General features: G+C 62.6%; 53 protein-coding genes. 25 read left to right on the forward strand and 28 right to left on the reverse strand.

Annotation, left to right across the window (positions count from 1 at the left end; all coding sequences use genetic code 11):
• Positions 1–56 precede the first annotated feature (56 nt).
• From DOM57_RS11210 to DOM57_RS11235, 6 genes are read right to left on the reverse strand one after another with little or no spacing between them, the layout of a single operon-like run.
• Positions 57–266 (reverse strand): hypothetical protein, encoded by a 210-nt coding sequence (locus DOM57_RS11210; protein ID WP_110649282.1) that lies wholly within the window; start codon positions 264–266, stop codon positions 57–59.
• A gap of 46 nt (positions 267–312) precedes the next feature.
• Positions 313–2259: an MGH1-like glycoside hydrolase domain-containing protein gene (locus DOM57_RS11215; RefSeq protein ID WP_110649283.1), complete on the reverse strand. Its 1947-nt coding sequence runs from the start codon at positions 2257–2259 to the stop codon at positions 313–315.
• A complete protein-coding gene (locus DOM57_RS11220) occupies positions 2256–3311 on the reverse strand; it encodes an ABC transporter ATP-binding protein (protein WP_110649284.1) in 1056 nt (351 codons plus the stop codon). The genes DOM57_RS11215 and DOM57_RS11220 overlap by 4 nt, the downstream gene beginning before the upstream one ends.
• Positions 3311–4096, reverse strand: coding sequence for an ABC transporter permease (locus tag DOM57_RS11225; protein ID WP_110649285.1), 786 nt, complete (start codon positions 4094–4096; stop codon positions 3311–3313). Before DOM57_RS11225 ends, DOM57_RS11220 begins: the two co-directional genes overlap by 1 nt.
• On the reverse strand, positions 4093–4980 hold the full coding sequence (locus DOM57_RS11230; RefSeq protein WP_204352942.1) for an ABC transporter permease: 888 nt from the start codon (positions 4978–4980) through the stop codon (positions 4093–4095). The genes DOM57_RS11225 and DOM57_RS11230 overlap by 4 nt, the downstream gene beginning before the upstream one ends.
• Before the next feature lie 9 nt (positions 4981–4989).
• Positions 4990–6105 carry an ABC transporter substrate-binding protein gene (locus DOM57_RS11235; protein ID WP_204352943.1) on the reverse strand — a complete coding sequence of 372 codons (1116 nt, stop codon included), beginning with the start codon at positions 6103–6105 and terminating at the stop codon, positions 4990–4992.
• A gap of 60 nt (positions 6106–6165) precedes the next feature.
• On the opposite strand from DOM57_RS11235, the gene DOM57_RS11240 reads away from it, so the two are divergent.
• Genes DOM57_RS11240 through DOM57_RS11250 form a run of 3 tightly spaced genes read left to right on the forward strand, consistent with a single transcriptional unit; the run spans position 6166 to position 8863 of the window.
• Positions 6166–6873 (forward strand): GntR family transcriptional regulator, encoded by a 708-nt coding sequence (locus tag DOM57_RS11240; protein ID WP_110649287.1) that lies wholly within the window; start codon positions 6166–6168, stop codon positions 6871–6873.
• Positions 6874–6875: 2 nt separating this feature from the next.
• Complete coding sequence (locus DOM57_RS11245) at positions 6876–7904, forward strand: ADP-ribosylglycohydrolase family protein (protein ID WP_110649288.1); 1029 nt, start codon at positions 6876–6878, stop codon at positions 7902–7904.
• An 8-nt stretch (positions 7905–7912) separates the two neighbouring features.
• Positions 7913–8863 carry a PfkB family carbohydrate kinase gene (locus tag DOM57_RS11250; RefSeq protein WP_204352944.1) on the forward strand — a complete coding sequence of 317 codons (951 nt, stop codon included), beginning with the start codon at positions 7913–7915 and terminating at the stop codon, positions 8861–8863.
• Positions 8864–8937: 74 nt separating this feature from the next.
• On the opposite strand, the gene DOM57_RS11255 is transcribed toward DOM57_RS11250, so the two are convergent.
• Entirely contained in the window at positions 8938–10242 is a 1305-nt protein-coding gene (locus DOM57_RS11255) for a carbohydrate porin (RefSeq protein ID WP_110649289.1), read from the reverse strand.
• 193 nt (positions 10243–10435) lie between these two features.
• Here DOM57_RS11255 and DOM57_RS11260 point away from each other — a divergent pair, with 193 nt between their 5' ends.
• The gene (locus tag DOM57_RS11260; RefSeq protein ID WP_087718404.1) at positions 10436–11401 is read left to right on the forward strand and encodes a GlxA family transcriptional regulator; all 966 of its coding nucleotides are present in this window, start codon (positions 10436–10438) and stop codon (positions 11399–11401) included.
• Entirely contained in the window at positions 11398–12597 is a 1200-nt protein-coding gene (locus tag DOM57_RS11265; protein ID WP_239496192.1) for an MFS transporter, read from the forward strand. The genes DOM57_RS11260 and DOM57_RS11265 overlap by 4 nt, the downstream gene beginning before the upstream one ends.
• 18 nt (positions 12598–12615) lie before the next feature.
• On the opposite strand, the gene DOM57_RS11270 is transcribed toward DOM57_RS11265, so the two are convergent.
• The 4 genes from DOM57_RS11270 to DOM57_RS11285 all read right to left on the reverse strand — a co-directional run bounded on the left by DOM57_RS11270 (position 12616) and on the right by DOM57_RS11285 (position 17836).
• Positions 12616–14127, reverse strand: coding sequence for a sodium:solute symporter family protein (locus tag DOM57_RS11270; protein ID WP_110649290.1), 1512 nt, complete (start codon positions 14125–14127; stop codon positions 12616–12618).
• On the reverse strand, positions 14124–14318 hold the full coding sequence (locus DOM57_RS11275) for a hypothetical protein (protein WP_110649291.1): 195 nt from the start codon (positions 14316–14318) through the stop codon (positions 14124–14126). The genes DOM57_RS11270 and DOM57_RS11275 overlap by 4 nt, the downstream gene beginning before the upstream one ends.
• A 99-nt stretch (positions 14319–14417) precedes the next feature.
• Positions 14418–17342: a cytochrome c gene (locus tag DOM57_RS11280; RefSeq protein ID WP_162619512.1), complete on the reverse strand. Its 2925-nt coding sequence runs from the start codon at positions 17340–17342 to the stop codon at positions 14418–14420.
• Positions 17339–17836, reverse strand: a complete 498-nt coding sequence (locus DOM57_RS11285) for a (2Fe-2S)-binding protein (protein ID WP_110649293.1) — start codon at positions 17834–17836, stop codon at positions 17339–17341. Before DOM57_RS11285 ends, DOM57_RS11280 begins: the two co-directional genes overlap by 4 nt.
• 380 nt (positions 17837–18216) lie before the next feature.
• Between DOM57_RS11285 and DOM57_RS11290 the strand changes: the two genes are divergently transcribed.
• The 6 genes from DOM57_RS11290 (at position 18217) to DOM57_RS11315 (ending at position 26810) form a co-directional block, all read left to right on the forward strand.
• Positions 18217–19386, forward strand: a complete 1170-nt coding sequence (locus DOM57_RS11290; RefSeq protein WP_275425974.1) for an FAD-dependent monooxygenase — start codon at positions 18217–18219, stop codon at positions 19384–19386.
• 271 nt (positions 19387–19657) lie between these two features.
• Positions 19658–20644, forward strand: a complete 987-nt coding sequence (locus DOM57_RS11295; protein WP_110649294.1) for a TAXI family TRAP transporter solute-binding subunit — start codon at positions 19658–19660, stop codon at positions 20642–20644.
• An 82-nt stretch (positions 20645–20726) separates the two neighbouring features.
• Complete coding sequence (locus tag DOM57_RS11300; protein ID WP_162619513.1) at positions 20727–22682, forward strand: TRAP transporter permease; 1956 nt, start codon at positions 20727–20729, stop codon at positions 22680–22682.
• Between the two features lie 13 nt (positions 22683–22695).
• Positions 22696–23568, forward strand: a complete 873-nt coding sequence (gene nadC, locus DOM57_RS11305) for a carboxylating nicotinate-nucleotide diphosphorylase (RefSeq protein WP_204352945.1) — start codon at positions 22696–22698, stop codon at positions 23566–23568.
• 7 nt (positions 23569–23575) lie between these two features.
• Entirely contained in the window at positions 23576–25639 is a 2064-nt protein-coding gene (gene phnN / locus DOM57_RS11310) for a phosphonate metabolism protein/1,5-bisphosphokinase (PRPP-forming) PhnN (protein ID WP_110649296.1), read from the forward strand.
• Between the two features lie 4 nt (positions 25640–25643).
• On the forward strand, positions 25644–26810 hold the full coding sequence (locus DOM57_RS11315; protein ID WP_162619514.1) for an SIR2 family protein: 1167 nt from the start codon (positions 25644–25646) through the stop codon (positions 26808–26810).
• Between the two features lie 46 nt (positions 26811–26856).
• Here the strand turns inward: DOM57_RS11315 and DOM57_RS11320 are convergent, their stop codons facing one another.
• Positions 26857–27348: a MarR family winged helix-turn-helix transcriptional regulator gene (locus tag DOM57_RS11320; protein WP_110649298.1), complete on the reverse strand. Its 492-nt coding sequence runs from the start codon at positions 27346–27348 to the stop codon at positions 26857–26859.
• Positions 27349–27605: 257 nt separating this feature from the next.
• Between DOM57_RS11320 and DOM57_RS11325 the strand changes: the two genes are divergently transcribed.
• From DOM57_RS11325 to DOM57_RS11335, 3 genes are read left to right on the forward strand one after another with little or no spacing between them, the layout of a single operon-like run.
• Positions 27606–29849, forward strand: a complete 2244-nt coding sequence (locus DOM57_RS11325; RefSeq protein WP_110649299.1) for a xanthine dehydrogenase family protein molybdopterin-binding subunit — start codon at positions 27606–27608, stop codon at positions 29847–29849.
• A gap of 57 nt (positions 29850–29906) precedes the next feature.
• Complete coding sequence (locus DOM57_RS11330) at positions 29907–30878, forward strand: XdhC family protein (RefSeq protein WP_110649300.1); 972 nt, start codon at positions 29907–29909, stop codon at positions 30876–30878.
• Positions 30868–31473 (forward strand): nucleotidyltransferase family protein, encoded by a 606-nt coding sequence (locus DOM57_RS11335; protein WP_110649301.1) that lies wholly within the window; start codon positions 30868–30870, stop codon positions 31471–31473. The genes DOM57_RS11330 and DOM57_RS11335 overlap by 11 nt, the downstream gene beginning before the upstream one ends.
• A gap of 139 nt (positions 31474–31612) precedes the next feature.
• Here the strand turns inward: DOM57_RS11335 and DOM57_RS11340 are convergent, their stop codons facing one another.
• Complete coding sequence (locus tag DOM57_RS11340; protein WP_110649302.1) at positions 31613–31984, reverse strand: diacylglycerol kinase; 372 nt, start codon at positions 31982–31984, stop codon at positions 31613–31615.
• A gap of 226 nt (positions 31985–32210) precedes the next feature.
• On the opposite strand from DOM57_RS11340, the gene DOM57_RS11345 reads away from it, so the two are divergent.
• Together DOM57_RS11345 and pip are read left to right on the forward strand one after the other, a co-directional pair.
• A complete protein-coding gene (locus DOM57_RS11345; protein ID WP_110649303.1) occupies positions 32211–33188 on the forward strand; it encodes an MDR family oxidoreductase in 978 nt (325 codons plus the stop codon).
• A gap of 111 nt (positions 33189–33299) precedes the next feature.
• Positions 33300–34256, forward strand: a complete 957-nt coding sequence (pip, locus tag DOM57_RS11350) for a prolyl aminopeptidase (RefSeq protein ID WP_110649304.1) — start codon at positions 33300–33302, stop codon at positions 34254–34256.
• Positions 34257–34310: 54 nt separating this feature from the next.
• Here pip and DOM57_RS11355 read toward each other — a convergent pair whose 3' ends face one another.
• The 5 genes from DOM57_RS11355 to DOM57_RS11375 form a co-directional block, all read right to left on the reverse strand.
• Positions 34311–35498, reverse strand: a complete 1188-nt coding sequence (locus tag DOM57_RS11355) for a M20 family metallopeptidase (RefSeq protein ID WP_204352946.1) — start codon at positions 35496–35498, stop codon at positions 34311–34313.
• Positions 35499–35779: 281 nt separating this feature from the next.
• Positions 35780–36541 carry an SDR family NAD(P)-dependent oxidoreductase gene (locus DOM57_RS11360; RefSeq protein ID WP_110649305.1) on the reverse strand — a complete coding sequence of 254 codons (762 nt, stop codon included), beginning with the start codon at positions 36539–36541 and terminating at the stop codon, positions 35780–35782.
• 5 nt (positions 36542–36546) lie between these two features.
• Positions 36547–37443, reverse strand: a complete 897-nt coding sequence (locus DOM57_RS11365; RefSeq protein WP_110649306.1) for a polysaccharide deacetylase family protein — start codon at positions 37441–37443, stop codon at positions 36547–36549.
• A gap of 61 nt (positions 37444–37504) precedes the next feature.
• Positions 37505–38275 carry an SDR family NAD(P)-dependent oxidoreductase gene (locus DOM57_RS11370; RefSeq protein ID WP_110649307.1) on the reverse strand — a complete coding sequence of 257 codons (771 nt, stop codon included), beginning with the start codon at positions 38273–38275 and terminating at the stop codon, positions 37505–37507.
• A gap of 16 nt (positions 38276–38291) precedes the next feature.
• Positions 38292–39689 carry an MFS transporter gene (locus tag DOM57_RS11375; protein ID WP_204352947.1) on the reverse strand — a complete coding sequence of 466 codons (1398 nt, stop codon included), beginning with the start codon at positions 39687–39689 and terminating at the stop codon, positions 38292–38294.
• A gap of 121 nt (positions 39690–39810) precedes the next feature.
• On the opposite strand from DOM57_RS11375, the gene DOM57_RS11380 reads away from it, so the two are divergent.
• Entirely contained in the window at positions 39811–40578 is a 768-nt protein-coding gene (locus DOM57_RS11380; RefSeq protein ID WP_110649308.1) for an IclR family transcriptional regulator, read from the forward strand.
• Between the two features lie 206 nt (positions 40579–40784).
• On the opposite strand, the gene DOM57_RS11385 is transcribed toward DOM57_RS11380, so the two are convergent.
• Positions 40785–41075, reverse strand: a complete 291-nt coding sequence (locus DOM57_RS11385) for a cupin domain-containing protein (RefSeq protein ID WP_110649309.1) — start codon at positions 41073–41075, stop codon at positions 40785–40787.
• Positions 41076–41149: 74 nt separating this feature from the next.
• Positions 41150–42298 carry a glycerophosphodiester phosphodiesterase gene (locus DOM57_RS11390; RefSeq protein WP_110649310.1) on the reverse strand — a complete coding sequence of 383 codons (1149 nt, stop codon included), beginning with the start codon at positions 42296–42298 and terminating at the stop codon, positions 41150–41152.
• A 430-nt stretch (positions 42299–42728) separates the two neighbouring features.
• Between DOM57_RS11390 and DOM57_RS11395 the strand changes: the two genes are divergently transcribed.
• A complete protein-coding gene (locus DOM57_RS11395) occupies positions 42729–44168 on the forward strand; it encodes a DEAD/DEAH box helicase (protein WP_110649311.1) in 1440 nt (479 codons plus the stop codon).
• A gap of 62 nt (positions 44169–44230) precedes the next feature.
• On the opposite strand, the gene DOM57_RS11400 is transcribed toward DOM57_RS11395, so the two are convergent.
• The 4 genes from DOM57_RS11400 to DOM57_RS11415 form a co-directional block, all read right to left on the reverse strand.
• Positions 44231–44848 (reverse strand): TPM domain-containing protein, encoded by a 618-nt coding sequence (locus DOM57_RS11400; RefSeq protein WP_110649312.1) that lies wholly within the window; start codon positions 44846–44848, stop codon positions 44231–44233.
• Positions 44849–44865: 17 nt separating this feature from the next.
• The gene (locus DOM57_RS11405; RefSeq protein WP_110649313.1) at positions 44866–45627 is read right to left on the reverse strand and encodes a TPM domain-containing protein; all 762 of its coding nucleotides are present in this window, start codon (positions 45625–45627) and stop codon (positions 44866–44868) included.
• Positions 45627–46187, reverse strand: a complete 561-nt coding sequence (locus tag DOM57_RS11410) for a LemA family protein (protein WP_110649314.1) — start codon at positions 46185–46187, stop codon at positions 45627–45629. Before DOM57_RS11410 ends, DOM57_RS11405 begins: the two co-directional genes overlap by 1 nt.
• 171 nt (positions 46188–46358) lie before the next feature.
• Positions 46359–46823: an HIT family protein gene (locus tag DOM57_RS11415; RefSeq protein ID WP_110649315.1), complete on the reverse strand. Its 465-nt coding sequence runs from the start codon at positions 46821–46823 to the stop codon at positions 46359–46361.
• Positions 46824–46980: 157 nt separating this feature from the next.
• Between DOM57_RS11415 and DOM57_RS11420 the strand changes: the two genes are divergently transcribed.
• Positions 46981–47793 (forward strand): transporter substrate-binding domain-containing protein, encoded by an 813-nt coding sequence (locus DOM57_RS11420; RefSeq protein WP_110649316.1) that lies wholly within the window; start codon positions 46981–46983, stop codon positions 47791–47793.
• 66 nt (positions 47794–47859) lie between these two features.
• Here the strand turns inward: DOM57_RS11420 and DOM57_RS11425 are convergent, their stop codons facing one another.
• The 3 genes from DOM57_RS11425 to dbpA form a co-directional block, all read right to left on the reverse strand.
• Complete coding sequence (locus DOM57_RS11425; RefSeq protein WP_110649317.1) at positions 47860–48867, reverse strand: zinc-dependent alcohol dehydrogenase family protein; 1008 nt, start codon at positions 48865–48867, stop codon at positions 47860–47862.
• Between the two features lie 69 nt (positions 48868–48936).
• Positions 48937–49818: a PA4780 family RIO1-like protein kinase gene (locus DOM57_RS11430; protein ID WP_110649318.1), complete on the reverse strand. Its 882-nt coding sequence runs from the start codon at positions 49816–49818 to the stop codon at positions 48937–48939.
• Complete coding sequence (dbpA, locus tag DOM57_RS11435; protein ID WP_239496193.1) at positions 49815–51236, reverse strand: ATP-dependent RNA helicase DbpA; 1422 nt, start codon at positions 51234–51236, stop codon at positions 49815–49817. The genes DOM57_RS11430 and dbpA overlap by 4 nt, the downstream gene beginning before the upstream one ends.
• Positions 51237–51482: 246 nt before the next feature.
• Between dbpA and DOM57_RS11440 the strand changes: the two genes are divergently transcribed.
• A complete protein-coding gene (locus tag DOM57_RS11440) occupies positions 51483–52211 on the forward strand; it encodes a YebC/PmpR family DNA-binding transcriptional regulator (protein ID WP_110649320.1) in 729 nt (242 codons plus the stop codon).
• Between the two features lie 72 nt (positions 52212–52283).
• Here the strand turns inward: DOM57_RS11440 and DOM57_RS11445 are convergent, their stop codons facing one another.
• Complete coding sequence (locus DOM57_RS11445) at positions 52284–52874, reverse strand: BPSL1445 family SYLF domain-containing lipoprotein (protein WP_110649321.1); 591 nt, start codon at positions 52872–52874, stop codon at positions 52284–52286.
• 293 nt (positions 52875–53167) lie between these two features.
• Between DOM57_RS11445 and DOM57_RS11450 the strand changes: the two genes are divergently transcribed.
• From DOM57_RS11450 to DOM57_RS11470, 5 genes are all read left to right on the forward strand, one after another.
• A complete protein-coding gene (locus DOM57_RS11450) occupies positions 53168–53356 on the forward strand; it encodes a DUF3008 family protein (protein WP_110649322.1) in 189 nt (62 codons plus the stop codon).
• A 63-nt stretch (positions 53357–53419) separates the two neighbouring features.
• A complete protein-coding gene (locus tag DOM57_RS11455) occupies positions 53420–54097 on the forward strand; it encodes a phosphoribosyltransferase (protein ID WP_110649323.1) in 678 nt (225 codons plus the stop codon).
• Between the two features lie 151 nt (positions 54098–54248).
• Positions 54249–55250, forward strand: coding sequence for an ABC transporter ATP-binding protein (locus DOM57_RS11460; RefSeq protein ID WP_110649324.1), 1002 nt, complete (start codon positions 54249–54251; stop codon positions 55248–55250).
• On the forward strand, positions 55247–56008 hold the full coding sequence (locus DOM57_RS11465; protein WP_110649325.1) for an ABC transporter permease: 762 nt from the start codon (positions 55247–55249) through the stop codon (positions 56006–56008). Before DOM57_RS11460 ends, DOM57_RS11465 begins: the two co-directional genes overlap by 4 nt.
• A 72-nt stretch (positions 56009–56080) precedes the next feature.
• Positions 56081–56614, forward strand: a complete 534-nt coding sequence (locus DOM57_RS11470) for a nucleoid-associated protein (protein WP_110649326.1) — start codon at positions 56081–56083, stop codon at positions 56612–56614.
• Positions 56615–56714 lie beyond the last annotated feature (100 nt).

The following is a 56714-nucleotide window of genomic DNA, read 5'->3' on the forward strand; positions in this document are numbered from 1 at the left end:
TGGGGCGGAGGCGTTTTTCTATTCTATAGCCATAGGACGCTTTCCTATTGCCGGATTCAGTCCTGCTCGCCGCCCGCGATTCCGCCGCCACTCATGAAACGCAACATCAGTTCCATCTGCGCCGTCAGCATCGGCATACCGGTATGAATCGCCTTGCCCCGGCTCCGGGCCAGTTTCAGCAGCTTCGTCATCTCGGGGGCAATGACGCACTCCGCGACCAGATGACTGCTGCCGACGATAGCCTCTGTCTGGCATGGGGATGCCATCCTCCTCCCTCATCCCCAGGCGAGTGGCATTGATCGCAATGTCGAGTCATGTATCCGATGGCTCGCTGCCATTCCCTGCATCCCAAGGCTGGATATCGTCCGGTCCCACCAATGACATCGCCGCCATCAGCACACCCCAGGAGTAAAAGGTATCGGTATCCGGCTGGTCGGTGATCTCGCCCGTCTCGGCATGAAAGTTCTCGCCGCAGAGCCGTTCTTGCCAGCCAGACTGGAACAGTCGCCAGCTATTGTCGGCCAACGCCTGGGCGTGAGCGTGAAATCCGGCACGCTGGAGGCCACGTAGAGTCCAGAAGTTGAGCGTCGGCCAGACGCGACCGCGCCAGTAGACGTTGTCCCGATAGCTGGGATCGTCGCGAGCCACCGAGGGCAACCCGATCTCGCCGCCGAACTTCTCGGGCGGCAGCAGGTAATTGTCGATCAGCGAGGCGGCCTGCGCCGCCGTCGCGACACCGGCCACCAGTGGATAGAACGAGGTCGGCGCCAATTGGCGCACGAAGTCGCCACTACGCAGGCGGTTGGCGAACACACCGCGTTCGGCATCCCAGAGCCGGTCGCGAATCCGCTCGACATGATCCGCATGGCGCACCCGTAACCGAGCCGCAGTATCGACGTCTCCCAGCAGACCCGCCATCTCGATCAGCATTTCGTTGTCCAGCGCCAGCAGGCTGTTGGCGCCGACATCGAATGCCTGCAGCAACCCGGTCTCCGAATCGAAGGGCGCGTCGTCGTGGACCGGGCTGTTGTCCATCGCCGATTCGTTCTTGGCGCCCAGCTTGGTACCACGGTACAACCCTCGCCCCACTCCCGGGGTGGTGCCATAGGCGACCAGCCCCGCGCCGCCCAGTTCGCGTTCGCGCCACCACCAGTCGAAATTGGCCAACAGCTTGGGAAAAGCCCAGCGGATCAAGGATTCGTCGCCGCTGCGCTGATAGAGATTCCACACCACGTAGCCGAGAATCGGCAATTGAGTGCGGTCGATCCAGGCGTCGTTGCCGGTCACCAGACAGGGGAAGTTGCCTGCCTCGGTCTGGAAGGCGAAGATCGCCGCCAGGTTGTCCCTGGCACCCTGGAGGTCGATATGCCCCCATAGCCAGGCATTGAAGGCGACGTCGTCGAGCCAGATGCCGAAGCCACTGAATTTGCGCGCGCTCCAGAAGCGAGTGAGTCCGGTATAAGGCCGCCGATTGATGGCGTCGTAGACATGGTTCCAGCGCATCACGTCGTTGATCGCCTGCAGCGCCTGTTGCGGACTGCCGGCCGGGTGTTCGTCCGCCAGCGTCCAGTCGTCCCGGGTCAGTTCAGGCGTTTCGATCTCGCCCAGGCGGCAGACGATGCGCTGTCGGGGTGCCTCCTCGAGATTGAAACGCAACGCCGCGCAGGTGCCGCTCGTTCCCCGAGAGCCGAGATAGAAATAGCCCTTGTCGACGAACTCGTCGCAGAGCGCGTCGAGGTGGGCATGAAAGGTGGTCAACAGCGGCGCGTTGGCCGCCCTGATCCAAAGCTCGGCTGATTCAGCGACCTGAACAGCGGCCCGCAGCTCGCCTGACTCAGCGGCCCGAAGCTCGCCTGATTCAGCGGCCCGAAGCTCGCCTGACTCGGCGGCCCGCAGCTCGCCGCCCGCCTCGTCGAAACGCCAGCCATCGCCACCGCTCGCCACCAGAACGACCCAGAAGCGTAGCCCCCACTCGCCGGTGCGGCGCGTTCGCCACTCGATCTCCACGCCATCGCTGTCGAATCGGAATCTCCAATCGAGCACGGTGCCGTGGAACTCGCTGCGCAGCCGCGCTTCCCGGCCATCCATAGAGCGCAGGCCCAGCCGAGTTTCTCTTGGCGCCAACAACGATACGGCATTGGCACTGGCCGCGTAGAGCACTGGCGTCAGACGGATGCCGAGTTCCGGATGCATCAGTTCCGCCGGGCGATCCGGACTCCAGGTGCCCCAGCCGAGTCGCCGTCGTCGTGGCTCGTTCATGCCTCGACCGGGATGGTATCCGCCGCGCGCCAGGCCAGGCGTACCCGTTGGCCGGGCTGGAGATCGGCCGCCGCGCGGTTCTGGGCAAAGACTCGCAGGCTGACATCTCCGCGACGCAGTAGGTAGTTCAGGCTGTTGCCGGCGAAGATGATCTCTTCGAGCTCGGCCTCGAGGACATTGCTGTCGCTGGAAATCGCGGCATCCGCTGCAACGATCGCGATCTTCTCCGGGCGTACCGCACAGGTGACCGGCCCCGTCCTTGCCAGCGGCTCCAGGGTTCTCAAGCGGGCGCCATCGGCAAGCGCCAACTCGCCATCGTCGGCGCTGCCGTCGAACAGGTTGGCATCACCGAGGAACGTCGCCGCGAAGGCGGTCGCCGGACGCTCGTAGAGTTCGCGCGGCGTCCCTTCCTGGAGCAGCTTGCCATCCTTGAGTACCCCGACCTTGTCGCTCAACGTCAGCGCCTCTTCCTGGTCGTGGGTGACGAAGATCGTGGTGATGCCGACCTCGCGCTGGATACGTTTCAACTCGACCTGCATGCCGAGACGCAGCGCCTTGTCGAGGGCGCTGAGCGGCTCGTCGAGCAGCAACACCCGGGGGCGGAAGACGATCGCGCGGGCCAACGCCACGCGCTGCCGCTGACCGCCGGAGAGTTGATGCGGCTTGCGGTCGTCGTAACCGGACAGTCTCACCAGCTCCAACGCCTCACCGACGCGCGCCTCGATCTCGCGTTTGGGGGTGTTGCGCACCATCAGTCCGAAGGCCACGTTGTCGAACACGCTCATGTTGGGGAACAGTGCGTAATTCTGAAACATCATGCCGATGTTGCGCTTCTCCACCGGCAGCGATTCGACCGCCTCGCCGCCGATCAGAATCTCGCCGCTATCGGGAAAGCTGAACCCGGCGATCTGGCGCAGCAGCGTGGTCTTGCCACTACCGGAGGGCCCCAACAAGGCATAAAAACCACCATCGGAGAACTCGATCGAGACGTCGCTCAGCGCCTGAAAGTCGCCGAAGGCCTTGTTGACATGGGATACGGTGACGGATGCCATCAGCGATCGCCTCCAAAACGGTAGAAACGGGACACGATCACCAGCAACGTGATGGAGAAGGCGATCACGAGGGTGGAGATGGCGTTGATCTCCGGCGTGAAGCCCTTCTTGATCGCGGTGTAGATCTCTACCGGCAGCGTGCTGACGCCGGGCACGGAGAGGAAGTACGAAATCACGAACTGATCGAACGAGACCGCAAAGGCAAACAGCGCCCCGGCAATGAAACCCGGTGCCAGATAAGGCAAGGTCACATGGCGGACCACCTGCCACGGGCTGGCGCCCAGCGAGCGTGCGGCCGACTCCAGATCCGGGTCGAACCCCTTGATCCGCGCCGAGACGACGATGATCACGTAGGGCAAGGCCAGGGCCACGTGTCCCAGGATCATCGCGTGCAGCCCACGTCCGATGCCGCTCCAGAAGAAGAACATCAGCATCGCGGTGCCGGTGATCAGCCAGGGGATGGCGATCGGCGGAAACAGCGCCGCCTGCAGCACTTTCTTGAAGCGGAAATCATAACGGAAGAACGCGATCGATGCTGCCGTGCCTAGCACGCTGGCGATCGCCGTGGTCACCAGCGCCACCACAATGCTGTTGCGTGTCGCCTCCAGCAACCGAGCATTGGAGGCCAGTTTGACGTACCAGTCGAAGCTCCAGTCGATCGGCAACATGTAGAACTGCGAGGCGTTGAACGACATCGCCGCCATCACCAGAATCGGTACATAGAGAAACGCCAGCACCAGACCGAGATAGACTCGCGCCAGCACGTTGATCGGCCGGGCCTTCATGACGCCCTCCTCAGGATCGGCTGAAAGATGGCAAAGATGATCATCACGCAGGCCAGCAGTATGAACGACAGCGCCGCACCCAAAGGCCAGTTGAACACCGCCGTGAATTGGTCTTCGATCACGGTGCCGAGAAAGGTGCCTTCCCGACCACCGAGAATGCGTGGCTCCATGAACGAGCCGATCACCGGCACGAAGATCAGCACCGCGCCAGCGACGATGCCAGGCATCGATAGCGGCAGGATAATGCGCCGCAGCACCGTCAGCCGGCTGGCACCCATCGAGCGCGCGGCATCGATCAGATCGTCATCGATGGTCGACAATGAGATGTAGCAGGTGAGGATCATGTACGGCAGATAGGAGTGGACCAGGCCGATCACCACCGCTGCGTAGGTGAACATCAGATCGAGCGAGCCGAAACCGGGAATTAGCCAGTCGAGAAAGCGCTCCAGAATGCCATTGCCGCGCAATACCATGGTCCAGGAGAACACCCGGATCAGCGCGTTGCTCCAGAACGGGATGATCACCATCAGAAACAGCGCTTCGCGCCAGCGCCCCTTGATCGTCTTGGCCAGCACGTAGGCACAGGGAAACCCGATGACGAAGCACCACAACGCCACTTCGAAACCCAGGCGCAGCGAACGCCACATCAGCGTACGGTAAAAGTCCTGCTGGAAGAAGGCGGCGTAGTTGGCCAGCGTGGCATGCCAGTCGCGCGCGGCCAACGGCACATCACTCAGGAAGCTGAAGTAGAACATCGCCGCCAGCGGCAGCAGCACGGTGACGACCAGCCACAGATAGGCCGGCCCCGTCAGCGCCAGAATGCTTCTGGCATTCGAGGGCCGACGATGGTTCATCGGCGCGGTCGTGGTGTCGGAAACGGCCATCTCCCCGAATCACTCCTGATAGAAGGTCTTGGTTTCCTGCCACACCTCGAGCATCTTCTCGCGGGTCTCGTCGCTCATCGGCCCCATGAACGGCAGGCTCTTGACCTCCTTGAGCTGCGCGATCAACTGCTTGTTGAAGGCGCCTTCCGGCAATTGTTCCACTGCCTTTTCATTGGCGGAGATCGGTGCGCCCACCTCGGTATCCCACTGCACGTAGAACTCGGGATCGATCATCCAGTCGATGAACTGCTTGGCGGCTTCGGGATGTGGCGCATCGGTCGGAATCGACAAGCCGTCGAGCCAGGCGATGGCGCCTTCACGCGGCACCACGAACTCGATCGGCAAGCCGAAGTTCTGCTTCGAGCGCGCCGCGGAACCGCTCCAGTAGGTGGCGAGATCGAATTCGCCGGAAGACATGTACTGGTTCCACTCGTTCTCGGAGTTCCAGAAGGTGCGGATCTGCGGTTTGAGGGCATGCAAGCGCTCGCGAATGACATCGTAATCGCTCGGATCGTTGATGTCCTGGCCAGTGGCCAGCGCGGCGAACTGACAGGATTCGACAGCGTCGTCGCGCCAACCGAGCCGCCCCGCGTGTGCGGGATTCCATAATTCCATGAGGGAGTCGGGCTTCTCGTCGAATGCGCCGGTATTGATGGCGAAAGAGGTCACCCCCCACAACCAGGCGATCCCGTAGAGTTTGCCGTCGTATTGAAGATTGGGATTGTGGGCAAGACGTGCCTGAAGCCCTTCGCTGTGCGGGAAATCGGTCAGATCGAGGGGCTGAATCAGCCCCTCTTCGGCAGCCTGTTGGGTGTAGGCGGAGTTGATCAACACCACGTCGTAGGTACCGGGGTTGGTCCGCAACTTGGTCAGCATCTCCTGCTCGGAGTTGAAGTACTCGTGCTCGACGGTGTTGCCAGTGGCTGCCTCGAACTTCTCGAGCGACCAATCCTCGTCGGTCCCGTAGCCCTGCCAGTTGAGCACGCGAATCGTATCGGCGTGCGCCAGTCCGGTCATCGAGGCCATGCTCACGGCAAGCGTGAGAAAACGGATGCAGTCGTGCCCTTTCATGGTAATGCCCCTTTCGTTGTCGAATTGTTCTTCGGCTGCTAGCAATTGCGTCATGTTGTCATCACCAACGCAAAGTACTTGATCGGCATTTCGCTTCACTGTACAAGACTAAACATGCACAAACCTGTTCGATTTGACAAGAAGCAACGCGTCATCGACGAACTGACTCGGCGTATCCGCAGCGGTCGGTTGCGTCGCGGCAAACGGTTGCCTGGAGAACACCAGCTGGCCGAAGAGCTCGAGGTCAGCCGTGGCACGCTGCGCGAAGCACTGCTCGAACTCAAGCGGCAGCGCTATATCGCCACGCAAACCGGCGTTGGCTCCATTGTCACTTACGACGGAGTCGAGCTTGATCAACAAAGCGGCTGGGCCCGCGCACTGGCCGATAGCGGCGCCGGCCTTCAAGTCGAACTGCTGCGACTGGCGCCAGTTGCGGATGCCGAGTTGCAGGCCCGTCATGGCATCGACCGTTTCATCGCCGTGGACCGGCGACGATTCACCGGCGATGGCCAGTTCGTCTCGCTGGAGCGCTCTCGCGTGCCCGCCCTGCCCGCGCTCATCGATCTGCCTCAACGAGGCCTGCTCGACGATTCGCTGATGGCCACCCTCAATGCCGCGGGACTGCATTTCGAAGGTGGCGAGCAAAGCGTCGACATTGCCTATCTCGATGCCGAGGACGCGGCTTTGCTCGCCCGCGACGTAGGCACCCCCTTCCTGCGCTCGACGCGAACGACTTTCACTCAGGAAGGCGTATTGGTCGAGCACGTGGTGAGTCTGCTCGATCCCAACCATTTTCGCCTCCATCTACACTTTGGAACCTGACCATGCCCGATGCCGCCGATACCGTCCACCTGCTTCGCCAACGCGCGCTCGGCGCCTTTTACGGCCTAGCCCTGGGCGATGCGCTCGGCATGCCGACCCAATCGTTGAGCCGCGCGCAGATCGCGGCAACCTTTGGTGAAATCACCACGCTGGTCGACGCTCGCGCCGATCAACCGATCGCCCCCAACATGCCGGCGGGCAGCATCACCGACGATACCGAACAGGCTCTCCTGGTCGCGGATCTGTTGATCGACGGTCATGGCTCGATAGCGCCTCTGGAATTCGCGCGGCGCCTGATCGCGTGGGAGAACGACATGCGCGCGCGGGGCTCTCTCGACCTGCTCGGGCCATCGACCAAACGTGCCCTGGAACGCATCACCGCGGGCGTCCCGCCCGGGGAAGCCGGTCGTTTCGGCGCCACCAATGGCGCCGCCATGCGCATCGCCCCGGTAGGCATCGCATTCGACGTGTCGCGACCGCAAAGCTTTCTCGAGGCGGTCCATGGCGCCAGCAGCGTGACCCACAATACCAGCCTGGGGATTGCCGGAGCCGCAGCCGTGGCGGCGACGATTTCCGCCGGCGTCAACGGCGCCCCGCTGTCTCGGGCGCTCGATGTCGGCGTCGACTTCGCCGAGCGCGGCGAACGACTCGGTCACTGGTTCGCCGGCGCGCGTATCGCGCCGAAGATATGCTGGGCTCGATTGCTGTTGGAAGAGGCCAGCGACAGCGAAGCTATCACCTATCTCAACGATCTGGTCGGCACCTCGGTGCTGGCGCAGGAATCCATCGTGGCCGCGTTCGCCCTTGCCGAACTGGCTGGCGACGATCCTCAGCGCGCTCTCTGCCTGGCCGCGAGTCTTGGCGGCGATACCGATACCATCGCCGCGATTCTCGGCGCCATGCTGGGAGCCTGTCACGGACTGGATGGCTTGCCTGACGAGTGGGTGGCCCAAGTCAGGCGCGTCAATCGACTGGATCTCGAGGCACGCGTCGAGGCACTGCTGGCACTGCGCGGGCGCGTCGAATCGTGACATCCCCCATGAACTCGACGAGCGTCCCCATTCCCAGGCTGTGGCACACTGGTCAGGCGGTCGTCGATATCGTGATGACGATCGACGAACTACCGGCGCCAGGCGGCGATACCATCGCGCAATCGACGAGCTACGAGGTCGGCGGCGGCTTCAATGTCATGGCCGCCGCTCGCCGCTACGGGATGCCAGTGGTCTACGCCGGCAAACATGGGACCGGCCCGATGGGAGACCGCGTACGCGACGCACTGGTTTCCGAAGGCATCGTACTGGCGAGCGCGGCGGACCCCGACGGCGATAGCGGCTTCTGCGTCGCGCTGATCGACGAACAGGGAGAACGTACCTTCATTTCCCAAGTCGGGATCGAGGGGCATGTCGACCACGAGACTCTTGGCGCCCTATCACCGCCACCAGCCGACTGGGTCTATATCAGCGGCTACAGCCTTGCCTATCCCGGCAAAGCCGACCCGCTGCTCGACTGGCTGGACACGCTGGACGAGACCGTCTCGGTGGTCTTCGACCCCGGCCCGCTGGTGGCACGAATCGACCGCAGCGCGCTCCAGCGACTACTGCCACGAATCACGCTATGGAGCAGCAATGCCGATGAAACGCGCGGCTGGACGGGGTTGGCTGACCTGTCGGTAGGCGTGGAGGCGATCGCCTCTCGTCTGGCCGAATCCGCAACCGTCATCGTGCGCGACGGCCCCCGCGGCTGCTGGTTGCGTCGGCTGGGGGAAACATGGTTGGTCGAGGGGTTTTCCACCGTGGCCGTCGATACCAACGGCGCCGGCGATGCGCATACCGGCGTACTGATCGCCGCGCTGGCGGAAGGATCGAGCCTGCCGGACGCTTGTGTCCGCGCAAACGCCGCAGCCGCCATCGCCGTTTCACGCCGGGGACCGGCGACGGCCCCCACTCGTACCGAACTGGAGGCCTTTCTCGCCATGCATGGCGTCAACTAGCCACCTGTGCATTACCCCCGTCCGGCAAGGACAACGGCGGCCCTAGGGCCGCCGTTTTCTTGTGCCCGCTTCGCTCAGAAACTCGCCTTGAGCGTGGTACCGGCAACCCAGGCATTGTCGACGGAATCCACCGCCGATGGATTGACCACGTACTGCAGGTTGGGTCGTAGCGTCAGGTAGTTGGTGAGATTGAAGCTGTAGTAGAGCTCGGCGTCGTACTCATGCCCCTGGCGCGGCAGCGGGGAGAGAGAACCGGCCGGAGTGGTGTTGTAGTAGTCGATGTAATCGTTGACGTCGTCGTTGACGTGCAGATAGGCCAGACCGATACCGGCATCGTCCTGCGGACGAGCATCGAAAGGCCCCGCGTAGGTCGCCCCGACCGAAACATAGCGATCGAGACCGGCGGTATCGCCATGATTGACGAGGCCCATGCTGAATAGCGTCAGGCCGCGATCCGGATTGCCGTCGCGTGTCGTTACCTGCTGCTGAACCACGTAATAGAGACCGCTGCTGGTATCGTTGGTGCTGGAGGCCGGACGATCGCCGTAGGCGCGATTCTTGACGTTGTTATAGTAGTATCCGAGTTTGTAGGCGCCGGACAAACCATTGATCTCGGGCGTATATCCCAGCTCGATCGGATAGAGGGTTCCCTCGCTGTCGCTGGTGCGCAAGTCGAAGCCGTGATCGTTTTCCAGGTTGCTGTCGTTGATGTTGAAGGCGCCGATCTGGGCATACCACTGCGGCGTGAAATTGGCTCTCACCACCGCCGCCCACTGGGCGATCGGCCAGTTGTAGATATTATTGCCCCAGTTGCCTGGCTGACCGCTACCGAACGCCAGGTTCTGGAAATTGCTGTCGATGGTGGCGAAATCATCTCCGACCGGAATGCGCCCCAACTTGACCGCCAGCGCATCGTCGAAAAAGCGCTGGCGGTACCAGAATTGGGTCAATCGCGTGACCGGGCCGCGCCCCTGCACTTCCTGCACCGAGGAGCCGCCGACCGTCGCGTCCGGATCGCTCATGCGGTCGTTGACGCTATGCCCGTTACGGTTGGTCACCGTGACCTGGAACTCGGCGTCGGGAATCCCCACGAGACGGTCGAGATCGAAATTGGCACCGACCGCGAACTGATCGGCGTACTTCGTCACGTGGCTGTCGCGGTAGCCGCCATCGAGAATGGTCGCCGCTTCACCCACGTAGTCGAAGTTGAAAGAGACTCCGGCTTCTTCCAGCGCCGTGCGCTCGCCACCCCAGTCACCAAACATGTAGGGGGAATCCGGTGAAAACGCGGAATAGGCCTGAGCCGAACCCGCCAGAAACAAGCTACCCATAAGCATCAATGGCAATCCACCGACACGGCGAGAAATTGAAGGTGACATGGCGTTCTCCAACTTAGTTAGTAGAATAAACTTTAAGAATAATCCGCAAATCCTCTCCATGGAAAGCACCGGAAAACATCCAAAAGTTGTAAAGTCGACTAAAGAATGAGGTGTCGTTTTTGGTGGGATCGATGTCATTGCCGACATCCCGCAGCGGCTTCAGACTGTGACGACGCTTTCCGGATGCCGCTAGATGACGCACACCATCGACCTTTTCGCCTACACCGACTGCCAATTGCTGGATGTCAGTGGCCCCTGGCAGGTTTTCGCCAGCGCCAACGACGAAGCTGCGGCACCGCTTTATCGACTGCGCCTGCTGGCCGCAACCGCAGGCCCGATACGCACCAATAGTGGCATGTCCCTGATAGCCACCCATGCCCTGGCCGAGACCACGCCGGGCGATACCCTGCTGATTGCCGGCGGCCATGGCGTCCATGCGCTGGGCGACACCATCGTCCAGGCGTTGGGTGAACGCGCGCGCTCGACGCCCCGAGTCGGCTCGGTCTGCACCGGCGCCTTTGCCCTGGCCCGGGCCGGTCTGCTCGAAGGCAGACGCGCCACCACTCACTGGCGCCAGGCGCAGCGGCTCGCCGCTGAATTCCCCGGAATACGAGTCAGCGCCGAGGCGCTCTATCTGGAGAGTGGCGGCATCCATACCAGCGCAGGCGTCACGGCCGGCATCGACCTGGCGCTCGCGCTGGTGGCCCGTGACCATGGCGATGCGCTGGCCGGCCGCGTCGCCCGCGAACTGGTGATGTTTCTGCATCGCCCCGGCGACCAGGCACAGTTCAGCGAAGGCCTGCGTTGCCAGCTCGCCAGCCAGGGACGCCTGCGTCGGCTGATCGACGAGGTACTGACGAATCCATTGCAGGCATGGGACAGCGAGACCCTCGCCGCCCGAATGGCAGTGACACCCCGCCACTTCCAGCGCCTCTTCCGCCAGCAGTTGCAGATGACGCCGGGGGAGTTCCTCACCCGCCTGCGGCTCGAATCGGCGCGTCGATCGCTGGCGGAGAGCGATGCCTCGCTGTCGCGCATTGCCGAACATTGCCGGTTGGGCAGCAGCGAACAACTCAGACGCCTGTTCCAGCGCCACTATGGCCTTGCACCCAGTGTCTACCGTGCGCGTTTCGGTCATCGACAACCGGAGGTCTCATGACATCACCAGTATCGGCTCGCCTGCCGGTTGCCGTGTGGGGGCTGGCACTGTGCCAGGCGCTACTGGTCAGCGGCAATGTGCTGCTGATCGCCTCGTCGCCATTGATCGGGGCGGCACTCTCCCCCTCCGCCGACTGGAGCACGCTGCCGGTGGCCGCACAGCTGTTGGGATTGACCGCGGCAACCCTGCCGGCCGGCTGGCTCACCGCGCGCCTTGGCCGCAAGCGCACCTTTCTGATCGGTAACCTGGTCGGGCTAGCAGGCATCGTTGGCTGCCTGTTGGCGTTGATCGACGAACACTTCTGGCTATTCAACCTCGGCACCTTCGCCATCGGTATGAGCATCGGCGTCGGCATGCTTTACCGCTTCGCCGCGGTGGACGCCGCCGACATTCGCCAGCGTGACAGCGCCATCAGCGTGGTAATGGCCGGCGGTATCGTCGCCGCCCTGCTCGGCCCGTGGATGGCCCGACGCTTACAAAACGTCTTCGAGGTTCCCTTCCTGGGCAGTTTCTTCGGCCTGGCAAGCCTTTATCTCGCAGCCCTGATAATCCTACAGGCCCTTGTGCTGCCCGCCCCCAACGATCGAGACGCGCCCCGTCCCGCCCGTTCTCTGCACTTGCTGCTGCGCCAGCCGCAATCGCTGGCGGCGATAGTCAGTGCCGCGCTGGGCTATGCCGTCATGAATCTGTCGATGACCGCCACCCCGCTGGCGATGTCGCAGGCCGGCCACGCCTTCGGCGAGGTCGCCAGCGTTATCCAGTGGCACATGCTGGCGATGTTCGCGCCCTCCTTTTTCACCGGACGCCTGACCCGGCGTTTCGGTCACGCCAACATGATCGCAGCGGGCGCCGTGTGCCTGCTCGGCAGCGTCCTGTGCGCCTGGCTGACGCCCCAGCTCTGGGCCTTCGGCGCCGGTCTGCTGCTGCTGGGCCTGGGCTGGAACTTCACCTTCCTGCCGGCCAGCGCCTGGCTGACGACCACCTATCGTCCCGCGGAGGCGCCGCGGGTCCAGGCGGTCAACGACTGCATCGTGTTCTCGCTGACCTGCCTGTCGGCCCTGCTGGCCGGCCCGTTGAATGCCTGGTTGGGCTGGCAGGCGCTGAATCTGGTATTGATTCCGGCCATCGCTGTACTGCTGGCGATCGCGGTGGCGATGCGCCGACGCCCCGGGGGCACACTGACCGCCCAGCAGTAACGAGGCACGGCACCTCCGTCAAGCGAGCGGCGAACGCTCGACGCTGGCGGCCCCGGAATCCGGCCCGGCAGTGCCAGCGGTGGTCATGAACGCCTCGGCCGTCTCGCGCGAGGTGCGAGTCGCCAGGCTGACCGCCACGAACAGCACCACCGCGATCGGCAACGCCCAGATACCGGGGGGCAGGCCGAGCGGTTTGGCACCGGTGGCATAGAGATAGATCACCGCCAGCCCGCCGATCACGATACTGGCAAGCGCTCCGGCTGCCGTTCCGCGCTTCCAGTAGAAGGCGCCGATGATTGCCGGTACGATCACCACCAGGCCGGTCGATGCCGCCACCGACAACACCGCGATCAGGTTGAGCTGCAGTTCGGCGAAGACGAACGCCAGAATCGCGATGACCGGCAGTACCCACTTGCCGACCTTGAGCTGGCGGGATTCGCTGGCCTGGGCCGCGACGTTGGCGTAGACGTCACGCGAGAGCATCGACGACAGCGTCAGCATGATCGAGTCGATAGTCGACACCGCCGCCGCCAGAATGCCCACCATCACGGTCACCCCCAGCACCGGCGGCACGTGTTCGGAGGCCAGCAGTGTCGGCGTCGCCAGGTCGGACTTGGCCAGGTCGGGAAAGGCTACCAGCGCCGAGAAGCCCCACAGCACCGAGACCACGGTATAGATGAAGCCGAACACCAGGAAACCGATCAGCATCTGGCGCATCGACTTGAGCGACGACGGCATGAACAGCCGCTGGCTCACCTGGGGGTTGGAGAGGCTGAAGAAGAACCAGGGAATGGTTAGCCCCAGGAAGGTGATGAAGCTGAACAGTCCCGGCCCCGGTACGCTCAGGCTGTCGGGATGCTCGGCTGCCAGCGTATCGAACAGGCCCGAGAAACCGCCGAGGGAGTGCACCACCAGCAGCGCCACCAGCGTCGAGGCGACGATCATGAACAGCGCCTGCAGCGAATCGGTCCACATCACCGAGCGGATGCCGGCGATATAGGAGAACAGGATCGCCAGCACGGTGGAGACGACCACTCCGGTAGTGAAAGAGATCGCGCCGCCGCTCATGCCGGCCAACAGATAACCCACGCCGGCGAGCTGTACCGCGGCGTAGGGAATCAGGAACAGACAACTGGCCAGCGCGGTGACCACCGCGACTTTCTTGTCGCCGTAGCGATGACCCAGCATTTCGCTGGGCGTCACGTAGCCGAAGCGCTTGCCGACCGCCCAGAACTTGGGACCGAAGATCGCCACCAGCGAGACCCCGGCAAAGTAGACGATCTCGAAACCGAACGCCCCGACGCCGCCGGCGTAGGTCAGGCCCGCCAGTCCGACCATCATGAAAGCGCTGTAGGTGGTGGCGCTGTAGCTCAACGCCGAGACGAAGCCGTTCATCTGCCGGTTGCCGAGGAAATAGCCCGACATGTCGACCTGATCGCCGTTGGTTGCCTCGCCCCGCGACAGGTAGGCCACGACGAGCGCTATTACCAGGTAGACGGCGACCGCCCCCCATATCAGTCCGGTACTCATCGTTCAGCCTCCGACTCGTCTTTGAAATCGCTGGTAATCAGGATGTTGGCGACGATTACCAGAACGCCGACCACGCACCAGAACAGAAAACTGCCGTACCATGCCTGGACCCGGCCGAGCAGGCCATAGGGCACCAGATAACAGAGCAGGACCAGCAGCCAGACGGCCCATATCCACTTGCGAGTACTCATCGTCTCTCTCCTTGCTTGTTGTTTTGGAATCGTTCGGCTCTTTTGGCATTGCACCTGACCTGGCATTGCGCCTGTCGTTGCACTTGCCGTTTCGGCCCCTCAAGGCCCGGCGGCCGTGGCACGCAACGCACCGATTCGAGCCTCCAGGTTCTGCCACGCGGGCTCTCCCGGGGCGAAGCGCGCCCTCAGATAACCCATCAGGTCGCTTAATTGGGAATCGGAGAATTGCTCCCGAAACGCCGGCATTTCGCCGGCGTTTTCCCCGCCGGCACGAGGCGCCACGACACCGTCGAGAATCGCCTGGATGACGTTATCGGGCCGCTCGCTGTGCAGATTGGTATTCAGTGCCAGAGAGGTTTCCGCGCGGGAGAAGACGGCAACCGTATCAGCGTCGTGACAGGATGCACAGGCACCATTGTACAGGCGCTCGCCGGATTCGAACCCATCGACCGTAGCCGCCGACTTTGCCAGTGTGGCCTCGGCCATGCGGGCGGCTTCGGCGGTATCGGTGATCGGCAGCAACGAGGCCACGTAGTGCGCGATCGCACGTACATCGCTTTCCGGCAACTCGGCGAGTCCGGCGACCACCGGTGCCATAGGGCCGGCGGCGACGCCATGATGCTCGGCGCGACCGCCGCGAAGGTAGTCGTACAGGGCGGTCTCGGTCCACGCCACCGGTGCCTTCGAAAGCGCGTTGAGTGCCGGCGCCTCCCAACCGTCGACCAGCGCGCCGCCCAAGTAGTCGTCGCCGTTTTTTTCCGCCCCCATGGCGTTGCGCGGCGAATGGCAGGCACTGCAATGGCCCGCGCCCTCGGCGAGGTAGGCGCCGCGGTTCCACAGCGCACTGCGCGTCGGGTCCGGGATGAAGGGCTTGGGATCGTGATAGAGCGCGTTCCAGCCGGCCATCAATCCGCGGATATTGAACGGAAAGCGCAGATCGTTTTCCACCGCCGGGGCTGCCGTCGGCGGCTGCGTCATCAGGTAGGCGTAGAGCGACTGCATGTCGGCGTCGCTCAACTTGGCAAAAGCGGTGTAGGGAAAGGCAGGATAGAGATGGCGACCGTCGCGGCTGACGCCGTGACGCATGGCGCGCTCGAAGGCGGCGTAGGACCAGTTGCCGATGCCGGTGCTCTCATCCGGCGTGATATTGGTGCTGTAGAGCGTGCCGAACGGGGTATCGAAGGCGCGCCCGCCGGCGTTGGTCTCGCCGTCCGGCCCGGCGGTGTGACATACCGCACAGTCGCCCGCCTCGGCCACCAGCCGTCCGCGTTCGATCGCCGCCTGGGAGTAGAGACCGGCCGCCGGATGGGGAATCGGTGCCATCGCCGGCTGCCAGGGCATCATGCCGGCAGCGACGCTCCCCATCGCCACTAGCGAGGCCGCCGCGCCGAGCCAGCCCTTGCGCCGCCACGGCCGCCGCGCCGGCAGGCCTGGATCGGGACGAGTATCGGCCGCCTCGCCCTGGAGCGCGGCGCGAACGCGAGCCGGCGTGAAAGGCGGTTGGCGAAAGCGCTGACCGGTGGCATCGAACAGCGCATTGGCGATGGCCGCCGTTCCGGGGGCGAGCGTCGCTGCGCTCAAGCGCCAGGAAGGCGTTCCACCTTCGATCCTGGCAGCCGGCAGTCTCGGCGATGTCGTCGGCGGCGTTCCGAGGGGCGCTATCATGGCATCGATTGCCGGAGGGTCGCCGGCGCTTGCGGCGTCGCGCCCCCACTGGTCGAAGTCGCCGGATTGTGTAACCAGCGGAAAGGATGGCTTGAGCAATGCGTGCTCGAGGGCCTTGCCCAGCGCGATCTCGTCCGGCGCTGCGCCGGCATCCTGTCCGACGACGACCCGCGACAGCGCCACCTCGCCAGTGACCGGGTCGACGGCCACGTCGGCGATCCAGGCGGCGCGCGTGCCGGCCTCGAGGCTGTCCTGCACGTTCGGCACGTGGCAGTAGGCAAATCCTCTTCCGTGCAGCAGCCCTTCGACGGGAATGCGCGCCCGATCCCGATGGCGAACCGGGGAACGCCACTGCGCGCGCTCGCGCACGGCCTCGATCAGGCGTTTGCCGCGCGTGTCCTCCATCAGTTCCAGACGCAGCTCCAGCGGGTCGCGCTGTCGCTCGTCGGCCCATTCGTCGAGGAAGGATTCCTCGGCAAAAAGCCGAGGGGTATCGTCCCCGTCGGGAGCGTCATCGGCCTCGGGATGAGCACCGACATACGGAGAAGCCCTCTCCGCCGACGAATTCCCCGCCGGCTCGCGGCACTCGGGCCGGGTCAGCATCAACGCCACCACGGGGGCTGCTCCGGGAGAGGCCGTTTTCAACGCGAGCCGCTCGGGAGCCGCCCCCTCTCCCCACCCGCGAACCACCCAGCGCTGCGCCATTCCCAGAGCGTCGACGTCGCGCTGATAGTTCGGGTCGAGCCGGATCGCTATCGGCAGGCCGATACGTTGAGAGACGAAAGCGGCATCGGCGGCGGCATCGTCGCTCGCCAGGCGCCCGAGCCCGGTTCCGCTCCTGTCACTGAACAGCTCGATCGCGTCCGGCGCCAGCGACAGCAGCATCGACAGATCCTGGCGCAACACCTCGGGCGTCGCCGTTCCCACCCACAGGCGCGCCGCGTGCGTCGTGCAGTCGGCGACCACCCACGCCTCGGATTCCCCCCACCCCAGTCGACTGGGCCAGCGGTAATGGCGGGAAAGCACGCCTGCGACGCGATCGCTGGATTCGACGCTCGTATTCCCTCGAATGTCGGGAGACGTCCAATGCACACGCAAACGATCGGCGGCCAGCGCGGCCAAGGAAGGCTCCGTGGCGACCACGGCAACGAAGTCCCCCGCCTCGATGACAGTGATTCTCTCGCCCAGCGAGCCCAGCGACGCGCGATCGACATCCAACAGCCGCGCGCTCTCGAATCGCCCTTCATGCCAACGGTAGAAAGCGGGACGGATCACCGCCGCATAGTGCACCGGACCGCTGACGCTATCCGCGGCACAGGGCAACGGGCCCGCGACAGGCTGCGAAATCCTGCCGCTCAAGTTGCGCTCTCCCCATCGGCCACGTCGGCGAGATTCAGCTCGATGGCCAGCGTCGCCGCCTGCAGGATCGCGATGTGCGTGCCGCAGCGGCAGAGATTGTGCTTCAGCGCCGCGATGATCTGCTGCCGATCCGGTCGTTGGAACTGATTGAGCAAGCCCCTGACGGTCATGATCATGCCGTTCAGGCAGTAACCGCATTGTGCCGCCTGACACTCGACGAATGCCGTCTGCACCGGATCCGGCCGCCCATCGCGGACGAGCCCTTCGAGCGTCGTGACATGGCGACCGGCGACCGCACCGAGTGATATCACGCAGGAACGCGCCGCCCGGCCGTCGACCAGCACGCTGCAGGCGCCACACTGACCGAGACCGCAACCGTACTTCGGGCCATTGAGGGCGAGATCGTTGCGCAGTACATGCAGCAACGGCGTGGTGGGGTCGAGCGCGAACCGCTCCGACCGACCGTTGACCGTAAGGTTGATGCAATCCGCCATGCCGTTCTCGTTTGGATTTGTTGGCAAGCCAGGCAGTGCACTGGTCCGGACACTGCCATGGTGCAATCGGATCAGCTTAAAGCCCATATGGTGCATACACACAATAACAGCGTAATTTCCTTTATATCACTGCCTCGACAAATGAATCAAGAATCATATAAAACAGCGACGAAACCCAATAAACTCAATAAAATTCAAAAACTTAAATACAAATCATACCATCAATGGATCATCGAAAGATGATGCCAAAAAGCTTGTTGACTCCAACAGATATGGTGTATACGTTTTTAAGCCGAGCCGGATCGTGCCGGCGATGTCTGGCATTGACGACAACAACGTTTGACTACGGCAAGACAAAGAAAACGAGGAAGGAGCGGTAGATGAGCCAGAAACCGATGAGCCGGGAACCGATGGGCCGGAAGCCGAAAGTCGCAGTCATTGGCGCCGGTCTGGGAGGCGCCGCGGCCGCCGCGCTACTGCAAAAGGCCGGCTACCCCACCCAGGTCTACGAACAGGCACCCGAATTCTCGCGCCTCGGCGCCGGCATCCATCTCGGCCCCAACGTCATGAAAGTCATGCGCCAGATCGGCATCGAACAAGCGCTCGAGGCGATGGGTTCTCATCCCGACTTCTGGTTCAGCCGTGACGGTGTCAGCGGCGAATACCAATCGCGCATCCCGCTCGGTGATTTCGCCAAGCGAACCTACGGCGCGGCCTATATCACGGTGCATCGCGGAGATCTGCATGAGTTGATGATTTCCGCACTGGACCCCGGCCGGCTTCACTTCGGTAAACGCCTGGAGCGCGTCGACGACACGGCCGACGAAGTCGTCATGCACTTCGCCGACGGCTCGACCGCGACGGCGGATCTGGTGATCGGCGCGGACGGCGTGAATTCACGCATTCGCGAAACACTGCTCGGCGAAGAGGACCCGACCTACAGCGGCTGGATCGCCCACCGCGCGATCGTCGATGCCGAAAAGCTCAAGGCGTACGACCTCGATTTCGAGCAGTGCGTCAAGTGGTGGTCGCCGGACAAGCACATGATGGTCTACTACGTTACCGGCGATCAGCGCGAGTACTACTACGTCACCGGCGTTGAAACCCCGGAATGGAATCATGGCACCTCCTTCGTCGACAGCTCGAAAGAGGAAATGCGCGAAATCTTCAGCGACTACCATCCCATCGTGCAGGCGCTGATCGACTGCACCGAGTCGGTCACCAAGTGGCCGCTGCTGGAGCGCAATCCGTTGCCGATCTGGCACAAGGGACGCCTGGTCCTGCTCGGCGATGCCTGCCATCCGATGAAGCCGCACATGGCCCAGGGCGCGGCAATGGCTATCGAGGATGCGGCGATACTGGTGCGCTGCCTGGAAACGGTGGACGCGACGCACTACACCGACGCCTTCGAACTCTACAAGGCCAATCGTTTCGAACGCGCTTCCCGCGTGCAGCAGGTCTCGCACGACAACACCTGGCTGCGCTACGACGAGGACCCGGCATGGGTGTTCGCGCATGACGTCACCACGCAGGAATTGAAAACTCTTTAATACCGCAATCTCACTGTCGCCCGCTCGTCATGCCCATCGAGCGGCCACTGGAGTCCAGTCATGAGTACGTACCGCTACGGCACCAATGTCCATGTCAGGAGCGAACTCTAATCCCGAGTAAATCGAATACTCACCCTTTTCTATTGACAAGGAGTTTACCGACACAACAACAAGGCATGATCAACACGATAGTGGTAGCTACGACGGTACCGTCATGAGTCGTTGCTACCCAGATTCTCATAGCAACAACAATAAATACGGAGAATAGTGCATGATTAAGCAACTCATCGCCGCCGGTATCTTCGCTGGCGGCCTGGGCCTCGGCTTGTCGGCTCAGGCCGACCCGCTCAACCTGAACCTATGTGGTGGCAGTCCCAACGGCTTGTGGCAATTGCTCGGTGTCGGCATGGATGGTGTCCTCAAGGCCGACGATCCGGGCTCCAGCGTCACCTATCAGACTTCATCCGGCGGCTTCGCCAATATCCTCCAGATGCAGGGAGACACCTGTGACCTGGCGATCGCGCACGCCGGTGAGGCGATGAAGGCTCTCTCCGGGGAGGCTCCCTTCCCGCAGAAGGTCGACAATTTCCGAGCCATCAGCGTGCTCTACAATTGGGCTCCGATGCAGTGGGTCATGACCAAGGACTTCGCCGACGAATACGGCATTCATTCGCTACAGGATATCGCCGACAAGAAACCGCCGTTGCATCTGGTGCTCAACCGTAAGGGCATACTGACATCAATGGTCGGCGAGTCGTCGCTGGCGACGCTCGGCGTAACGCCAGAAGACATCGAATCCTGGGGCGGTAGCGTGGTGCATCAAGGCTCAGCCGTGGCCACCGAGCTGGTGCAGAACCGGCGCGCCGATATGTGGGCCAACGAGACCTTCGTCGGTAGTAGTGCGATCAGCAGCATGGCTGAAAACCGTCCGATGACGTTGTTGGAAGTGCCCGACAACGTCATCAAGGCAATGGAAAAAGAGTACGGTGACAGCTCTTATACCGTGCCTGCCGACGCCTACACCTGGCTGGATCAGCCGATACATACCCATACCGCCGCGGCGCTATTGGTTGTACCGGCCAGCATGCCGGACGACGAGGCCTACCGCATCACCAAGGATCTGATCGATCACCTTGATGTGATGCAGGGGGTGCATCCGGCCATGAAACAGTTGACGCCGCAGACACTTCTTGCCCAGTCGGTGGTCGAACTGCATCCCGGTGCCAAACGCGCCTATGAGGAAGCCGGCCTGCTCTGACCGACGGCTCCGGGCCGGGCATCACCTGCTCGTGATGCCCGGCAATCCATCTCACGGGCACGCAATGCATGGGGACACCACCATGACTCGCGATAATTTCACCCGCCTTGCCAACGGCCTGCTCTCGACGGGACGCCGACGCAAGCCTGACGGCCCGTTTGGCTGGCTGCTCAAAGGCTACGGCGCAGCCATTGCGCTCTGGGTGGTCTGGACGACGGTCTTCTCCACAGCAGACGTGCTAGCACTCACCATCGTCTTTCTGACCTTGATGCTGGTGCTGGTATTCTTCCTGGTCGCTCCCAACGATAAGCCCGGCACCGAACTCCCCAATCCACTCGACTGGCTATTGATTGCAGTCAGTGCAGTCAGCGCAATATTCTTCATCGGTTCGATCGGTGACTTGTCCGATCGCATCAGTCTGCTGACACCACTGACGATGGCCCAGCTCGGCTTCGGCGTCATCATCACGCTGCTGACACTGGAGGCCACTCGTCGCACCGTGGGACTCGGCCTGACACTGATCGCAGCGGTTTTCATCGTCTACAACCTCCAGGGCCATTTGCTAGCCGGAATATTCCGCCACGGCTATATTTCACTGTCCTACTTCATCGACGTCAACGTCTACACCAGCGACGGACTGTTCGGCGTGCCGGTTCGCGTCGCCGCGACCTACGCGTTCCTGTTCGTGATGTTCGGAACCTTCCTCGATCGGGTTCGCGGCGGTGATTTCTTCTTCAACCTGGCTGCGAGGCTGACCGGCCGCGCGATCGGCGGTCCGGCCAAGGTGGCGGTCATCTCTTCCGGGCTGTTCGGCACCGTTTCCGGCAGCCCCACTGCCGACGTCGTCACCACCGGTTCGATTACCATCCCGCTGATGCAGCGCTTGGGTTTCTCGCGCAATCTGGCCGCGGGGGTCGAAGTCGCCGCCTCCACCGGCGGCAGCATCTTGCCTCCGGTCATGGGCTCAGTGGCCTTCATCATGGCCGAGTACACCGGCATCGCCTACAGCGAGATCGTGATCGCCGCTCTGGTACCGGCACTGCTCTACTACGTCGGCGTGCTGATCCAGGTCCATCTTCATTGCAAGCGACATGGCCTCGGGCGACTCGACCCCGACGAGATTCCCTCGTGGTCCAAAGTAATGCGGGGGGCCTGGCTATTCCTGATCCCATTGGCGGCGATGGTAATCCCGCTGGTCATCGGCTACTCACCAACGTTCGTGGCACTGTTCGGCACAGCGGCGATCGTGATTTGCTCGCTGTTCAGCCGCCAGCATCGCTTGACGCCCCGCCCACTGCTGGATGCCCTGGCCACGACCACCTTCCGCATGGTCGGCGTGACCGCCGCCTGTGCGGCCGCCGGGCTGGTCATCGGAGGAATCACCATGACCGGGCTGGCGACCAAGTTCTCATCGATCGTGATGCTGTTGGCTGGTGACAGTACCTTCATGACCTTGTTCTTCACGGCACTGATCACCATCATCCTGGGCATGGGCATGCCGACGGCAAGCGCTTATATTCTGGCGGCCGTACTGCTCGGGCCAACGTTGGTCAATACCCTGGGCATCGCCACCATGTCGGCCCATCTGTTCATTCTCTATTATGCTGTACTGTCGGCGCTGACGCCCCCGGTGGCGGTCGCCGCCTACGCCGCTTCGGCAATCTGCGGCGGCAACCCGGTCGGCATCGCCACCCAGGCAGTGAAACTGGCGGTATTTGCCTTCGTATTTCCGTTCGCCATCGTCTACAACCCCAGCCTCACTCTCCACGGCACGCTGCTAAGCTGCCTCTTGGAAATCATGCAGGCCTTCATCGCCACGCTGGCGATCGCCATCGCCAGCGAGGGCTATCTGCGGCACAAGCTGTCCCCCTTCGTCCGGTTGGCATTGATGGCCGGCGGCCTGACGCTGCTATCGCCCAGCGGCTGGCCAGTGTTGGTCGGACTCATCATGGTCACCGGTGCTTTGGTGACCCAACTGCGTGGTTGCACCATCAGCACCCTCGCCCAAAACGCGTTATCCCACGACAGAAACAAGTAAGGACATTCGAATCATGACCACCGAAAACCGCAACGCCCCCCAAGCCTGGCAACTCGACCCGTTGATGCTCGACGATCAGATCCGCGCCTTTCTGCGCGAAGATATCGGCTACTTCGACTTTACCGCCACGCTGCTGATCGATAGCGAACTGACCGGCCGCTTCGAGATGCGTGCCCGCGAATCAATGACACTGGCTGGCTTGGCCATCGCCGCCCGCGTATTCACGCTCTACGATGCGGGTGTTCAAGTCGAGGTACTCGCCCATGATGGCCAGCGGGTCGAGAAAGGCACCACACTGCTCAAGATCGAGGGTCCGGCGCGCAGTATCCTGACGGCCGAGCGTACCGCACTCAATCTGGTTCAACACCTTTCAGGCATCGCTACCGTCACCGCGACCTACGTCGAACGCATCGCCGATACCAAGGCCCAGTTGATCGACTCGCGCAAGACCACGCCAGGCCTGCGTGCGATGGAAAAGCACGCAGTGACCTGCGGAGGTGGCCGCAACCATCGCCTAGGTCTCGACAACGGCATCATGTTGAAGGACAACCATATCGCCGTGTGCGGCAGCATCACTGCCGCCGTGGCCCGCGCCAAGGCCAGCGTGCCGGTATTGACCAAGGTCGAGGTCGAATGCGACCGCTATGATCAGGTCGAAGAAGCTCTGGCCGCTGGTGCCGATGTGATCATGTTCGACAACATGTCGATCGAGGAAATGCAACGCTCGGTGAATCTGGTCGATGGTCGTGTACTGCTGGAAGCCTCCGGCGGCGTGCGCCTGGAAACCATTCGCGCCATCGCCGATACCGGCGTCGATTTCATCTCGGTCGGCCGCATCACCCAATCCTCTCCGGCGCTGGATATCGGTCTGGACGACGCGGAGTGAGTCGGAGATGAGTTCGCAGACTCAGTCACGCGGTAAATTGGTATTGGTTGTCGGCCCCAGCGGGGCCGGCAAGGATACCCTGATGGAGCGTGCGCTGACCGACTACGCCTGCACCCAGCACGTGATCCTGACACGTCGGGTGATCACACGCCCCGCCGATGCGGGAGGTGAAGATCATCAAGCCATGGACGAGTCGGATTTCGACGATTCGCTGGCAGCCGGTGAGTTTCTGATCCACTGGGATGCCCATGGTCTGCGCTATGCGCTGCGCGCGGACATTCGCAACGAGATAGACCAAGGTCGCACGGTACTGGCCAACGTATCGCGCAAAGTGATTGGCGCCATCGTCGAACTGGGATTGCCGGTCGCGGTCATCGAAGTCACGGCGTCACGCGAAGTTCGCGCCCGGCGTTTGTCGATGCGGGGTCGCGAGACGGCCGGGGATATTCTCGCCCGTCTCAAGACACTGGATTGGCAGGCACCGGCCGGCATCGCCCATTACCGCATCGACAATGGCGCCGATCTGACCAGCGGCGTCGAACGTTTTCTGGTCACCCTGGCCAGTGCCTGCGGCGGCGACACGCCGATTCGACACCTGCCTATCGATACCGGCCCTCGGCTGATTGGATTTCTCTCGCTTCGCCATCCGTTGCGCGATGCGATCCAGGCGTTATCCGCTCCCCGCGTCGAGATCAATATTCTCGGCCGCCCACTGGTGCTGGAAGTTCAATGGGTCGACGACGATCATTGGCTCCCCAGCGATGCCATCGGGTTGTCCCGAGGCACGCTGGCGCGCCTCGGCCTGATCGCTGGCATGCCACTGCAACTGCAGCCGGCACCACCGCCGGCCGGCTCGGTTGCTCTGCGACGCAAGCTTCGCGGTTACTCGCTGAACGAGGAAGAATTCTTCCGTGTGGTTCACGATATCGCCGACAACCGCTTCGACGAGGCATCGACCGGAGCGTTTCTGGCCAGCCTGGCCAATCATCTCGACGATACCGAGATCATCGAGCTGACGCGGGCGCGGGCGCGAATTGCCCAGACATTGCACTGGAACCGCCCAATGGTGGTCGACAAGCACTCGATGGGGGGATTGCCCGGCAGCCGTATCACGCTGATCGTGATTCCCATCGTCGCTGCTCATGGCCTGACGATCCCCAAGGCTTCCTCCCGTGCGATCACGTCTCCGGCGGGCACGGCCGATACCATGGCGTTGTTTGCCGATGTCGAACTCGGCCCTGACGACGTGCGACGCGTCGTCAATGGCGCCAACGGCTGCATCGTGTGGAACGGGCGTCTGTCGCATACCCCCTTTGACGACATGACGAATGCCATCGTGCGGCCGTTGGATCTGGATTCGGCGCGCATGAGCGTCGCCTCGATCCTGTCCAAGAAACTCGCCGCCGGCGTCACCCATCTGGTCGTCGACCTGCCCACCGGGCCGCAGGCGAAGCTGCAGACGCTGGACAAGGCCGAGGAGCTCAAGCAATTGATGGAAAGCGTCGGCGCGGCGCTCGGCATGCAGGTCCTGGCGCGCATCACCGACGGCACGCAGCCGGTCGGTAAGGGAATCGGCCCCAACCTGGAAGCGCGCGATGTGCTGCAGGTGCTCGATAACGCCCCCGATGCTCCTCGGGATCTGCGCGACAAGGCGCTCGATTTCGCCGGCGCCCTGCTCGACTGGGCGCCGGACATCGCACCGGGCCAAGGCCGTGCGCGGGCCGAGGCGCTGCTCGCCGGCGGCCACGCCAGGGCCCAATTCGAACGGATCGTCGATCTCCAGGGGCGTCGTCAGCCGCCCGCCGCTCCCGGCGCTTTCTGGGCCGACATCGAAGCCCAGCGCTCGGGCCGGATCCGCCACGTGGATATCTGGCGGCTCAACTCAATCGCCCGTCTGACCGGGGCTCCCGGAGACAGCCTGGCCGGACTCGACCTCGCGGTGCGCAAGGGCGACGACGTGCGCTCGGGCCAGCCGCTCTACCGCCTGTTCACATCCACCCAGCATGCCCTCGAAAGAGTGGTTGCCTTCGCCCGTGCCGGCAACGCCTTCGAGATCGCCGAGGAGCCATGACGACATGCCGTCGACGGGTATCAACAACGCCGCCACCGTGGACGCCTTCCAGCGCCTGATCGGCAACCTGCTGAAGCAGGATCCCGAGCATCGCAAACCGCCGGTAGTCACCTTCTGGTGCGGGGCGGGATTCTCCAAGGCGTGGGATCCTCGCTCCCCCACCGATGGCAAGCTGTTTGCCATCGATCTCGACGATATCCGCGACTTCCCCAACCTTCAGCACGTGATGCACGTCATCGGCTGGGAGGATTACCGGCATCTGGATTTCGAGCGCTTCAAGAACCTGCGCTACGTGCTCGACATGCAGGTGCGCTACCCGGACATTCGCAACCGCTATTTCGACGACCAGAACCTGCGCTTGAGCATCAGCGAGCTGCGCACGCTGGTGATGCGGCGCTTCACTGCCGCCTGCGATATCCACAACGTCGACGACGCCACGTTACGCTTCACCTCGCCCCACGACAGCGACGGGCAGCGGGCGATCACGCAATTCTTCGCCGCCCTGGAGGATCGCGCGGGCCATGCGGGGCTGGGCGCGAGCTGGCCGCTCTATCACTTCCTGACGACCAACTACGATTTCACCATCGAAACCATCCTGGAGCACGTCTATCGCCAGGACGCACCGGTGTTCGGGCGTCTCTATCGCGGCGTGACGCCACAGCGGATATGTGGCGGTACCATCTGGGAACACCTGCCGCGTACCGTCGACCGCAACGTGATCAAGATCAACGGTGGCTTCGAGATTCTGCCGACCCGGGAAGGCTTCGACTTCGAGTATCGCCAGCGCAGCGACGCGCAGATCCGCCAGCAACCGCCGTTGCTGATCCTGCCGTCCCAGGTCCAGGATTACGACGAATCCTACTTTCATCAGGTCTTCCCCAAGGCGGTGCGCCTGCTGCGGGAAACCGACGTGTTGGTGATCGTCGGCTACAGCATGCCGCACGAGGATTCCCTGGTGCGCTTCATTCTGCGCCAGCTCGCCGAAAGCCCGTTCGACGCCACGGGCAAGCATGTGTTCGTCATCGACACCAAGAATCACGCCACCATCAAATCGCGCCTGGAGGAGATGTTCTTCTACCTGCCGCGCACGGGCTGGCCGCGGGAGCACTACTACAGCGGCCGCTTCGAGGATTTCTGCCAGCGCATCAACGAGACCGGTGGCGTGTCATGAACGCCATGTCCACGGCGCCCCGGCTTGGGCGATTCCATGCGGAAGATCAATCGCCGGAAGCGTTCATCTTCTCCAGCAAGTGCATCAGCGCAATGCGCTCGGCGGGATTGAGTTCGCCCATGGTCAGATCGGAGATGCGCTTGGCCCGGGGCACCATGGTGGCGACCAACTCCCGTCCAGAGTCGGTGATATCGACGATCACCTTGCGCTGGTCCTGGGGGTCCGAGGAGAGCGTCACCCATTCCCGCGCCTTGAGCCGCTTGATCACGCCGCGGATGGTCGCCGGATCGATGGCCGTCGCCTTGACCAGGTCAGTCAGCGCACTTGGACCGTAGTCCATGATCGTGCACAGCGTGACGAACTGGATCGCCGTCAGCTGCCTGTCGCAGCTTTCCCGCTGGAAGATGGCGGTATGACGCTGATAGGCGCGGCGCAGGAGATGTCCGACCTGTTCGGAAAATTCGTAATCCTGCTGATGGGGCGTCGGAGTCGTGGAATCGCTGGACGCCTCGTTGATACGACTGGCTTCGGATGGCATATGACAAACTCCTGGCGACAAAGGAGAAAATTCCGCACCGGCTTGAGATAGGGCGCAGGCACTATAGTTTTGTACAAAAATCCTACACCATTTGGTCAAACTTCATCCATAACGAAATCCAGTTCCTAATAAACCATTGTTATATAATTGTATTTATTAACCCTAAAAAGACAGCGATGATTTTCGTACAAGCTAAAAACGATGACCACACCCTATAGATGTGAGAGATTGCCTACAACCGAGGAGCGAACGCCACGATGCCGATGACCCTGCCCGATCGCCAGCGACTGCTCGAGGGCACCGATATGCTGGTGGTCTATCGCGATCCCGTGATCCCGCCCAAACCCGCCCCCGGACAGCCCGGCACGCATTCGGATTTCGTGCCGACAGAACCGGAGCTCTTCATTGCGCTGCTGGCGGATGGCCGATTCCTGGCCTTCAACGGCCACGTCGATCTGGGCACCGGCATTCGTACCGCGCTGACGCAGATCGTCGCCGAAGAGCTCGACCTGGCGATGGATCGTGTGCAGATGGTGCTGGGCAACCCGTTCGAGGTTCCCAACCAGGGACCGACCATCGCCAGCGCCAGCATCCAGATCACGGCCCAGCCACTCAGGCGCGCCGCCGCCCAGGCGCGGCATCACTTGCTCGCCAAGGCGGCCGAGTGGCTGAATTGCCCGTTGGAGACGCTCCGCGTGGACGATGGCGTGATTCGCGCTCCGAATGGCGCAACGCTGACTTATGAAGAACTGCTACGTGGCGAGCGGCAGGCGTTGCGACTCGACGAACAGACCCCCACCAAGCCGAGCCACGACTATCATCTGGTCGGCCGGAATGCCGCACGCGTCGATATCCCCGCCAAGACTCGCGGCGAGTTCGTCTACGTCCACGATGTCCGGCTATCCGATATGCTGCACGGCCGCGTGGTGCGACCGCCTTATGTCGGCTATGACAGCGGAGATTTCGTCGGTTGCAGCCTCCTCGAAGTCGACCGCGCCTCGGTCGCCGGCTTCCCGGGACTCGTCGACGTCGTGGCCGAGGGCGACTTCGTGGGGGTCGTGGCCGAACGCGAGGAGCAGGCCGCTGCCGCCGCCAGGAAGCTCAAGGTGAGCTGGCGGAAGCTGCCCCGGCTGGCGGAACTGGACGATCTCGAAACCGCGTTGCGTGCCCAACCGGCCAAGCGCCGCCCCCTGCTCGAGCAGGGCGACGTCGAAGCGGCCTTCGCAGCCGCCCCGGAGGTCATCGAGCGCCGCTACGTCTGGCCCTACCAGTTGCATGGTTCTATCGGCCCTTCGTGCGCGGTGGCGGACTACCGCGAAGAGCGGCTGGTCGTCTATTCCGGCACCCAGAATCCCCATAGCCTGCGGGCCGATCTGGCGCGCCTGTTGGCGCTCGACGAAGGCAATATCGAGATTCGCCGTCACGAGGCCGCGGGGTGCTACGGTCGCAACTGCGCCGATGACGTTGGCGCCGACGCGGCATTGCTCTCCCGGGCCGTGGGTCGTCCGGTCCGCGTCCAGCTCGACCGCGCCCAGGAACACGGCTGGGAGCCCAAGGGAACGGCGCAACTGATGGAGGTTCGTGGCGCGCTGGATGCAGATGGCGAGCTGGCCGCATACGATTTCGTGACCCGCTACCCCTCCGACGACGCCCCCACCCTGGCGCTGTTACTCACCGGCGCCCAATCGCCCAACGACGTGCCGTTCCAGATGGGCGACCGTACCTCGGTGCCGCCCTACGCCTATCCCCATCAGCGAATCGGCTGCGATGATGTCGCCCCGATCGTGCGCGCCTCCTGGCTTCGAGGGGTTTCGGCGCTGCCCAACTGTTTTGCCCACGAGAGTCTGATCGACGAGTTGGCCGAACGCGCCGGTGCCGATCCGGTCGGCTTTCGGTTACGCTACCTAGAGCCACGAGCGCAGGCATTGGTCTCGGCGGTCGCCGAGCGCGCGGGCTGGTTCCGGCGCACACGTCGTACAACCGACGATGGCGCCTGGCTGGAAGGCCACGGTTTTGCCTATGGTCATTACGTGCACAGTAAATTCCCGGGGTTCGGTGCCGCCTACGCCGCCTGGGCGGTGACGCTGCAGGTCCATCGCGACAGCGGGCGGATACGCGTCACGCAGGTTACCGTGGGCCAGGATGCCGGCTTGATGATCAACCCGGCCGGCGTACGCCACCAGGTGCACGGCAATATCATTCAAACGCTGAGCCGCACGCTCAAGGAACAGGTGAGTTTCGAACACGGCCTGCCGACCAGCCGCGAATGGGGCGGCTACTCGATCTTGCGCTTCGACGAGCTGCCGCCGATCGACGTCCTGCTGCTGGACAACCCGGACGAAGCGCCGCTCGGCGTCGGCGAATCCGCCTCCCTGCCCGGCGCGCCCGCCATCGCCAGTGCGCTGTTCGACGCCACCGGCATGCGTTTTCGGCGCCCTCCGTTTACCCCCGAGCGGGTACGCGCGACGCTTACGGAAGCCTTGCACCCCATGCCCAACTGACGCATAACGAGGGTCAATATTCGTCACGCCATCGGTTGGCGCCAGGAACTTCACCTTATGCAATATCTCGATCTGCAAGTCCTCGAAGCCGCTCTCGAGTGGGCCAATGCCGGCGAAACGATCTGGCTCTGCAGCGTGCTCGCCACTTTCGGCTCGTCGCCGCGGGAGCCCGGCTCGATGCTGGTCGCCCGGGCGGATGGTTCGCACGTCGGTTCGCTCTCCGGCGGCTGTATCGAGGAGGATTTCCTGGGCAAGATCGCCGAAGGGCATTTTGGCGATGCGCTATCGGTGGTTCGCTACGGTGAAGGGGCCGACGAGTCCCCCCAGGTTGCGCTGCCCTGCGGCGGCATCCTCGACGTGCTGGTCGAGTGCCTGACACCGGACACCGCGAACCTGACCCATCTCGAAGTACTGCACGCCACCTTGCTGGGGCAGCGCTCGCTGGTACGCCGGATCGATCTGGAAAGCGGTCGCAAACGCTTCGTCGAAGCCGACGAAAACGGCCCGCGTGTCGAGCGCGACGGCCCGATCGTCCAGCTCCGCGTCGGCCCGGCGCTACGGCTGATCATCGCCGGCATCTCGCCGGTGTCGCAATTCTGCGCCGAGTTCGCCCGCGCCCTCGGGTTCGAAGTGATCGTTTGCGATCCCCGGGACGAAGCGCGCCGGGATTTCCCTGTCGACGGCGTCGAGGTGCAATCGGTACTGCCGTCGCTGTTCATCGCTTCAGGTGGCTGCCACGCCGCCACGGCGGTAGTCGCGCTGACCCACGACCCGCGCATCGACGACCTGGCGATGATCGAGGCGGTGCGCACGCCGGCTTTCTACATCGGCGTGATGGGTTCGAAGCGTACCTCCGCCAAGCGCGCCGAGCGGCTCAAGCGCTCCGGCGGCCTGGACGACGACGCCATCGCCAGGCTGCACATGCCGATCGGTCTCGACCTGGACAGCAAGACCCCGGCCGAAATCGCCCTGGCGGTGGTCGCCGACATCCTGCGCGTGCGTCGCGGCAAGGCGCGCCATGAGCTGTGATGCCGAGCGTCGCGAGGTGGTCGCGCTGGTCATGGCCGCCGGCGTGGCCAGTCGCTTCGGCAGCGACAAACGCCGCCACGTCATGGCGGATGGCCGCACGATGCTGGCGACGATCCTCGGGGCGATCCTTCCCGCCTATCCACGGGTATGTCTCGTCGTGCGCCCCGGCGAGCCGCTTGCCTGGTTGGATTCAGAGCTCGTCGGCACACTCCGATGCCTGGAAGCGCCGCATGCCGAGCGCGGTTTGGGAGCCAGCCTGGGCGATGCCTTTCGTGAACTGAACCGGCACGGCGAGACGGCGGTTGCCGCTGCGGTCATCCTCGCCGACATGCCATGGCTCACGATGCGAACCTGCGAGCGGCTCAATCGCCACGCCGAGGCCGGGCGGATCGTGATCCCGCAGCACGCCGGCCGCAGAGGTCATCCGGTGCTGTTCGGCAGAAACTTTTGGGAAGAGCTTGCTAGTCTCGAAGGTGGCGAAGGCGCTAGAGAGGTCGTGGCTCGGCATCGCCAAGCGATGGTTCTGATCGATGTCGACGACGCCGGCATCTGGCGCGACGTGGACTTTTCAGGGGATCTGCCCGACGGCGGCTAGGCTATGTGCGAAAAGTCGGCGAGCGACGGTCAGACAAGGCAAAAATCAACGAAAAGACGGAGTTTACGGGGTGTAAATGAGTATTTTGAGCTGATTTTTAACGCCGTATGGCCGAGCGCAGGCAGTTTGCGTACATAGCCTAACCAAAGAACTTGTCCCACGCCAACAACCCCCAGGTCACCGCCGCCATCCCCAGCGACAGCATCACCGCCGCCGAGCCGATATCCTTGGCGCGCCCGGAAAGCTCGTGATGCTCGGGACCGATGCGGTCGACCACCGTCTCCACGGCGCTGTTGAGAAGCTCGACGATCAGTACGAAGATGCAGCTTCCGACCAACGCCAGCCACTCGATCGGGTTCTTGCCGATCCACCAGGCGAAGGGTACCAGGACGATGCACAGCGCCAGTTCCTGGCGAAAGGCGGTTTCGTTGCGAAACGCCGCCACCAGCCCCTTCAGCGAATAACCCGTGGAGTAGATCAGATGGCGAAAGCCGGTATCGCGAGATTTCATGGATGCGTGTCGCGGTCGCTGCGACGACCGCCCTCATAAGAATCGTGAAGCCCGACCGGCAGCGCACTCCCGCCCCGCCCGTTTGGCGACAATAGTGTTTGTCGACGATGGTAGCAGAGGCGCATGGCGACATCATCGACGCGGAGCTACCGTGATATAACGAATGCATCCTCGGCCTATCCGGTCGGGAAACGGTTTCTCTGCGTCACTCATTTCGAGGTTCACCATGCCACGTGCTCTATTGGTCTACGATGACGAGCCCCGCGCCCGGGTCGAGATGCTCGATGCCGCCCGGTTGCCCGAGCATGCCGTCACCGTCGACATCGACTACTCCGACCTGAACTACAAGGACGCGCTGGCGGTCACCGGTAGCGGTCCGATCGTACGCCACTATCCGCTGGTGCCGGGAATCGATTTTGCCGGTAGCGTCGCGCATTCCGATGATGATCGCTACGAGCCGGGCGACAAGGTGATTCTGACCGGCTGGGGTGTCGGCGAGAGTCACTGGGGCGGCTTCGCCGAGCGCATGACCATCGACCCGGACTGGCTGGTACCTTGCCCCGGCCCACTTTCCACGCGCCAGACGATGCTGCTGGGCACCGCCGGCCTGACCGCGATGCTCGCCTTGATGCGGCTCGAGGAAGCCGGGCTCGAACCCGGCGATGGTCCGGTGGCGGTGACCGGCGCCAGCGGCGGCGTCGGCAGCTGGGCGGTGCAGATGCTGGCCCATGCCGGTTACGAAGTGCATGCCATCACCGGCAAACCCGAGCGCAATGACTGGCTGCGCGAGCTGGGCGCCAGCGAACTGCTGCCGCGCGCCGATTTCGAGGCTAAGGCGCGTCCGTTGGAGAAACAGCGCTGGGCCGGCGCCGTGGACGCCCTGGGCGGACCGGTATTGGCCACGCTACTGGCCCAGGGCCGCTACTACGCCAGAATCGCCACCGTGGGGCTGGCCGGTGACAGCGCGCTGCCCACTACGGTCATGCCGTTCATCCTGCGCGGTGCCTCGCTGCTCGGGGTCGATAGTGCCTACATCCCCTTCGAACGGCGGCGCGCCGCCTGGCAGCGCATTGCCTCCCTGCCCCACCTCATGTTCGAGCGCATGGCCGTCGAAGAGATCGCCCTGGAAGCGATCGCCGACAAGGCCCAGGCGATGATCGACGGCCGCACCCATGGACGAATACTCATCCGTCCGACTGCCTGATTTACCGGCTTGCCCTTATGCCCCTTGGCCTCATTTCCGCGGGGCCTATATGATCCGATATTCGACAACACGATCGCGCCGAGACGGCGCCGCTCTTCAACAAGGTCAATCATGTCCCAATCGAATGCCCTCTACCCGCCTATCGAACCGCATACGACAGGCCAACTGGAAACCGGCGACGGCCACCGGATTTATTGGGAGCGCTGCGGCAATCCCGACGGCAAGCCGGTGGTCTTTCTTCACGGCGGCCCGGGCGGCGGCTGCAAGCCGATCCATCGCCAGCTGTTCGATCCCGAACGCTACGACATCCTGCTGTTCGATCAGCGCGGCTGCGGTCGCTCGACCCCCCACGCCAGTCTAGACAACAACACCACCTGGCACCTGGTCGAGGACATGGAACGCCTGCGGGAGATGATCGGCGCGGAAAAATGGCAGGTATTCGGCGGTTCCTGGGGCTCGACGCTGGCACTCGCCTACGCCGAACGGTACCCCGAGCGGGTCAGCGAACTGGTGCTGCGCGGTATCTTCACCATGCGCCAGCAGGAACTCGACTGGTTCTACAAGAGCGGGGCGCGCAACATGTTCCCCGAGAAGTGGGCACGGCTGGTGGAGATTCTGCCCGAGGCGCGGCGCGACGACGTGATTGCCGCCTTTCATGAACTACTCAATGGCGACAACCGCGAATGCCAGCTCGAAGCCGCCCGTCGCTGGAGCGTGTGGGAGGGAGAAACCTCGCGGCTGATGCCGGTCGACGCCACCGCCTCGCACGCCGAGGACCACTTCGCGCTGGCCTTCGCCCGCATCGAGAATCACTACTTCATCAACCGGGGCTTCTTCGAGTTCGACGATCAGCTGCTGCGCCAGGCGGATCGCCTGAAGGGCATCCCCGGGGTCATCATCCATGGCCGCTACGATATGGTCTGCCCGCTACGAAACGCCTGGGACCTCTCGCAAGCCTGGCCGGAAGCGCAACTGGAAATCATCGAAGCCGCCGGCCATGCCTTCAGCGAACCCGACATCATGGCTGCGCTGGTCAAAGCAACGGATCGCTTTGCCAAGCGCGATTGAAGGCCGGCAGTGACAGCAACACGGAACGGCTTCCCGCTCCGCCATGCGCCGATCTCACGTTCGCGAATCGCGGGCCAGGTCGAGAATCGTCGCCGCCACCGCCTGCGCCCGCGGTACGAAGGTCTCCAGCCGACAGTATTCATCATCTGTATGCATCTTGGCGCCGACCGGACCGGTACCGCAGAGCGTGGGAATGCCCATGCTGGCGGTGGTGCCGGCATCCGAACAGCCGCCGGTGAACTCGCCGTCGACGCTGAAGCCGAGCTTTTCCGCCTGGGCCTGGTAACGCGCGAACAGCGCCTCGCTCATGGCCGGCTCCATCGGCAGAAAGCCGGAAGTCTGGCGAACCGTGGCCCGGGTGCCGGGAATCTCCTCCTCGGCCACGATCGCTTCGATCCTGGCAAGCAATTCGCTGCGCTGTTCGTTGGTGACGAAGCGCGTATCCAGTTGCGCCTTAGCCATCGGCGCCACGGTATTGCGCGAGACACCGCCTTCGATCAAACCGACGTTGGTGGTCACGCCGCTGGCGTAGTCGGTCAGGGCATGCAGCTTGACGATCTTGCGTGCCAGCGCCTCGATCGCGCTGGCGCCATCGGCGTGACTGACGCCGGAGTGAGCGGCGCGGCCTTCGACCTCGATCAGCAACGCCGCCCCGCCCTTGCGCGCAGTGACCACGTTGCCGCTGATCCTGCCGGGTTCGGCATTGAGTACGGCCCGCGCCCCCGCCGCTGCCTCGCGAATGAAGGCGGTGCCATCGCGGGAGCCGATCTCCTCGTCGGCGGTGAACAGGGCATGCACCGGGAACGGCAGCGGGTCGAGACGCGTCAGCGCCCGCAACACGAAGACATTGAGTACCAGCCCCGATTTCATGTCGGCGACACCGGGCCCATAGGCGAGATCGCCCCGTTGGGTATAACCGCGCTCCGCCACCGTGCCGGTGGGAAACACGGTATCGCGGTGGCCCATCAGCAGCACATGGCCGCTCGCCGCATCACCGCCAGTGCCGGGCAATTTCGCTTCGAGGATGTCCCCGGCTTCCGGTCGCGGCGTTCGCGACACCGCAATGCCGTCGGCTTCCAGCCACTCGACGATGACGTCGGCCACCGCGTCGGTACCGGCCTTGTCGTAGCTGTTGGAATCGATATTCACCAGCGTCTTCAGGCACTCGGTCATCGCTTCCCGTTGTTCGGCGAGCCAATCGCAGGCTGTCTGAGCCATCACTCCAGGGGACATCCGTGACATTTGTCATGTTCCTCATCATTTACAAGCAATTAATATTACAGTTCATATGTCCAAGCTTTATTTGAAATAATTAGAGCGGTAACCAAGCTAAGAACATAAGAAAAATTAAGGCATTTATGCGGCGCTTCCTTAATCGTCAAGCCGGACATGTCGCAGCCAAACGACATGCAACTCTTAATCATCCTAAACACACTCACCTTTAGCCATCGACACATGCACGTGAAAACGATCCGCCATCGGGTTGTTCCTATGGCGGATTGGCGTGTTGCAGAAGTAAAGCGTCAGAGCGGTTCAGGCATGAACTTGGTTGTCGTCCAGCCGCCATCTACTGGTAGCGTCACGCCGGTAATGAAGCTGGAGGCCTCGGAGGCAAGAAACAAGCAGGCACTGGCGACTTCATCCGCCGTTCCAGTACGTCCCATTGGCGAGCCCTCGATCATCATACGTCGATACCAGGGATTGCCGTGAATACGCTCGCGAGTGATTGGAGTCTCGATGGCTCCCGGTGCAATGGCATTGACACGAATACCGTCACGACCATATTCGGCGGCAAGCTGCATCGTCAGACCGACCATGGCAGCTTTGGTCGGCGCATAGCCCGACGTACGTGCGGCCCCCATTATGCCGAACACCGATGACATATTGGTGATCGTTCCGCCCTGCCCTTGTCGGCGCATCTGACCAATAACCAGACGGCTCAGCTGAAATGGCACCTTCAGATTGATTGCGAAGTAGCGTTCAAAATCGTCATCACTGGTCTCCTCTATCGGCCGGGCATTGCCGATACCGGCATTGTTAACCAGGATATCAACGCGCCCGAACGCCTCGATGCACGCAGCGACGACTCGATCGGTCGCACCCGCAATGCATAGGTCGAGCGGCACTGCATGGCAGCATGAATGCCCGGCAAGCGTCTCGGGAACAGGCGTTCTGTCCGCTGCCAGAACACAGGCACCTTCGTCAAGGAACTTGAGTGCCGTTGCCAGACCGATTCCCGAGGCGGCGCCAGTAACGATAGCGATCTTATTGTCGAGTTGCGCCATGATCGTTACTCCGCGTGGTCGCGCGCCCAGCTCACCACGTCGCGGTGAGTGGCAAACCAGACGTCGCCGCGAGCCTGGATATGGCGAATCAGTTCCTCGAGTATCCAGATGCGCGAACGGTAGGTGATAATATGAGGGTGCATCGTCAGTTGAAAGATGCCGCCTTCCTCCCAAGCGGCGTCGAACTCACGCCGAAAAATATCGAACACGTCGCTCGGCGGCGTATAAGGCCTGAGCGACTGGAAACGGTGCATCATGAAATAGACCGCATCGTCGCGCACCCACTCTACCGGCAGTTCGATCACGCCAGTCCTTTCGCCCGACAGCAGGAGTTCATAGCAATCCTCGTCAGCCATCAGCGACGAGTCGTATAGCAACCCCATTTCGCGCGCAATAGCCAACGTATGCGGGCTGAAATCCCAAGACGGCGTGCGCATGCCGACCGGTTTGATGCCAGTAATGCGCTCCAGCGTCTCGGAGGCACGCATCAACAGATCCTTTTCATCCTCGTAGCCAAGCACCGAGTTCAACTCATGGATCCAGCCATGCAGACCGATCTCATGGCCCCGCCTGACAATGTCGCGCTGCTCGTCGGGATGTAGCATCGCTACTACTGCCGGAACGTAGAAGGTGGCCGGCACGTCATACTTTTCGAGCAAACGCAGAATCCGCGGCACACCGACGCGGTTGGCATACTGTCCCCAATTGAGCCGTCCGATCGATTGACCGCCCTCGCGCAGCTCACTGGTTTCGTGATCGGAGTCGAACGACAGCGCCACGGCGCAGCGCGCACCATTCTTCCACCGCTGCGGTCGCAGCAGCGCGCCGGCACGCACGCGCTCGACCTTGTCACGCCACTCCGCCTCCTCCCACTGCCATGGTTTTTTGTCCACTGAAGTCATGACACGCTCTCCTTGTTTTTGAATGCTCTTTGATGAAGGTACAGTTTGTCTCCCTGCTCAACTAGACGAGCGGCATCCCGGTCACCGGCAGCGTCTGCCCGGTGATCCAGCCGGCATAGTCGGAAGCCAGGAACATCACTGCATGGGCGATATCCTCGGGCTCGCCTAGCCGGCCCGCCACCAGTTGAGCCGAAAACCCACGCTGAAATTCAGGCGTATAGCCGTCCCACTGGCGTTGGGCATCAGGATTGGTCTTCATGAATCCCGGTGCCACGGCATTGACCGTCACGCCGCTGGGCGCAAATTCCTGCGCCAGCTGTTTGACCAGCCCCGTCTGGCCGTGCTTGGCGGCGCAGTAGCTCTGTATGCCAGTCAGGCTGGTGGCGAGTCCAGCGCGGCTCGACACGATAATGATCCGTCCGGCCTTGCGCGCTTTCATACCTGCGGCTACGGCACGCACGCTCAAGAAAGCACCAAACAGATTGACGTCCTCGATCTGGCGCCACTGCCCGGCCAAGACCTCCTCGATCGGTTGCGGAATCTGACCGCACATGCCGCCCGCCACATAGATCAGCGCATCGACATCACCCTCCTGCTGCAAAGCTGTGAACAACTCTTCGACGGAGGACTCGGAGGTCACATCGACGCGCAGCGCCACAATAATGCCGGACAGACTATCGGCCTCATCGATATAGGCCTGCACCCTCGCCACGGCGAGATCGCAGGCCCACACATAAGCCCCACGCGCGGCAAAGGCGAGCGCAATCGCACGACCGATGCCCTGCGCCGCGCCGACCACCGCGATGCGTCTGGCGTTGAAATCGATGTTCATGGGTTTACCACCCTCCTCAGCGGAGATCGACATGCGCTGTCTCGCGCATGGTCCAGATGAAAAAGGCAGACGCCAGCGCCCCGGCAATCAAGTAGTAGGTCGGAGAGATCGGCGTACCGGTCTGTTCGATCAAGAGCGTGGCGATGAAAGGTGCGAAGCCGCCAAAAATGGTTACCGCCAGGCTATAGCCCACCGACATCCAGGTCGAACGGGTACGGGTCGGAAACATTTCGGCGATCGCCGCAGGACCTGGGCCGGAAACCAGCGAGATCATCAACGCAAAAATGATCTGTACCAGCATGACGATCAAGAACGTCTGCTCACTGAGCAGCCACTTGAATAGCGGATAGGGCAAGATCACGAAGCTTGCGCAGCACAGCAAGAGCAATGGTCTACGACCGACCCGATCGGACAATGCTCCCATCAGCGGCACGACAAGCACTAACACGATCAGGCCGATGGTGTTCGACCACAGTGCTGCCGATGCCTCCATGCCCGCATAGTGCTGGATGAAGGTCGGCATGTAGGTCAGCATGGTGTAGTAAGACACTGTCCACATGATAGTGAAGCCGAACGCGCGTACCGCGCGCTTGAGCGACGAGTTCGTCACGTTTTCGGCCTGTTGCTGAGACGTATCGTTCGCCTCGGCCTGCACGGCTTCATAGGCGGGCGATTCATCGATATTGCGGCGCAGATAGAGTCCGACCGGCCCAAGCACGCCGCCTAACAGAAAGGGAATGCGCCAACCCCAATCATTCAGGGCCTCCGCGCCCAACAGCGTGCCGGTCAGTGCCGCCACGGCCGAACCGAGCAGCATGCCGATCGCGAGACTACTTTGCTGGAAGCTGCCGTAAAAGCCGCGTTTGCCCCGCGGCGCCCATTCGACCATGAAGGCGGTGGAACCGCCCCACTCGCCGCCGCCGGAGAAGCCCTGCACCAGACGGGCCAACACGATAATGATGGGAGCGGCGATACCTATCGTCTCGAACGACGGCACCAGCCCTATCACTACGGTGCTGCAAGCCATCGAGAACAGTGTTACCAGCAGTGCCACCTTGCGGCCTTTGACGTCGGCTAAGCGACCGATCAGCACGCCACCCAACGGCCGCATCAGAAAGCCGACACCGAATACCGCAAAAGTCGCCAGCAGTGACGAGGCTGCGTTTTCGGCGGGGAAAAAGTGCTGGGCGATGATCGAGGCCATGAAGCCGTAGATCGCAAAATCATACCATTCAAGAATGTTACCCATCGCAGCAGCGATTACCGCTTTGCGCCCCAGAGCCTGACGACGCGCTTCTTCGTCGCCGGGCAATACCGAAGCCATACCGGTATCATGCTGATCGATTACGGTATCCACCATATCGAGTTCTCCAAGCTGTCTATCGTTGTTGTTTGCCTGTATCACCGTTGCCACTTGTATCGCTCTTTCATCGTGGAGCAACGATCAACTCTTGGTTTATAGAATCTTAAAGCAATTTGCAACATCGCTATATGATTTTGTGTATTGCAATGCAATACAAAGAAAGGAGTATTAGATGACTCAAGACCGACTCTTCGTGGCCTCGCTTGAGAAAGCAATGACCGTGCTTTACACATTTTCTTCTGGTATTCAATCGCAAAGCCTGAGCGAAATTGCGATTGCCAGCGGTTTAGATAAAAGCGCCGTACAGCGCTTCACCCATACGCTAACCAAGCTCGGCCTGCTGGAAAAACATGAGCAGACGCGCCGTTACTCATTGGGGAAAAAGACACTAGAGCTTTCCTACTTCTATCTGCGCGCCGATCCACTGATAGAAAGGGCGACCCCCATTGTCCTGGCGCTGCGTCAGCGTTGTAACGAAAGGGTCAACCTGAGCCTGTTCGATGACACGACCATTCTCTACGCCATCCGCCAGCCCAGCAGGCATGACTATCCGGGTGCCTCGTTGGTTGGCCGACGCATGCCGCTGCACTGCACTGCTGGCGGACGAGCGATTATGGCAAAGCTGGACGAGGCACATATCGACGATATCCTGGCCCGCTCCGAGCTAACGCCGCTGACACCGTATACCCTGCTCGATCCCGAGCGCATCCGCGCCGAAGTATGCAAGACGCGAGAACGCGGCTACGCCCTCGCCGTGCAGGAAAGCGTCCCCGGAGAATTGACCCTCGGCGCCGCCATTATCAATGCCCAACGCCAGCCTATCGCTGCGCTGCATATTGCCGGCTCGATCAGCGACTGGTCCCCCGCCGACTTCGAGGACAAGCTCGCACCACTACTGCTCGAAGCGGTCCATATTCTCAACCACAACATGCGGTTGTAGGACAACGTCTGCGCGTGTGCCAGACCCGCTATGCTGGTAGGCAACGCTTTTAGCCACCCAGGAGCCGCGCCGATATAGAACGCTAATATCGCCCGCCGTGGACGTGAGATTGAGTCATCTGGCGATACCGTAACGAAGGGAGGATAACCGAGGCGCGATTATCTTCCACGGATCGCGGCGGCGCCATCGTCTTACGGAGCGCCGATTTACTTGATCTCTATCTCAACGAAGACGAATTCGAAATCGTTGTCGTTGACCACGTTGTGCTCGACCCCCACCGGACGGTAATAGGAAACGCCGGCTTCCAGGGTCGAGAACGTATGGCCGTCCAAGGTTTCCAGTTCGAGCTTGCCGGTGGTCTGAGGTACCACTACGTAGTCGTGCTCGTGGCGATGCCAACCGGTCTCCGCGCCAGGTGGGAAGCGCCACTCGGTGACCCGAACCCGATCATTGTCGACTTGCACGCTGGGCTGGGCCTGGGGCCGCAAAGCTTCCATGAATCAAATCCTCGAGCAGAAAATCGGAGTGTCGGACACCGACGCCAAGCCGGTACCCGAGGCGTCGTGACGGCTCAATAGCCGTATCGATCGAGAATCGCGTTCTGATCCTGAGACGGCTGCCCGTAAAACTCCAGCAACTGCGCCGGCCGGTTGGTGAAGAAGCCGTCGACACCACGTTCCCGATAACGCTCGAAATCCTCGGCGTCATCGACAGTATAGAGATGCACCAGCAAGCCGTCGTCATGGGCCATGCCGACCATCCAGGGCTCCGCCAGATCCGCATAGCTGAATCGGCTGCTGAACGGACCGTCATGCTCGGACTGCAGCGCCGACGGGCCGACGCCGATGGCGCCATGCTGCTTGGCGAAGTCGAGCCATGCCTGATAGGCCTCGGGCGAGGCGACCTTCTGGCGCGCGTAGTAGTCGGCATCGCTTTCGTTGTCACCCTGGGGCTCGCTCGGCGCCGCTTCGATGCCGCCGTCACCCAGCCACAGCAGCAACACGCGCGGCACATGCGGCAATTCCTGCTCCAGCGCCTCCAGGCTGGCCCTGGAGAAAGTCTGCATCACGATGCGGCCCGGGCCGTCGCCCACTTTCACCGCACCTTTTGCGGCTGGGCGCGACTTGGCTGCATCTCCCAACCAGCCGCGGGATTCCAGCTTCTCGTGCAGGTCCTTTTCGATACCGGGGAACTGTTCGGGAACCTTGGTCTCGATGTAGAGACCGGGATGATTCTCGCCCCCTTCGGCGATATCGATCACTTCGTCGAGAGTCAGAATCTTGAGCCCGGCATAGTCGTCCCGGGCGCGATCCGGATAGGCCTCGTTGAACCAGTTGCCGGCATCCAGCTGCTTGAGTTCGTCGAGGGTGAAGCTCGATACCGGCGCATCGACGCGGTCCGGAAAAACCTCGGCGACGTTGGTGTTGCGGCCCAACGTATTGTCGTGCACGGCGACCAGCACGCCATCCCGGGTCCGTTGCAGGTCGAGCTCGAGATAGTCGGCGCCCAGATCGCGCGCCAGCAGGTAAGCCGGTCTGGTCGACTCCGGCGCCTGGTAGGATGCGCCGCGGTGGGCGATTACTGCGTCACAGGGTACCGGGATCTTGGTGCAGAGCGTCGAACCTTGCATCGATTCAGCGGCATCGGTCGTTCCCAGCGGCAACATCAGGCCCAGGCCGACGGCGCCGAGCCAACCCCATGAGCTCCAGGGATTCGGCATGATCGAACGTCTCCTTGTTGTTGAGCGTGGGCGGTCCTCTAACGTATCAGACCCTCAGTTCAGCGTTTCGGCTCGCGACCCTCCATGATCCAACAAACTCAGCGTAGCCCGCTTTCCGCTCCCGCCCCAGTCAGTCTTCACTTCGCCTTCGGGCCGCGCCCTCGGCCCGATCAGGTTCCGCTATCTTCTGTCGGCCGGATGCTGTTGCAGCACCGAATTGCCGCGGATGCCGTCGTCGGGATAGCGGTTGACACCCACATGCGTTAAGCTGCCCCACCATTGCCTTACCTGTCTGACCGTTGTCACGCGAAGCTGAAAGAGTTGACGACCCTCCTATTTGCCGCCTCCAGGCGCATCAGCCAGTACTGGCATTCCCCGGTAGAGCGTAGCCGCTTCGCTTCGCCATTCGCCGCGACCTAGAGAATACCGAATGAGTTTTGCCTCACTGGGCCTGAGCGCCCCGTTGCTGAAAGCCGTTGCCGAACAGGGCTACGACACCCCCTCCCCGATCCAGTCCCAAGCGATTCCCGCCGTACTCGAGGGGCGGGATGTGATGGCGGCCGCACAGACCGGCACCGGAAAAACGGCGGGCTTCACCCTGCCGATCCTGCACCGCCTGTCCCAAGGCGAGCGCCCCCGCGGCGGCTCACAGATCCCGGTGCGCGCGCTGATCCTGACGCCGACGCGCGAACTTGCGGCACAAGTCGGCGAAAGCGTCGCCACTTACGGCAAGCATCTGCCGCTGAAAAGCGCGGTGGTCTTCGGCGGGGTCAAGATCAATCCGCAGATCGCGACGCTGCGTCAGGGCGTCGATATCCTGGTGGCCACGCCGGGCCGCCTGCTCGACCTCTACCAGCAGAAAGTGGTTCGCTTCGACAAGCTCGAAGTGCTGGTGCTCGATGAAGCCGACCGTATGCTCGATATGGGCTTCATCCACGACATTCGCAAGATTCTGGCCGTGCTGCCCAAGCAGCGCCAGAACCTGCTGTTCTCGGCGACCTTCTCCAACGATATCCGCAACCTCGCCAAGGGCCTGGTCAACGATCCGGTGGAAGTCTCGGTGACGCCGCGCAATACCGCCGCCACCACGGTGACCCAGTGGGTTCATCCGGTGGACAAGAGCCGCAAGCCGGCCTTGCTGTCGCATTTGATTCAGACTCATCAATGGCAGCAGGTGCTGGTCTTCACCCGCACCAAGCACGGCGCCAACCGTCTGACCAAGTATCTCGAGGGCCAGGGTATCGAGGCGGCTGCGATTCACGGCAACAAGAGCCAGAACGCGCGCACCAAGGCGCTGGCCGATTTCAAGAGTGGCGGCATTCGCGCCCTGGTCGCCACCGACATCGCCGCCCGCGGGCTCGATATCGATCAGTTGCCGCAGGTAGTGAATTTCGAACTGCCCAACGTGCCCGAGGACTACGTCCATCGCATCGGCCGTACCGGGCGCGCCGGCGCCAGTGGCCAGGCCGTGTCGCTGGTCAGCCTGGACGAGAAGAAGGAACTGGCCGGCATCGAGCGCCTGATCAGCCAGCGTCTGAACAGCCAAGCGGTGGAAGGCTTCGAGCCGACGCCAGGCGGCGGCCCGAAGGTCGACGAAAACGAAGATCGCCCGCCCCGTGGCGGCCAGCGTCGCGGTAACGGCGGTAATGGTCAGCGGCGCAGTCACGGTGGTGGCGGACGTGGTGACGATGCACGCCGCAGCAGCAGTAACCGTGGCGCAGCGTCGAACCAGCGTCGCTCGCAAGACGATAACCGCGGCAATCGGGGCGAAGGTGGCAATCGTAGCACCGATACCACGGCCCCTCGCCGTCGGCGCTCGCGGGGAGGCCAGCGCCGCAGCGGTGGCGGCACGTCCAACGGCAACGTCTAAGCGAAAACGACAACGCCACCGNNCGGTGGCGTTGTCGTATCCAGCTCAAGCAAACGTTCGGGTCAATCCAGCACGATCAGGCGATCGGGCAGCTCGTTGCGCTCGTGGGTCGCCGGCACATGGACCTTGAGCAGCGCGCCGCAGCGCCCGATGCAGTCGAGGAATCCCTGCAGGGTCTGGCCATTCTTCACCTGGGCAGTGAAAGTGGCCACGATCTGCGCCCACTCGTCGTCGCCCAGCCGGCTCGAGATCCCCCGGTCGACCAGAATTTCCACGTAGCGCTCGGCCTCGGAAACGAAGATCAGCATACCGGTACCGGCTTCGGTGTAATGCAGGTTGTGCTCCAGAAACTGGCGCCTGGCCAAGTTGGAGGCGCGCCAGAAGCGTACCTGACGGGGAATCAGGCGGGTGGTCACCGCAGGCAGCCGGAAGATCAGGCTCATCACCACGAAGACACCCCACTGCACCACCAGCAATTGTCCCGCGCCCAGCCATTGCGGGAAGAAGTTGATCGCCCCCGGCACCACCAGCGCCACCAGCCCGGCCCACAGCAGCGGGATATAGCGGTAGTCGTCCGCCTGACGCGCCAGCACGGTGACGATCTCGGCATCGGTATCGCGCTCGATACGGCTGATCGCCTCGCCAACCTGACGCTGTTCGTTTTCGCTCAGTAGTGCCATCTCTGCCCGTTCTCCGATCACCAACCGCCTGAAGCGCCGCCACCACCGAAACCACCGCCGCCGCCGCCAAAACCACCACCGCCGCCGAAGCCGCCCCCCATGGCACCGCCCATCAGCACGCCGCCCAAGGCACCGCGACGTCGGCGACGGCCTCCCGCTCCACCGCCGCCGCCTCCGCCACTACGGACGATAATGACCATGATCACCAGCAGGATGGAGAACCACAGGCCGGCATTGGCGAGTCCATGCGATTCCGTACGGGACGGGGCTTGCTCGTTCGGCTGCTCGGCGAGCGGATCGCCGCCCAACACCTTGATGATGGCATCCGCGCCCTGGGTGATGCCGCCGCTGTAATCGCCCTGGCGAAAGGCGGGCGTGATGATCTGGTTGATGATCATCGAGGACTGCGCATCGGTCAGCCGGCCTTCCAGGCCGTAGCCGACCTCGATACGCACGGCGCGCTCCTGCATTGCCACGATCAGCAAGGCTCCGTTGTCCTTGCCCTGCTGACCGATGCCCCAGTGACGACCGAGCTGATAGCCATAATCCTCGATGGTTTCGCCTTGCAGATCCGGCAACGTGACGACCACCACCTGCTCGCCCGTGGCCTCTTCGTGCGCCGCCAGCGTGGACTCGAGCCGTGATTGCGCCTGCGCATCCAGCAATTCGGCATTGTCCACCACCCGGCCGGTCAACTCGGGAAAATCCGGCGCGGCCTGCGCCACCAGGGCGCAGGCCAACAACAGCCAGAAGAGCGATAGCGATAGCAAGCGTCGCATCAGAACGTCACCTGAGGTGCCTGATCGGCATTCTCCGTCGTGGCCTCGAAATTCTCGCGGATCGGCATGTCGCTGTAGAGGAGGCTATGCCAGATCTTGCCGGGGAAAGTGCGTATCTCGGTGTTGTAGGCTTCGACCGCATTGATGAAATCGCGCCGCGCCACCGCGATGCGGTTTTCGGTACCTTCCAACTGCGACTGCAAAGCCAGGAAGTTCTGGTTCGATTTCAGGTCGGGATAGCGCTCGGACACCGCCATCAACCGGCTCAGGGCACCGGTCAACTGCTGCTGCGCCTTCTGGAATCGCTGCAACTGCTGAGGATCGTTCAGCGTATCGGCATCGACCTGGATCGAAGTCGCCTTGGCTCGCGCCTCGACCACCGCGGTCAGGGTTTCCCGCTCCTGCTTGGCATAGCCCTTGACCGTCTCCACCAGGTTGGGCACCAGGTCCGCGCGGCGCTGATACTGGTTCTCGACCTGTGCCCAGGCCGACTTCACCTTCTCGTCCAGCGTCGGAATGTTGTTGATGCCGCATCCCGACAGCGCCAGCACCAGCAACATCGGGAACAACCAGCGCCATGGCGGGCGAACGGCGACAGAAGAAGGCGTGACTGAAGTCTGCATGATGAAGGTTCCGGTCGAGAAATGACGATACGCCGATACTGCAATGGTACGGTGGTGCCAAGTTACAGGTTGGATGCCTGGTTGGAAAGCCAATCGGCGGGCAACGCTTCAGCTACCGCCATGTTCGCGAATGTAGCTTGCCAGCGCCGCCAGTTCGGCATCGTCGGCGCGCTTGTAGTCGTGCGAGGAAAGATAACCTTCGTAGACCTCGAAGTACTTGTCGACCTTGGATTCGATCGGCTTGAACGCCGCGTCGTCACCCGTGCCGTGCATGGGGAAGAGCTTGGCATGGAGATGATCGACGCCATAGCCCTCGAAGAACATGCCGCAACGCGCCACGCCGTCCAGCGCGCGGTCCAACCTTTTGGCCACCCGCTTGGTGGCGACGATGAGTTCGGTCAGCACCTCGTCGTCGCGATCGAACGCATAACTCGGATGGTGGGCCTTGGGAATCACCACCGTGAAACCCCGGGTATTGGGAAAGATGGAGAGAAAAGCCAGATGCGATTCGTCTTCCCAGACTTTATGGCATGGCGCGCGGCCCGCGACGATATCGCAGAAAATACAGTTCATTTTCTCTCTCCCGGTGAATATCAGGTTTCAGATTAGCCACGCCAGATGACAACGCGTCAATTCCGCCCCTTCACGCTGGTCATGCCTCGTCGACTGCGCCAACATACCTAACGGTTTCTTGAGAATACCTTTTCATTCAATAACAAAGGAAATAGGCATGATACGACATTCGCCACGCCGACTTGCCCGGCCCTTGACGCTGCTGACACTGGGGCTGGGCATCATCGCCACCGCCCAGGCCGATGAGCCTCGACACGTCCGCATCGCGGTAGATGTACCCTATCCCCCGTTCGAGTATCGCAACGCTGATGGCGAATTGGCGGGCTTCGAGATCGACCTCGGCAACGAACTCTGCCAGCGGGCCAAGCTCAACTGCGAATGGGTCGTGCAAGGCTGGGACGGCATCATTCCCGGGCTACTTTCCCGCAAGTACGACGCCATCATGTCATCGATGCGCATCACCCCGGCCCGGGAGCGCCAGGTGCTGTTCACCGAGCCCTACGCCATGTCGCCCAAGGTCTGGGTCGCCCGGCGCGGTACCGAAGTGTCGATCGACGATCCGAATTCGTTGAAGGGGCTGTCGGTGGGCGTCCAGCGCGGAACGACCCAGGATGCCTATATCACCCAGCGTTACGCTGACACGCTCGACATCCAGCGTTACGCCACGGCGGCGGACGTTGCCTTGGATCTGGAATCGCAGCGCCTCGATCTGGCGTTCCTCAACTATCCGGTAGCGCTCGATACGCTGGGGATCGGCAAGGCCGATAGCGAATACGTACAGATCGGTCCGCGTATCGATCGCCCCGAGTCGATCTTCGGGCGCGGCAACGCTATCGCCGTGCGCCCCCGCGACGAGGCACTCGCCGAAGCCTTCAACCAGGCACTGGACAGCGTCTATGCCGACGGCAGCTTCGAAGCGCTGATGAACCAGTACTTCGACTACGATCTACGCCCCGCCTCGCGCAAGTAATGCGTGAACGAAAAGCGCCGCCGGAACCGTCCCCGGCGGCGCTTCGGCGGCAAGCCGTCGAGGAGATCAGAATTCCAGACAGATCTTGCCGAAATGCTTGCCAGACTCCTGATGCCGGAAGGCATCGGCGATCTCGGCAAGTGAGAAGGTGCGGTCGATCACCGGCTTGACCCCGCTCGTCTCGAGCGCGCGGACCATCTCGATCTGGTGGCGCCGGCTACCGACGATCAGGCCCTGGAGCTTGGCCTGTTTCGCCATCAGCTTGGCGGTGGGCACTTCGCCGCCGCGACCGGTCAGCACGCCGATCAGAGCGATGTGGCCGGCGATGGCCACGGCATCGATGGATTGCGGCAGGGTGCCGGGGCCGCCGACCTCGATCACGTGTTCGACGCCGCGTCCCCGGGTCAGCTCCTGAACCTTCTTGCCCCACTCCGGCTCTTCGCGGTAGTTGACCGTGTGATCCGCGCCCAACTCGCGCAGCTTGGCGATCTTCTCGTCGGAAGAGGAGGTCGCGATCACCGTCGCGCCCATCGCCTTGGCGAGCTGCAGGGCGAAGATCGAGACGCCGCCGGTCCCCAGCGTCAGCACGGTGTCACCGGCCTTGAGGCCGCCATCGACGACCAGCGCGCGCCAGGCGGTGAGACCGGCGGTGGTCAGGGTCGCGGCTTCGGCGTGGCTGTAGCCCTTGGGGGCGTGGGTAAACCAGGTGGCCGGACGCACCACCTGCTCACGGGCATAGCCATCGACACCATCACCGGGCGTGGTCTTGAAATCACCGACCCGCGCCGGGCCTTCCAGCCAGTGAGGAAAGAAGGTCGAGACGACGCGATCGCCGACCGAAAATTCATCGACGCCCTCGCCTATCGCCTCGACCACGCCGGCGCCATCCGCCATCGGAATGCGGCCATCCTCGGTCGGGGACTTGCCGCTGGCGACGATATAGTCGTGAAAATTGAGCGAACTGGCGTGCAGGCGTACATGAATTTCGCCAGGTCCCGGCTCGCCGGGATCTTCGACGTCGCGAAGATTGAGTTGATCGAGGCCGCCAGGGGCCTTGAGGTTGACGACTTGCATAGCAGACTCCTGAAGTAGGGCGATGTCACGTATGTCGGTTAAAAGCACATAGGCCAACAGTGTAGATGCTCACCGGAAGCTTGAGTCGTCGATTCCCGGGGCTTCGTCGTCGCCCCTCTCGCGCGCCTGTCGCTCCTCCGCCTCTTGTCGAGCGTCGTCGATTACCCGCATGACATCGCTGACGTCGATCCGCGTCGAATCCGCTTCGAAACGTCCCGTCAGGCGACTGTCCGGGTGGAGCTCCCCTGCCTCATAAAGCGCCCAGATTTCCTTGCCGTAGTCGGTACCAGACAACTCAGGTGCAAAACGGCCGAAATAGCTCCGCAGGTTGTCGACATCGCGCACCAGCATCCAGGGCGCGTTGTTGTTGCCGGCGGCATCCACTGCCTGCGGCAGGTCGATGATCACCGGACCATCGGCGCCGACCAGGATATTGAACTCCGACAAATCGCCATGAATCAGGCCGGCGCACAGCATTCGCACGACTTCGCGGATCAATCGATCGTGATAGTCACGCGCCACATCGGGCGTCAGTTCGATGTCATCCAGACGTGGCGCGACGTGCCCCTCCGCGTCGGTGATCATTTCCATCAGCAACACACCGTCGACGAAGCCATGCGGCGTCGGCACCCGTACGCCGGCATCGGCCAGGCGGTAGAGCGCGTCGACCTCGGCGTTCAACCAGGCGGATTCCTGCTCGCGCTGGCCATAGCGAGTCTTTTTCGACATCGCCCGCGCCCGCCGGCTGTTACGAACCTTCCGGCCTTCCTGGTAGGTTACCGCTTGCTTGAAACTGCGCTGCCTCGCCTCCTTGAAGACCTTGGCACAACGCAACTCGTCGCCACAGCGAACGACGAATACCTGCGCTTCCTTGCCGCTCATCAGCTGGCTGACGACCTCATCGATCAATCCATCCTCGATCAATGGCTGCAATCGCTTGGGTACCTTCATGATTCTCCTTGGTTTCCGACCCGACGCGCCCGGCAACTGCGCCCTTTCAGTGTACCGGCACGCAAGGTAGCAAGGGCCTTTTCGGCAATCGAGCGTTCGACCGCCACATAAGCCGTGCGCTCGAACACCTTGATCTTTCCGATCTGATCGCCACGAAGCGCCGCGTCGCCATCGCCGGTGGTCAAGGCCCCTAGAATGTCGCCGGGGCGAATCTTCTGCTTCTTGCCGGCGTCGATCTGCAGGGTCTCCATTATGGGCTGGAAAGGGCGCTGTTCGACCGTCGCAGGTTCCGGTAACGGTTCGAGCGTGAGTCGCTCACCCACGAAATCGGCTAACCGCTCGAACCGGTGGGTTTCGTTTGCGGTCAACAGCGTGCAGGCCACGCCCCGAGCGCCGGCGCGCCCCGTGCGTCCGATCCGGTGAATGTGGCTCTCGAGTTCACGCGCGAGCTGATAATTGAATACCGCATCCAGGGCTTCGATATCCAACCCGCGTGCCGCCACGTCCGTGGCGACCAGGATCGAGAGACTCCTGTTGGCGAATCGGATCAGGGTCTGGTCGCGGTCGCGCTGTTCCAGATCGCCATGCAGCGGCTGGGCACTGAAGCCCGCCTCGTTCAAGGCGTCGGCCACGGCCCGGGTTTCCTTGCGGGTATTGCAGAAGACGACGCTGGATTCGGGACGATAGTGCAACAGCAAACGGCATAGCGCCGGGAAGCGGGCGGGCTCGTCCGCCACCTGGTGGAAGTGCTGGCGAATGCTCCGGTCGTCGTGAGTCGAGTCCACCTTGACCCGAACGGGATCGTGCAGCATGCGTTGGGCGACGGGCCGAATGCCCTCGCCGTAGGTCGCACTGAACAGCAGCGTCTGGCGGCTGGTCGGCGTAGCCGCGACGATCGTTTCCAGGGCCGCCTGAAACCCCATGTCCAGCATGCGGTCCGCTTCATCCAGCACCAGCAGCGAAAGTCCCGAAAGGCTCAGCGAGCCCTTGCGCAGATGCTCTTCGACCCGCCCCGGCGTGCCGACGACGACGTGCGCACCATGCGCTAGCGAATTCAACTGCGGCCCCAGCGGAGCGCCGCCGCAGAGCGTCAACACCTTGACGTTGGCCAGCATCCGCGCCAGCCGGCGCAACTCTTCGGCCACCTGATCCGCCAACTCGCGAGTCGGGCAGAGCACCAATGCCTGTACGTCAAAACGCGAGACATCGAGCGCGGACAACACGCCCAATCCGAACGCCGCCGTCTTGCCCGAACCGGTCTTGCCCTGCCCGATCAGGTCTTGTCCCTTCAGGATCCATGGCAGGCTTTGCGCCTGAATCGGCGTCATCGTGCGATACCCGAGCGAGTCGAGGTTGTCCAACAACTCGGCAGCGAGAGGCAAGGAAGAGAAGGCTTCGCCTGATGAGGTCTCGGGCACGGTGAATGCTCCTGAATCGGTATAAGAACCCTGGTGACGGTGCTCGGTAAACACCAAGCCAGCCATGGACTCCCCGACTGACGCTGTCATGGTCCGGCGCGGCAGGATAGCAAAGCCCGCCGCTCTTGGCCTCGTTTCATCCATCCAGGCGTTCGCTTGATACGAGAACGGGCAAATAAACCTGCAATATCGCCGCAATGTTGAGTAAAATCGCCGCCGTCGTAGCCAACCTGATAGGTAGTAAAAATGGGCAGGGCCTTCCAGAACCGCAAGGAATCCATGGCCAAGACGGCCGCCGCCAAAACCAAGGTCTACAGCAAGTACGGCCGCGAGATTTACGTCTGCGCCAAGTCGGGCGGCGTTGACCCCAGCGGCAATCTGGCCTTGCGCGGCCTGATCGAAAAGGCCAAGAAGGATCAGGTACCCTCGCACGTCATCGAGAAAGCGATCGACAAGGCCAAGGGCGCCGGCGGCGAGGATTTCTCCCCCGCACGCTACGAAGGCTTCGGCCCCGGCAACTGCATGGTCATCGTCGACTGCCTGACCGATAACCCCAACCGCACCTACGGCGACGTCCGCGGCTGCTTCACCAAGAACAAGAGCAAGATCGGCACCCAGGGCAGTGTCAGCCACATGTTCGACCACTGTGCGATCTTCGCCTTCGCCGGTGAAGACGAGGAAGCCGTGCTCGAAGCATTGATGGAAGCCGACGTCGACGTCACCGACATCGAAAACGAGAACGGCCGGATCACCGTGTTCGCGCCGCATACCGAATACGCCAAGGCCAAGCAGGCGTTGATCGACGCCTTCGGCGAAATCGACTTCGAGGCCGACGAGATCCAGTTCCTGCCGCAGACGATGACACCGATCGAAAGCGATGACGTGGCCCAGTTCGAGAAATTCCTCGACATGCTCAACGACCTCGACGACGTGCAGAACGTCTACCACAACGCCGAACTGCCCGAGCCGGCGTGACTCCCCGCCCTCCTGCAACGAAGAAACCCACCGCACGGTGGGTTTCTTGCACTCGGCTCACGCCGTCGCCATTCAGGGATTCGCCTTGGAAATCCGAGCGCCGTTGAGTGAAACGCCTCCCTGGATACCCTGGTTGTTCATGACGAAGGCGATGACCTCCTTGTTGGCGGTGTTGTTGGTGATCTGTCCGTTGGCGCCGATATCCGCCACCGCCACGCCGGCGCTGGCACCGACCGACCAACTGTTGTCGCTGCGCACGCGGTTGAGCGCCTTCTCGGTCATCAGCAGATAGACCACCGCCTGGGACTGGGCCCCGGCCTGAAAGCCGATCGAACCGCTGGTAGTGGTGTAATACCCTGCCTTGGCGCCGTCGATCAGCAGTTCGCCGTCGCCATGACTGGCGCCGACGATGAAGCTGGCCCCCAGCACGCCCGGAAACACCAGTACGCCTTCCGCCTGCTGCGCCAGCGAGCGCGACTCGGGCACCGCACGGTAAAGACGGGCGAGTGTCTTCTGTACGTCGCTGTCGAGCTGCTCGCGCTGGGTCAGCGTACTCTCGCGATCGGCGGAGGTCGTTGTCGTGCATCCCGTCAGGCCGCCGGCGAGCAGCGCGGTGATCAGGATGCCGAAGGCAGCTTGACGCCAGAGTTTGGAATGCGACATGAGCGGTTCTCCTGAATGATTTCTTTGCCTTTTTCGGTTTCTGCCTCTCTCGGTATAGCGTAAACCCGTCGGTTTCGCTCGCACGATGCCCGTCTCACGAGACATGGCCAGGCAAGCCACCCTCTGCGGACTTAACGACGGTCAAACCCGCGAACGGATAACGCTACCAATCTCACGAGATCGAGCCATAAATAGGTGATTAAGCAAATCGTTACTTTTTCGCCATGGTCGAGAACCCATTCCGTTTCTACGCTGCAATAGTCAGCATCATGGCTTTCAAAGGAGACAACGCGATGCCAGCCAAATCCGAATCCCAGCAGATGGCGGCCGGCGCCGCTCTGGCGGCCAAACGTGGCGAGAAGAAGGTCGGCGAACTCAAAGGTGCATCGAAATCGATGTACGAATCGATGGACGAGAAGGAACTCGAAAAGATGGCCTCCGCTTCGCGAAAGGACAAGCCCAAGCACAACCGGGAATCCTGACTCATCCTTCGTTCCGATTCATGCGGTAGTACGGCAAGTGTTGTCGGATCAAGGAGGCCTCGGATGCCATTGCGCACCCAGCAAATGCTCTTCGCCGACCGTCGGGAAGCGGGACGCCAACTGGCCGACAGGTTGCACGACACGCCAAGGCCCGATGTCATTCTGGCGCTGCCGCGCGGCGGCGTTCCCGTGGCGTTCGAGGTCGCCCAGGCACTCGATGTCCCGCTCGATCTGTTGATCGTGCGCAAGATCAGCGCACCCAACCTGCCGGAGGTCGGTATCGGCGCCGTCGTCGATGGCGCCTCGCCCCAGGTGACTCTGAATGCCGAGGCGGTGGAGATGACCCGCGCCTCGGACATTCATTTGGCCACCGAGAAAGCGCGCCGGCTGGATGAGATCGAGCGTTATCGGGCGCGCTATCTCGGTGACCGCCCCGACGTCGACGTGGCCGGACGCTGCATCATGCTGATCGATGACGGCATCGCCACGGGCAGTACCGCGGAAGCGGCGCTCAAGGCGATGCGCAAGGCCGGCGCCGCCCGCGTGACGCTGGCCGTACCGGTTGCCTCGCCGATGGCGCTGGAAGCACTCCGCGACCTGGCGGACGACATCGTCTGCCTCTCGGTGCCCGCCGATTTCGGCGCCGTCGGTAGTCATTACCGCCATTTCGACCAGACCGAAGACGAGGAAGTCGTTGAACTGCTGCGACAAGCCCGCACGCCGGATAGCGATCGATCCTAGCCGTTGCCGACTCGGTTGAAGGCATTTCTCGACCCGCACAGTATTACCGGCTTTGCGCCGGTTTTTTCATTCTCTGCCAGACTCCGAACCCAGCAGTGGACCTTTTTCGCCTACAATAGTCGCCCCTATTCCGTCACGACGTACCGCCTTCATGAGTCACGAGACGTCTACAGCTCCCGAGCAAGCCACACGCACCGAGATACCAGCCACTCATCCGGCGCCGGTGATCGCTGTTTCCGGCCTCTCCAAACGCTACGATTCGGGCTTCGAAGCGCTCAAGCGGATCGACCTGGAAATTCAGCGCGGCGAGATCTTCGCCCTGCTCGGCCCCAATGGCGCCGGTAAGACGACGTTGATCAGCATCATCTGCGGGCTGGTCAACGCCAGCGCCGGCAGCGTGCTGATCGACGGTCACGACAACGTCAGCGACTACCGTGCGGCCAGGGCCAAGATCGGCCTGGTGCCGCAGGAGTTGACCAGCGATGCCTTCGAGAACGTCTGGAACACGGTGCGCTTCAGCCGTGGACTGTTCGGGCGCAAACCCGACAAGGCGCACATCGAGCAGGTGCTCAAGGCGCTCTCGCTGTGGGACAAGCGCAAGAACAAGCTGATCACCCTGTCCGGCGGGATGAAACGCCGCGTGCTGATCGCCAAGGCGCTGGCTCACGAGCCGGAGATCCTGTTCCTCGACGAGCCCACCGCAGGAGTCGACGTCGAGCTCAGGCGCGACATGTGGGAAGTGGTGCGGGAACTGCGCTCGAGCGGCGTGACCATCATCCTGACCACCCATTACATCGAAGAAGCCGAGGAGATGGCCGACCGCATCGGCGTGATCAATCGTGGCGAGATCGTGCTGGTACGCGAGAAAGCGGCACTGATGCGCCAGCTCGGCAGCAAGCAACTGACGCTGCAGTTGCAGAAACCGTTGGCCAGCGTGCCACCGGCGCTGGCCCGATACCCTTTGAGCCTGGCCGACGACGGCAACGTGCTGGTCTACACCTACGACTCCCACGATACCGATAGCGGTGATCGGGTCGCCATCAGCACCCTGCTCAACGAGATCGAGGCCGCCGGCATCCGCTTCAAGGATCTCCATACCAAGCAGAGTTCGCTGGAGGAGATCTTCGTCAACCTGGTCAGAGAGCGCCAATGAACCTTCAAGCCGTAAGCGCCATCTACTCTTTCGAGATGGCCCGGGCCGGACGTACCCTGCTGCAGAGCCTGGTGTCGCCGGTCATCTCCACCTCGCTCTATTTCGTCGTCTTCGGTGCCGCCATCGGCTCGCGTATCCAGGAGGTCGAGGGTGTCAGCTACGGGGCGTTCATCGTGCCCGGGCTGATCATGCTGATGCTGCTGACCCAGAGCGTCTCCAACGCCTCGTTCGGGATCTTCTTCCCCAAGTTCACCGGCACCATCTACGAAGTGCTGTCGGCGCCGATCTCGTACTTCGAGATCGTGCTCGGCTATGTCGGCGCCGCGGCCTCGAAGTCGGCGATCCTGGGGCTGGTGATTCTGGCCACGGCCAACTTCTTCGTCGATCTGCATATTCAGCATCCCTTCATGATGCTGCTGTTCCTGGTGTTGACCGCGATCACCTTCAGTCTGCTCGGCTTCATCATCGGCATCTGGGCCGACAGCTTCGAAAAGCTGCAACTGGTGCCGCTGTTGATCATCACCCCGCTGACCTTCCTCGGCGGCAGTTTCTACGCCATCGACATGCTGCCGCCGTTCTGGCAGGCGGTGACCCTGGCCAATCCCGTGGTCTACCTGGTCAGCGGATTCCGCTGGAGCTTCTACGGCATCAGCGACGTCAATATCATCGCCAGCCTGGTGATGGTGGGCGTGTTCCTGGCGGTCAGCCTGGCCATCATCAGTTGGATCTTCCGCACCGGCTATCGTCTCCGCCCCTGATGCGAAGCCTATGGCCCACTTCTCTCAGCGGGTCGCCAAGCGCCCCGCCATTCACGTTTCACGAGTCACCTCATGCCGATACTGCAAGCCTGCGCCCATCGCATCGATAAACAGAGCGACGATCACCCCGCCACGTTGACCGGCGGCGAGGCGATATCCGACTCCAGCGTGGCGGAGTCGCTGTTGGCAAGCTTCAATTCGAGTTTTCATGGCAAACCCAAGGCGTGGGGCCATTTCGCCGAGGGCGATGCCGAACCGGGGGACGACGAGGAAGAAGGCGGCGACACCGAGGCATCCTCGGGCTCCCGCTTCGCCCTTGCGCTCACGCGCTATCGCAGCGGTGAAATCAACTTCACCGATTTCACCCGCCAAGCGGCGGAACGCCTGCTGCCGCTGATCGACACCCATCTCTCGGTCGGCGGACACTGCTGGTTCGTGCACTATCGCCAGGGCGAGGCGGAGTATCTGACCCTGGCGCTGTTGCACCAGCGCGAGGGCTACGGCTTCGACGATGCGCTCAATCCGGTGGCGGTCAGCCAGCTCAATCTGGGCCAGCTGATGCTCGCCGCCCGCATCGACCTGACGCAGTGGCAGCGCGGCCAATGAAGCCCATCAAGAGGGCCCATGAATAAAAGGGAAGACGCCGACCCCAGAGCCAGCGCCTTCCAGTTCAGATTTTCAGAACCTGTTCACGATCTTGCGAGCT

The sequence above is a fragment of the Salinicola peritrichatus genome (assembly GCF_003206715.1).
Taxonomy (GTDB): domain Bacteria; phylum Pseudomonadota; class Gammaproteobacteria; order Pseudomonadales; family Halomonadaceae; genus Salinicola; species Salinicola peritrichatus.

Coding starts and splice junctions, on each gene's coding strand:
- DOM57_RS11260 (WP_087718404.1), top strand. CDS start 10,436: ATGACGCACACCATCGACCTTTTCGCCTACACCGACTGCCAATTGCTG.
- DOM57_RS11215 (WP_110649283.1), bottom strand. CDS start 2,259: ATGAACGAGCCACGACGACGGCGACTCGGCTGGGGCACCTGGAGTCCG.
- DOM57_RS11365 (WP_110649306.1), bottom strand. CDS start 37,443: ATGACTTCAGTGGACAAAAAACCATGGCAGTGGGAGGAGGCGGAGTGG.
- DOM57_RS11445 (WP_110649321.1), bottom strand. CDS start 52,874: ATGTCGCATTCCAAACTCTGGCGTCAAGCTGCCTTCGGCATCCTGATC.
- DOM57_RS11345 (WP_110649303.1), top strand. CDS start 32,211: ATGCCACGTGCTCTATTGGTCTACGATGACGAGCCCCGCGCCCGGGTC.
- DOM57_RS11210 (WP_110649282.1), bottom strand. CDS start 266: ATGGCATCCCCATGCCAGACAGAGGCTATCGTCGGCAGCAGTCATCTG.
- DOM57_RS11455 (WP_110649323.1), top strand. CDS start 53,420: ATGCCATTGCGCACCCAGCAAATGCTCTTCGCCGACCGTCGGGAAGCG.
- DOM57_RS11450 (WP_110649322.1), top strand. CDS start 53,168: ATGCCAGCCAAATCCGAATCCCAGCAGATGGCGGCCGGCGCCGCTCTG.
- DOM57_RS11355 (WP_204352946.1), bottom strand. CDS start 35,498: ATGTCACGGATGTCCCCTGGAGTGATGGCTCAGACAGCCTGCGATTGG.
- DOM57_RS11340 (WP_110649302.1), bottom strand. CDS start 31,984: ATGAAATCTCGCGATACCGGCTTTCGCCATCTGATCTACTCCACGGGT.
- DOM57_RS11420 (WP_110649316.1), top strand. CDS start 46,981: ATGATACGACATTCGCCACGCCGACTTGCCCGGCCCTTGACGCTGCTG.
- DOM57_RS11335 (WP_110649301.1), top strand. CDS start 30,868: ATGAGCTGTGATGCCGAGCGTCGCGAGGTGGTCGCGCTGGTCATGGCC.
- DOM57_RS11410 (WP_110649314.1), bottom strand. CDS start 46,187: ATGTTGCTGGTGCTGGCGCTGTCGGGATGCGGCATCAACAACATTCCG.
- DOM57_RS11320 (WP_110649298.1), bottom strand. CDS start 27,348: ATGCCATCCGAAGCCAGTCGTATCAACGAGGCGTCCAGCGATTCCACG.
- DOM57_RS11265 (WP_239496192.1), top strand. CDS start 11,398: ATGACATCACCAGTATCGGCTCGCCTGCCGGTTGCCGTGTGGGGGCTG.
- DOM57_RS11405 (WP_110649313.1), bottom strand. CDS start 45,627: ATGCGACGCTTGCTATCGCTATCGCTCTTCTGGCTGTTGTTGGCCTGC.
- DOM57_RS11270 (WP_110649290.1), bottom strand. CDS start 14,127: ATGAGTACCGGACTGATATGGGGGGCGGTCGCCGTCTACCTGGTAATA.
- DOM57_RS11315 (WP_162619514.1), top strand. CDS start 25,644: ATGCCGTCGACGGGTATCAACAACGCCGCCACCGTGGACGCCTTCCAG.
- DOM57_RS11370 (WP_110649307.1), bottom strand. CDS start 38,275: ATGAACATCGATTTCAACGCCAGACGCATCGCGGTGGTCGGCGCGGCG.
- DOM57_RS11440 (WP_110649320.1), top strand. CDS start 51,483: ATGGGCAGGGCCTTCCAGAACCGCAAGGAATCCATGGCCAAGACGGCC.
- nadC (WP_204352945.1), top strand. CDS start 22,696: ATGACCACCGAAAACCGCAACGCCCCCCAAGCCTGGCAACTCGACCCG.
- DOM57_RS11470 (WP_110649326.1), top strand. CDS start 56,081: ATGCCGATACTGCAAGCCTGCGCCCATCGCATCGATAAACAGAGCGAC.
- DOM57_RS11330 (WP_110649300.1), top strand. CDS start 29,907: ATGCAATATCTCGATCTGCAAGTCCTCGAAGCCGCTCTCGAGTGGGCC.
- phnN (WP_110649296.1), top strand. CDS start 23,576: ATGAGTTCGCAGACTCAGTCACGCGGTAAATTGGTATTGGTTGTCGGC.
- DOM57_RS11250 (WP_204352944.1), top strand. CDS start 7,913: ATGAACTCGACGAGCGTCCCCATTCCCAGGCTGTGGCACACTGGTCAG.
- DOM57_RS11460 (WP_110649324.1), top strand. CDS start 54,249: ATGAGTCACGAGACGTCTACAGCTCCCGAGCAAGCCACACGCACCGAG.
- DOM57_RS11285 (WP_110649293.1), bottom strand. CDS start 17,836: ATGGCGGATTGCATCAACCTTACGGTCAACGGTCGGTCGGAGCGGTTC.
- DOM57_RS11230 (WP_204352942.1), bottom strand. CDS start 4,980: ATGGCCGTTTCCGACACCACGACCGCGCCGATGAACCATCGTCGGCCC.
- DOM57_RS11430 (WP_110649318.1), bottom strand. CDS start 49,818: ATGAAGGTACCCAAGCGATTGCAGCCATTGATCGAGGATGGATTGATC.
- DOM57_RS11325 (WP_110649299.1), top strand. CDS start 27,606: ATGCCGATGACCCTGCCCGATCGCCAGCGACTGCTCGAGGGCACCGAT.
- pip (WP_110649304.1), top strand. CDS start 33,300: ATGTCCCAATCGAATGCCCTCTACCCGCCTATCGAACCGCATACGACA.
- DOM57_RS11415 (WP_110649315.1), bottom strand. CDS start 46,823: ATGAACTGTATTTTCTGCGATATCGTCGCGGGCCGCGCGCCATGCCAT.
- DOM57_RS11290 (WP_275425974.1), top strand. CDS start 18,217: ATGAGCCAGAAACCGATGAGCCGGGAACCGATGGGCCGGAAGCCGAAA.
- DOM57_RS11235 (WP_204352943.1), bottom strand. CDS start 6,105: ATGACGCAATTGCTAGCAGCCGAAGAACAATTCGACAACGAAAGGGGC.
- DOM57_RS11380 (WP_110649308.1), top strand. CDS start 39,811: ATGACTCAAGACCGACTCTTCGTGGCCTCGCTTGAGAAAGCAATGACC.
- DOM57_RS11295 (WP_110649294.1), top strand. CDS start 19,658: ATGATTAAGCAACTCATCGCCGCCGGTATCTTCGCTGGCGGCCTGGGC.
- DOM57_RS11360 (WP_110649305.1), bottom strand. CDS start 36,541: ATGGCGCAACTCGACAATAAGATCGCTATCGTTACTGGCGCCGCCTCG.
- DOM57_RS11255 (WP_110649289.1), bottom strand. CDS start 10,242: ATGTCACCTTCAATTTCTCGCCGTGTCGGTGGATTGCCATTGATGCTT.
- DOM57_RS11220 (WP_110649284.1), bottom strand. CDS start 3,311: ATGGCATCCGTCACCGTATCCCATGTCAACAAGGCCTTCGGCGACTTT.
- DOM57_RS11275 (WP_110649291.1), bottom strand. CDS start 14,318: ATGAGTACTCGCAAGTGGATATGGGCCGTCTGGCTGCTGGTCCTGCTC.
- DOM57_RS11465 (WP_110649325.1), top strand. CDS start 55,247: ATGAACCTTCAAGCCGTAAGCGCCATCTACTCTTTCGAGATGGCCCGG.
- DOM57_RS11240 (WP_110649287.1), top strand. CDS start 6,166: ATGCACAAACCTGTTCGATTTGACAAGAAGCAACGCGTCATCGACGAA.
- DOM57_RS11395 (WP_110649311.1), top strand. CDS start 42,729: ATGAGTTTTGCCTCACTGGGCCTGAGCGCCCCGTTGCTGAAAGCCGTT.
- DOM57_RS11390 (WP_110649310.1), bottom strand. CDS start 42,298: ATGCCGAATCCCTGGAGCTCATGGGGTTGGCTCGGCGCCGTCGGCCTG.
- DOM57_RS11385 (WP_110649309.1), bottom strand. CDS start 41,075: ATGGAAGCTTTGCGGCCCCAGGCCCAGCCCAGCGTGCAAGTCGACAAT.
- DOM57_RS11300 (WP_162619513.1), top strand. CDS start 20,727: ATGACTCGCGATAATTTCACCCGCCTTGCCAACGGCCTGCTCTCGACG.
- DOM57_RS11225 (WP_110649285.1), bottom strand. CDS start 4,096: ATGAAGGCCCGGCCGATCAACGTGCTGGCGCGAGTCTATCTCGGTCTG.
- DOM57_RS11245 (WP_110649288.1), top strand. CDS start 6,876: ATGCCCGATGCCGCCGATACCGTCCACCTGCTTCGCCAACGCGCGCTC.
- DOM57_RS11425 (WP_110649317.1), bottom strand. CDS start 48,867: ATGCAAGTCGTCAACCTCAAGGCCCCTGGCGGCCTCGATCAACTCAAT.
- DOM57_RS11400 (WP_110649312.1), bottom strand. CDS start 44,848: ATGGCACTACTGAGCGAAAACGAACAGCGTCAGGTTGGCGAGGCGATC.